The sequence below is a fragment of the Limnohabitans sp. 15K genome (genome assembly GCF_002778285.1).
In the GTDB taxonomy this organism is placed as follows: Bacteria; Pseudomonadota; Gammaproteobacteria; order Burkholderiales; family Burkholderiaceae_C; genus Limnohabitans_A.
In genome coordinates this window covers 1,262,501-1,320,171 of the sequence record NZ_NESM01000001.1, presented here as the reverse complement: position 1 = coordinate 1,320,171, position 57,671 = coordinate 1,262,501, and the positions used below count along the sequence as shown (strand labels likewise).

At 59.0% G+C, this 57,671-nt stretch carries 46 protein-coding genes, 2 tRNA genes, 4 rRNA genes and 1 pseudogene (2 of these 53 running past the window's edge); 30 read left to right on the top strand and 23 right to left on the bottom strand.

Features of this window, described 5'->3' with window-relative positions; translation table 11 throughout:
- The 12 genes from B9Z40_RS06240 to B9Z40_RS06185 all read left to right on the top strand — a co-directional run.
- Nucleotides 1–983 carry the 3' portion of an ABC transporter substrate-binding protein gene (locus tag B9Z40_RS06240; protein WP_100172366.1) on the top strand. Its footprint begins 22 nt before the window's first position, so only the last 983 of its 1,005 coding nucleotides appear in the window; its start codon lies off the left edge, out of view; the stop codon is at nt 981–983.
- 29 nt (nt 984–1,012) lie between these two features.
- Complete coding sequence (locus B9Z40_RS06235; protein WP_100172365.1) at nt 1,013–1,813, top strand: ABC transporter ATP-binding protein; 801 nt, start codon at nt 1,013–1,015, stop codon at nt 1,811–1,813.
- Nucleotides 1,803–2,558 carry an ABC transporter permease gene (locus tag B9Z40_RS06230; RefSeq protein ID WP_100172364.1) on the top strand — a complete coding sequence of 252 codons (756 nt, stop codon included), beginning with the start codon at nt 1,803–1,805 and terminating at the stop codon, nt 2,556–2,558. The genes B9Z40_RS06235 and B9Z40_RS06230 overlap by 11 nt, the downstream gene beginning before the upstream one ends.
- A 34-nt stretch (nt 2,559–2,592) precedes the next feature.
- Nucleotides 2,593–3,642 carry a TauD/TfdA family dioxygenase gene (locus tag B9Z40_RS06225; protein ID WP_100172363.1) on the top strand — a complete coding sequence of 350 codons (1,050 nt, stop codon included), beginning with the start codon at nt 2,593–2,595 and terminating at the stop codon, nt 3,640–3,642.
- Nucleotides 3,643–3,661: 19 nt separating this feature from the next.
- Nucleotides 3,662–5,170, top strand: coding sequence for an aldehyde dehydrogenase family protein (locus B9Z40_RS06220; protein WP_100172362.1), 1,509 nt, complete (start codon nt 3,662–3,664; stop codon nt 5,168–5,170).
- Between the two features lie 9 nt (nt 5,171–5,179).
- Nucleotides 5,180–5,794 (top strand): BMC domain-containing protein, encoded by a 615-nt coding sequence (locus tag B9Z40_RS06215; RefSeq protein WP_100172361.1) that lies wholly within the window; start codon nt 5,180–5,182, stop codon nt 5,792–5,794.
- Entirely contained in the window at nt 5,791–6,756 is a 966-nt protein-coding gene (locus B9Z40_RS06210) for a nuclear transport factor 2 family protein (protein ID WP_100172360.1), read from the top strand. Before B9Z40_RS06215 ends, B9Z40_RS06210 begins: the two co-directional genes overlap by 4 nt.
- Nucleotides 6,753–7,022 carry a EutN/CcmL family microcompartment protein gene (locus B9Z40_RS06205; RefSeq protein ID WP_053168998.1) on the top strand — a complete coding sequence of 90 codons (270 nt, stop codon included), beginning with the start codon at nt 6,753–6,755 and terminating at the stop codon, nt 7,020–7,022. Before B9Z40_RS06210 ends, B9Z40_RS06205 begins: the two co-directional genes overlap by 4 nt.
- A gap of 55 nt (nt 7,023–7,077) precedes the next feature.
- Complete coding sequence (locus B9Z40_RS06200; protein ID WP_019427480.1) at nt 7,078–7,350, top strand: BMC domain-containing protein; 273 nt, start codon at nt 7,078–7,080, stop codon at nt 7,348–7,350.
- 29 nt (nt 7,351–7,379) lie between these two features.
- Nucleotides 7,380–8,057 carry a microcompartment protein gene (locus B9Z40_RS06195; RefSeq protein ID WP_100172359.1) on the top strand — a complete coding sequence of 226 codons (678 nt, stop codon included), beginning with the start codon at nt 7,380–7,382 and terminating at the stop codon, nt 8,055–8,057.
- A gap of 198 nt (nt 8,058–8,255) precedes the next feature.
- A complete protein-coding gene (locus B9Z40_RS06190; RefSeq protein ID WP_100172358.1) occupies nt 8,256–9,062 on the top strand; it encodes a crotonase/enoyl-CoA hydratase family protein in 807 nt (268 codons plus the stop codon).
- 31 nt (nt 9,063–9,093) lie between these two features.
- Nucleotides 9,094–10,113 carry a serine/threonine protein kinase gene (locus tag B9Z40_RS06185; RefSeq protein WP_100172357.1) on the top strand — a complete coding sequence of 340 codons (1,020 nt, stop codon included), beginning with the start codon at nt 9,094–9,096 and terminating at the stop codon, nt 10,111–10,113.
- A 12-nt stretch (nt 10,114–10,125) separates the two neighbouring features.
- Here B9Z40_RS06185 and B9Z40_RS06180 read toward each other — a convergent pair whose 3' ends face one another.
- On the bottom strand, nt 10,126–11,355 hold the full coding sequence (locus tag B9Z40_RS06180) for an MFS transporter (RefSeq protein WP_100172356.1): 1,230 nt from the start codon (nt 11,353–11,355) through the stop codon (nt 10,126–10,128).
- 111 nt (nt 11,356–11,466) lie between these two features.
- On the opposite strand from B9Z40_RS06180, the gene B9Z40_RS06175 reads away from it, so the two are divergent.
- Nucleotides 11,467–12,045, top strand: coding sequence for an HD domain-containing protein (locus B9Z40_RS06175; protein ID WP_100172355.1), 579 nt, complete (start codon nt 11,467–11,469; stop codon nt 12,043–12,045).
- A 71-nt stretch (nt 12,046–12,116) separates the two neighbouring features.
- On the opposite strand, the gene htpG is transcribed toward B9Z40_RS06175, so the two are convergent.
- The 5 genes from htpG to B9Z40_RS06150 all read right to left on the bottom strand — a co-directional run bounded on the left by htpG (nt 12,117) and on the right by B9Z40_RS06150 (nt 17,854).
- A complete protein-coding gene (htpG, locus tag B9Z40_RS06170; protein ID WP_100172354.1) occupies nt 12,117–14,084 on the bottom strand; it encodes a molecular chaperone HtpG in 1,968 nt (655 codons plus the stop codon).
- Between the two features lie 88 nt (nt 14,085–14,172).
- Nucleotides 14,173–15,081 carry a pseudouridine synthase gene (locus tag B9Z40_RS06165; protein ID WP_100172353.1) on the bottom strand — a complete coding sequence of 303 codons (909 nt, stop codon included), beginning with the start codon at nt 15,079–15,081 and terminating at the stop codon, nt 14,173–14,175.
- 67 nt (nt 15,082–15,148) lie between these two features.
- Entirely contained in the window at nt 15,149–15,796 is a 648-nt protein-coding gene (locus B9Z40_RS06160; protein ID WP_233204805.1) for a c-type cytochrome, read from the bottom strand.
- A complete protein-coding gene (locus B9Z40_RS06155; RefSeq protein WP_100172352.1) occupies nt 15,786–16,994 on the bottom strand; it encodes a sorbosone dehydrogenase family protein in 1,209 nt (402 codons plus the stop codon). The genes B9Z40_RS06160 and B9Z40_RS06155 overlap by 11 nt, the downstream gene beginning before the upstream one ends.
- 152 nt (nt 16,995–17,146) lie before the next feature.
- Nucleotides 17,147–17,854, bottom strand: coding sequence for a Crp/Fnr family transcriptional regulator (locus tag B9Z40_RS06150; RefSeq protein WP_100172351.1), 708 nt, complete (start codon nt 17,852–17,854; stop codon nt 17,147–17,149).
- Nucleotides 17,855–18,009: 155 nt separating this feature from the next.
- On the opposite strand from B9Z40_RS06150, the gene B9Z40_RS06145 reads away from it, so the two are divergent.
- From B9Z40_RS06145 to B9Z40_RS06105, 9 genes and pseudogenes are all read left to right on the top strand, one after another.
- Complete coding sequence (locus B9Z40_RS06145) at nt 18,010–19,956, top strand: long-chain fatty acid--CoA ligase (protein ID WP_100172350.1); 1,947 nt, start codon at nt 18,010–18,012, stop codon at nt 19,954–19,956.
- Nucleotides 19,953–20,735 (top strand): ABC transporter ATP-binding protein, encoded by a 783-nt coding sequence (locus tag B9Z40_RS06140; RefSeq protein WP_100172349.1) that lies wholly within the window; start codon nt 19,953–19,955, stop codon nt 20,733–20,735. The genes B9Z40_RS06145 and B9Z40_RS06140 overlap by 4 nt, the downstream gene beginning before the upstream one ends.
- A 27-nt stretch (nt 20,736–20,762) precedes the next feature.
- The gene (locus B9Z40_RS06135) at nt 20,763–21,692 is read left to right on the top strand and encodes a branched-chain amino acid ABC transporter permease (protein ID WP_100172348.1); all 930 of its coding nucleotides are present in this window, start codon (nt 20,763–20,765) and stop codon (nt 21,690–21,692) included.
- Between the two features lie 9 nt (nt 21,693–21,701).
- Entirely contained in the window at nt 21,702–22,778 is a 1,077-nt protein-coding gene (locus B9Z40_RS06130; protein ID WP_100172347.1) for a branched-chain amino acid ABC transporter permease, read from the top strand.
- A gap of 63 nt (nt 22,779–22,841) precedes the next feature.
- Nucleotides 22,842–24,172, top strand: a pseudogene (locus B9Z40_RS06125) (ABC transporter substrate-binding protein).
- Between the two features lie 110 nt (nt 24,173–24,282).
- Nucleotides 24,283–25,092: an ABC transporter ATP-binding protein gene (locus B9Z40_RS06120; protein ID WP_100172346.1), complete on the top strand. Its 810-nt coding sequence runs from the start codon at nt 24,283–24,285 to the stop codon at nt 25,090–25,092.
- Between the two features lie 116 nt (nt 25,093–25,208).
- Nucleotides 25,209–26,462 (top strand): phenylacetate--CoA ligase family protein, encoded by a 1,254-nt coding sequence (locus tag B9Z40_RS06115; RefSeq protein ID WP_100172345.1) that lies wholly within the window; start codon nt 25,209–25,211, stop codon nt 26,460–26,462.
- Nucleotides 26,463–26,594: 132 nt separating this feature from the next.
- The gene (locus B9Z40_RS06110; protein ID WP_100172344.1) at nt 26,595–27,581 is read left to right on the top strand and encodes a tripartite tricarboxylate transporter substrate-binding protein; all 987 of its coding nucleotides are present in this window, start codon (nt 26,595–26,597) and stop codon (nt 27,579–27,581) included.
- A gap of 205 nt (nt 27,582–27,786) precedes the next feature.
- Nucleotides 27,787–28,080 (top strand): hypothetical protein, encoded by a 294-nt coding sequence (locus B9Z40_RS06105; RefSeq protein ID WP_143473934.1) that lies wholly within the window; start codon nt 27,787–27,789, stop codon nt 28,078–28,080.
- A 47-nt stretch (nt 28,081–28,127) separates the two neighbouring features.
- On the opposite strand, the gene B9Z40_RS06100 is transcribed toward B9Z40_RS06105, so the two are convergent.
- The 7 genes from B9Z40_RS06100 to B9Z40_RS06070 form a co-directional block, all read right to left on the bottom strand.
- Nucleotides 28,128–29,915, bottom strand: coding sequence for a hybrid sensor histidine kinase/response regulator (locus tag B9Z40_RS06100; RefSeq protein WP_100172342.1), 1,788 nt, complete (start codon nt 29,913–29,915; stop codon nt 28,128–28,130).
- Between the two features lie 7 nt (nt 29,916–29,922).
- Entirely contained in the window at nt 29,923–30,570 is a 648-nt protein-coding gene (locus tag B9Z40_RS06095; RefSeq protein WP_158238059.1) for a response regulator transcription factor, read from the bottom strand.
- Nucleotides 30,571–30,637: 67 nt separating this feature from the next.
- On the bottom strand, nt 30,638–31,066 hold the full coding sequence (locus B9Z40_RS06090; protein ID WP_100172340.1) for a biopolymer transporter ExbD: 429 nt from the start codon (nt 31,064–31,066) through the stop codon (nt 30,638–30,640).
- Nucleotides 31,067–31,103: 37 nt separating this feature from the next.
- A complete protein-coding gene (locus tag B9Z40_RS06085) occupies nt 31,104–31,532 on the bottom strand; it encodes a biopolymer transporter ExbD (RefSeq protein WP_100172339.1) in 429 nt (142 codons plus the stop codon).
- Complete coding sequence (locus B9Z40_RS06080) at nt 31,532–32,368, bottom strand: MotA/TolQ/ExbB proton channel family protein (protein ID WP_100172338.1); 837 nt, start codon at nt 32,366–32,368, stop codon at nt 31,532–31,534. The genes B9Z40_RS06085 and B9Z40_RS06080 overlap by 1 nt, the downstream gene beginning before the upstream one ends.
- 56 nt (nt 32,369–32,424) lie before the next feature.
- Nucleotides 32,425–33,108 (bottom strand): energy transducer TonB, encoded by a 684-nt coding sequence (locus B9Z40_RS06075; protein WP_100172337.1) that lies wholly within the window; start codon nt 33,106–33,108, stop codon nt 32,425–32,427.
- A gap of 95 nt (nt 33,109–33,203) precedes the next feature.
- Entirely contained in the window at nt 33,204–35,279 is a 2,076-nt protein-coding gene (locus B9Z40_RS06070) for an ATP-dependent helicase (RefSeq protein WP_100172336.1), read from the bottom strand.
- A gap of 206 nt (nt 35,280–35,485) precedes the next feature.
- On the opposite strand from B9Z40_RS06070, the gene B9Z40_RS06065 reads away from it, so the two are divergent.
- Nucleotides 35,486–36,454: an AEC family transporter gene (locus tag B9Z40_RS06065; RefSeq protein ID WP_100172335.1), complete on the top strand. Its 969-nt coding sequence runs from the start codon at nt 35,486–35,488 to the stop codon at nt 36,452–36,454.
- Between the two features lie 126 nt (nt 36,455–36,580).
- Here the strand turns inward: B9Z40_RS06065 and priA are convergent, their stop codons facing one another.
- The 3 genes from priA to B9Z40_RS06045 all read right to left on the bottom strand — a co-directional run bounded on the left by priA (nt 36,581) and on the right by B9Z40_RS06045 (nt 42,632).
- Nucleotides 36,581–38,686 (bottom strand): primosomal protein N', encoded by a 2,106-nt coding sequence (gene priA / locus B9Z40_RS06060; protein WP_100172334.1) that lies wholly within the window; start codon nt 38,684–38,686, stop codon nt 36,581–36,583.
- Between the two features lie 398 nt (nt 38,687–39,084).
- On the bottom strand, nt 39,085–40,197 hold the full coding sequence (gene hemE, locus B9Z40_RS06050; protein WP_100172332.1) for a uroporphyrinogen decarboxylase: 1,113 nt from the start codon (nt 40,195–40,197) through the stop codon (nt 39,085–39,087).
- A 101-nt stretch (nt 40,198–40,298) separates the two neighbouring features.
- On the bottom strand, nt 40,299–42,632 hold the full coding sequence (locus B9Z40_RS06045; protein ID WP_369823430.1) for a protein-disulfide reductase DsbD family protein: 2,334 nt from the start codon (nt 42,630–42,632) through the stop codon (nt 40,299–40,301).
- Between the two features lie 175 nt (nt 42,633–42,807).
- Between B9Z40_RS06045 and B9Z40_RS06040 the strand changes: the two genes are divergently transcribed.
- Nucleotides 42,808–43,647, top strand: coding sequence for a creatininase family protein (locus tag B9Z40_RS06040; protein ID WP_100172956.1), 840 nt, complete (start codon nt 42,808–42,810; stop codon nt 43,645–43,647).
- 13 nt (nt 43,648–43,660) lie between these two features.
- Here the strand turns inward: B9Z40_RS06040 and B9Z40_RS06035 are convergent, their stop codons facing one another.
- The 7 genes from B9Z40_RS06035 to B9Z40_RS06005 all read right to left on the bottom strand — a co-directional run bounded on the left by B9Z40_RS06035 (nt 43,661) and on the right by B9Z40_RS06005 (nt 51,313).
- On the bottom strand, nt 43,661–44,824 hold the full coding sequence (locus B9Z40_RS06035) for a hypothetical protein (protein WP_100172330.1): 1,164 nt from the start codon (nt 44,822–44,824) through the stop codon (nt 43,661–43,663).
- Between the two features lie 82 nt (nt 44,825–44,906).
- Nucleotides 44,907–45,581 (bottom strand): histidine phosphatase family protein, encoded by a 675-nt coding sequence (locus B9Z40_RS06030; RefSeq protein WP_100172329.1) that lies wholly within the window; start codon nt 45,579–45,581, stop codon nt 44,907–44,909.
- Between the two features lie 69 nt (nt 45,582–45,650).
- Complete coding sequence (locus B9Z40_RS06025; RefSeq protein ID WP_100172328.1) at nt 45,651–46,574, bottom strand: PhzF family phenazine biosynthesis protein; 924 nt, start codon at nt 46,572–46,574, stop codon at nt 45,651–45,653.
- Between the two features lie 21 nt (nt 46,575–46,595).
- A complete protein-coding gene (locus B9Z40_RS06020) occupies nt 46,596–47,780 on the bottom strand; it encodes a PLP-dependent aminotransferase family protein (protein WP_100172327.1) in 1,185 nt (394 codons plus the stop codon).
- A gap of 22 nt (nt 47,781–47,802) precedes the next feature.
- On the bottom strand, nt 47,803–48,720 hold the full coding sequence (locus B9Z40_RS06015; protein ID WP_100172326.1) for a DMT family transporter: 918 nt from the start codon (nt 48,718–48,720) through the stop codon (nt 47,803–47,805).
- 7 nt (nt 48,721–48,727) lie between these two features.
- Nucleotides 48,728–49,345, bottom strand: a complete 618-nt coding sequence (locus B9Z40_RS06010; RefSeq protein WP_100172325.1) for a LysE family translocator — start codon at nt 49,343–49,345, stop codon at nt 48,728–48,730.
- 51 nt (nt 49,346–49,396) lie between these two features.
- Nucleotides 49,397–51,313, bottom strand: a complete 1,917-nt coding sequence (locus B9Z40_RS06005) for an ABC-F family ATP-binding cassette domain-containing protein (protein WP_100172324.1) — start codon at nt 51,311–51,313, stop codon at nt 49,397–49,399.
- 451 nt (nt 51,314–51,764) lie between these two features.
- Between B9Z40_RS06005 and B9Z40_RS06000 the strand changes: the two genes are divergently transcribed.
- From B9Z40_RS06000 to B9Z40_RS05975, 6 genes are all read left to right on the top strand, one after another.
- Nucleotides 51,765–53,295 (top strand): 16S ribosomal RNA (locus B9Z40_RS06000).
- Between the two features lie 100 nt (nt 53,296–53,395).
- Nucleotides 53,396–53,472: transfer RNA gene (locus tag B9Z40_RS05995), tRNA-Ile, on the top strand.
- Nucleotides 53,473–53,517: 45 nt separating this feature from the next.
- Nucleotides 53,518–53,593 (top strand) — tRNA-Ala (locus tag B9Z40_RS05990).
- 416 nt (nt 53,594–54,009) lie between these two features.
- A 23S ribosomal RNA gene (locus B9Z40_RS05985) occupies nt 54,010–56,889 on the top strand.
- Between the two features lie 160 nt (nt 56,890–57,049).
- Nucleotides 57,050–57,162 (top strand): 5S ribosomal RNA (gene rrf / locus B9Z40_RS05980).
- Nucleotides 57,163–57,490: 328 nt separating this feature from the next.
- Nucleotides 57,491–57,671, top strand: a 16S ribosomal RNA gene (locus B9Z40_RS05975); it runs 1,350 nt beyond the window's last position.
- The 16S, 23S and 5S rRNA genes sit together here with 2 tRNA genes alongside, the layout of an rRNA operon.

Genomic DNA, 57,671 nt, shown 5'->3' with positions numbered 1-57,671 from the left:
TGCTTCGCACCGCCCTTGGTGCACTTGCCCTGTCACTGAGTTCCGCCGCCATGGCGCAAACCCAGACTTTGCGCATTCAGGACTACCCAGGCTTGGGCAATATGATCGTTCGTGTGGCGGTCGCCAACGGGTATTGCGAGAAAAATGGTCTCAAGTGCGAACTCAAAACCATCCCCGCAGGCCCCTTGGGCATCCAGACCCTGATGGCGGGCGACATTGACGTGGCCTTCGGCCCAGCCGAAGTGGTCATTCAGGCGGCGAACAAAGGGGCAGACCTCAAGATCATTGGCAACGCTGCGCGTGACAACATCTTCTTTTTGATGGCAGGTGCCCACACCGAAACCCCCAATGCCGCTAAAGGCTACCCCGCCGTCATGGCCGATCTCAAGGGCAAAAAGATTGGCGTCACAGCCCGTGGCTCCGGCGCTGAATTCCAGTTGCTCGATTTGCTCAAAGGTGCAGGTTTGTCGGGCAGCGATGTGACCATCGTGCCTGTTGGCGCACCCAATACCGCCTTGCCGGCCATTGCCAACAAGCAGATCGATGCAGTGATGCTCTTTGCGCCCATGGATGGCTTTTGTTCGGCCATGAAAGTCTGTCGCGTGATCGTGGACCCCCGCAAGGGCGAAGGCCCTGAAGCCATCACCAAACTCAACGGTGCATCGGGTCCGATGACGGTACGTGGCGATTTTTCGCAAAAGAATGGTGCTGCACTTGACGCGTTTGCCAAAGCCATGCGTGAGTCCGAAGCCTTTGTTCAAAACCCGGCCAACTTCAATGCGGTGCTGAAGGTCATCAACGATACATTCAAGATCGAAGGTCCTGCTGGTGCTGCCGCAGTCGAGGCTTCGCTGCGCAACTCGATCGGCGGCTCGCGCTTTGCCTTGGACCCTAAAGCTTTGCAGGCTGCGGCTGATTACCTCAGCAACACCAAGCAGATCGACAAGACCTTTGACACCAGCAAGATCTTGCAATTGCGCTGAGCGCTGCACAAGTTCACACGAACGACTGCATGAGCGGAGCAACTGAATTGAGCGTAAAGCCCCTGGCCATTGCTGCCGATGGCGTGCATTTGAGCTTCGACGGCACCAGCGAGGTGTTGTCCGATGTCTCGCTGCAAGTAAGGCAAGGTGAGTTTGTATCCCTTGTGGGCCCCAGCGGCTGTGGCAAAACCACACTGTTGAATCTGGCTGCGGGCTTGGTCCCCCACACGGGTAAAGGCAATTTAAAAGTGGGCGGCCTCGTGCCGCGTCAGGGCAACTCGCAGGTCGGCTATATGCTCGCCCGCGACAGCCTGATGCCCTGGAAAACGGCTTTGGGCAACGCCATGTTCGGCATGGAGGTGCGTGGCATACCGCGTACCCAAGCAGAGGAGCGTGCCCGCGTCATGTTGCAAGAAGTTGGCCTGGCCGGTTTTGAAAACGCTTTACCTAAAGCCCTATCGCATGGCATGCGCCAACGCGTGGCCTTGGCCCGCACCTTTTCTATGGGTTCTCCCCTGCTGCTGATGGACGAACCTTTTGGGGCACTGGATGCCCAAACCAAGCTGCAACTCGAAGACCTGTTGCTGCGCCTGTGCCAGCAGTACAAACAATCGGTGCTGTTCGTCACACACGACCTGTCGGAAGCGGTGGCTGTCTCGGACAGGGTGGTGGTCATGACCTCGCGCCCCGGCCGCATCGTGGCCGATATCGCCATCGACTTGCCTCGTCCGCGTTCGATTCGCGAACTGCAAAAAGACCCGCATTTCCACGAGCTGTATGCGCAGCTGTGGTCGCACCTGGAATCTGGCTGGAGCAAACATGAAGGCTGAAACCCTGCGCTGGGGTGGTGCCCACCTCTTGTTCATCGCCGTCTTGTTGGCGCTGGGCGAGTGGCTCACCGTCAACCGCTGGCTAGACCCGACTTTTGTCGGGCAGCCCAGCGGCGTGATTAAATTTTTGTGGAACAACATTGCGACGGGCAAGCTCTGGACCGACATGGGTTGGACCATGGCCGGCACGCTGATCTCTTTCTCTCTCGGCAGCACCGCTGCTCTGGCCGTGGGCCTGCTGTTTGTGGCTTTTCCGCAGGTTGAAAAATTCCTCGACCCTTATTTGAACGCCATGAACGTCATGCCCCGGATTGCTTTGGCACCGCTGTTCATACTTTGGTTTGGTTTGGGCCTGGGCTCCAAGATTGCGGTGGGCTGCAGTCTGACATTTTTCATCGTGCTGTCCAGCACGGTGGCTGGCATCCGTGGGGTGAGTCAAGACCACCTCACCCTTTGCAAAACCCTGGGCGCCAGCCCGGTGACCACCTTCTTTCAGGTGACCTTGCCCGGTGCTGTGCCGGTCATCTTCTCGGGCCTGCGCTTGGGTCTGATTTACGCCTTGTTGGGTGTGATCGGGGCCGAAATCATTGCCTCTGAAAAGGGTCTGGGCCAGTCGCTGGCCTACCTTGGCTCCACCTTTGAAGTCAATGGTGTGATGGCGCTGCTGCTGGTGCTGGCCCTGCTGGGCGTGGCTGTGGTGCGGACCATGACCTGGCTCGAAAAACGTTTGCTGCACTGGCAATGAGCCTGACTGCTCTGACACATCTAGGAGATAAAAAATGAAATACCGTCACATTCAGGTGGACCCCATGACCCCCACCATTGGCGGCATGATCAGCGGCGTTGACCTGAACAACACCCGCTCGGAGGACGTTTATGAAGAAATCAAGCAGGCGTTGTGGCAACACGGCGTGGTCTTTTTCCGCAAGCAGGCCTTGAAGCCTGAGGCCTACATTCGCTTGGGGGCTAATTTCGGTGAGATGGAGCAGCACGAGTTCTTCCCACACATCGAAGGTCATCCGCAAATTCAGCTGATCTCGAACCAAGGCCACGAAGCGCCCGAGACCGACCGCTGGCACACCGACGTGACCTTCCGCAAGAAGCCCAACATGGTCTCTATCCTGCGTATCACCGACTTGCCTCCCTCTGGCGGCGATACGATGTGGATGCATGCAGGAGCAGCGTATGACGCGCTCAATCCCGGCATGCAGCAGATGCTCGAAGGCCTGCAGGCCGACCACGACCTGCCTTGGCACTTCCGCCGCACCAACATCAATGAGCGCCTGGCACAGCGTGCCTCGGCCAAGAGCGGCATGATGGTGCAGGCCAGTGCACAGGAGTGCAAGATGATCGAGAACACGCCCACGGTGACCCACCCGGCGGTGATCACGCACCCCTACAACGGCCGCAAAATTTTGTTCGTCAACTCGATCTGGACCAAGCGTTTGCTGGGTATGCACATGGACCTGTCCGAGTCCGTGCTCAACATGCTTTACGAGTGGGTCAAAAAACCAGAATTCATGGTGCGCTTCCGTTGGGAAAAAGACTCCCTCGCCATGTGGGACAACTGCGCCACGCAGCACTACGCCGTGTTTGACTACGCGCCGCACTACCGCGCCGGTCAGCGCATGACCTGCGGCAGTTTTGTGCCCACGCTCAACCCCGGTGCTGCTGCCGCTGGTGGTCAGCCTTCGGTGATGCGTCAACTGCTGGACACCACCCGCATGCAAGCGGCCAGCCCGCGTGAGCAGCAGGCGGTGGAAGCCATTTTCAGCGCCCTGGAAAACGTGGACCTGAACGCCGTGGCCAACGCCGCTCAGCGCCGTTGAATCTGGAACGCACCCTGTCATGAGTTCAAGCAAGCCCATCGATCTGGCCGACCACGACCTGGCCGCCTTGCAGGAGGCCCGCGACTTGCTGGGCCGCGCCCGGCAAGCCGCTGCCACGCTGGTGCTGTGGACGCCCGAAGAGGCCAAACGTGTGGCCAAAGAAGTGGCCGCCGCCTTGCTGCCGCGTGCCGAGTTTTATGCAGAGTGGGCCGTACGTGAAAGCCGCATCGGCAAAGTGGCCGACAAGATCGCCAAAAACCAGATCGCCTGCACCCTCACGCCCACCGCTTGGGACCAGGTGGCGCTGGGCGGTGTGCGCCGCAACGACGCGCTGCGCATCGTCGAAATCGGCCGCCCCGCAGGTGTGGTGGTGGGCTTGTCCAACTCCACCTCGCCCGTGGCCACCATCATTTTCAAAACCATCTTGTGTCTGATGACGCGCAACGCGCTGGTCATCTCGCCGCACCCGGTGGCTTTGGCTTGTTGCACCGCCGTGACAAATGAGCTGCAAGCCGCCATCGAAAAAGCCGGCGGTCCGGCCCATGCGCTGCAAATCCTGACCCGCCCCACAGTCGAGGCCACAGGGGCGCTGATGCGCGACAGCCGCACCGATGTGATTTTGGCCACTGGCGGCACGCCCATGGTGCGTGCGGCCTATGGCTCGGGCAACCCCGCCATTGGTGTGGGCTCGGGCAATGTGCCGATTTACGTGGACGCCAGCGCCGACATCGAAGCGGCTGCGCAGACCATTGTGGCCGCCAAAAACTTCGACCACGGCAGCCCCTGCTCAGCCCCTTCGGTGCTCATGCTGCACGCCAGCATTGCGCCGCAGATGCAGCAAGTGCTGGCCCGCCAGGGTGCGCATGTGTGCACCGACGCAGAGGCACTGCAAATCCAGAATTACGCTTTTCCCGGCGGCAAGTTCAACGGCAAGGTGGTGGGCCGCCCGGCGCACGAGATCGCGCAGGCCGCTGGCGTGCAAGTGCCCGTCGACTGCCAGGCCTTGGTGTGCCCTATCACCAACCCGCAAGCGGGCCATGTGCTGCTCAAAGAAAAGCTCTCACCCATTTTGGGCTGTGTGGTGGTGCCGGGCATGGACCAGGCCATCGATGTGGCCCGCCTCATGCTGCAGCACAGCGGTGCAGGCCACACCTCGGGCATCCATTCGGCCAGCGCCGAGCAGGCCGTGGTCTGGGGTGCGGCGCTCGATTACTACCGCGTGGTCGTCAACGGCTCCACGGTGCACGACAGCACCGGGGCCAACACCGGGCTGCCCTACACCTTCACCATCGGCACGGGTTACGCGGGCAAAAGCTCGGTGGACTGCAATGTCGGCCCCGAACTGCTGGTCAACTGGAAACGCGTGGCCTTCCCGCTGCCCGGTGGTTGGGCCGGGGCCATGGCTTCGGGCGCGGTCACTGCGGCTACTGCGGCCGGTGCCTCCCCTTCGCAACTGTCCACCCTCACGCCTGAACTCCAGGCCATGGTCCTGCGCATCGTGCAGGAAGAACTCGAACACCTTCGCTGAAAGCCTGTCATGTCCACTTTGCGCAGCTACATTTTTCTGGACCGCTTGCAGCCACAACTGATGTGTTTGCTGGGCTCCACCGCACGAGGCTTTTTGCCGCGCCACAACGACGCAGCCATGGTGATCGAGGTCGCCCCCGGCATGGACATCGAGTGGCTGACTGACATCGCCTTGAAGCACGACGACGTCAAGCCCGGCAACTTGGTGGTGGAGCGTCAGTTTGGTTATCTGGAGTTCCACGGCCAGTCTTCCTCGTCGGTCAAGTCGGCGGGTGCCGCTGTGTTGGATGCCATGGGTGTGAGCGAGAAAAGCGTGCTCAAGCCCGAAATTTTGGCGTCCAAAGTCATTGACCGGGTCGACGGTTACCACGCGTTTTTGATCAACCGCAGCAAGGCCGGCAGCATGCTTTTGCCGGGCGAGTCGCTCTACATCATGGAGATGACCACCTCGTCTTACGCGCTGCTGGTGGCCAACGAAGCTGAGAAAGCGGCGAACGTCAAGTTGGTGGATTGCCGTTTCATGGGCCCTGCCGGGCGCCTGTATTTGTCGGGCACACCGTCCGATGTCCGCACTGCCGCCGAGGTGGCAGAGGCCGTGATCCGTGACGCCGGAGGTGCTGCATGAGCGCAGACGCTTTGCGCGAGCAAATTCGGGCGCAGGTGCGCACCGCCCTGGGTGCCAAAGCCACGGATGCTGGCAGCGCCATCGCCGCCCTGATGCAGCGCTTTGAAGCCGGTTATGCCGCCGTCAATGCCGAAGCCATCGTGGCCTGTTTTGCCCCCGATGTGGTGTGGACCTTGCCCGATTCGCGCGTACTCCATGGCCGTGCGGCATGCCTGACGTTCTTGAAGGAACGCTTTGCCAGCCCCACAGGCCCCAAGTTTTCGGATTCGCACATGAACGTGCTGGGCCAGACCGTGGTGCAAAACTACAAGGTGAGCGTGCCGCTGCCCGGTGGCCAATCGGTCGCTTTGGACGGCACCGATGTGTACCAAATCCGCGATGGCCTGATCGCTCGCAAAGACGCTTACTGGAAGCAGATCGGTGCGCCCAAACCAGCAGCCACAGCCCCTGCCACTTCGCCAGCAGCTGGGCCTCAGGGCGTGGTGGTGCCCTTGCGTGTAGGCACCGGTGCCCACGCGCAAGCATTGACAGAACTCTTTAAACGCCTGGCCGCCAGCCCGGCACTGTTGCAAGCAGCGCAATCAGGCCTGCTTCGTTTTGACATGCGGGTGGACGAGGCGGCCGTCAAGGCGGTGGCCGCTGCTGCGCCTGCACCGCAAGCCGCTGCCGGTACGCCAGCCACGTCGGCTATGGCCGCCACCACCGCCACCGATCCAGCGGCTTGCTGCTCGTCGTGCAAGGCAGGCAAGGCCTGCGAGTGCAAGGGCGACACCTGCACGCTACACGATCACAAAGCCGAAGACATACCCGAGCTCAAAGGTGTGATCGGCGAGAAGTTACTGAAAACCCTGCCGCCGAGCGTGAAAACCGTTCGGCTGCACCCCAAGGCGGTCATGACCCCCTTGGGCAAAGAAGCCCTGCGCAAGCGCGGCATCACCATTGAACGAGGAACCAAGCCATGAAAACAGGAACCGTGATCGGCCGCATTGTGGCCAGCAAACGCCTGCCCGAGTTGCCCCCTGGGGCGTTGCTGGAGGTGCAGCTGGATTACCCCAAGGACGTGGTGGTCTGCTACGACCCCATGGGCTGCGGCATTGGCGAGCGCGTGATGATCACCATCGGGGCCCCTGCTGCATGGTGGTTTGCCCCCGCCCACCCGCGCGTGGTGGCCGATGCACTCATCATCGCCTCGCTCGACAACTACGACACCCCCACACCCATGCGCTGAGCGCATTGACTTTTTTCCTCAACCCTTTCTTTTTTAACCCCTCAAGGAGACTCTCATGTCACAAGCCATCGGAATGATCGAAACCAAAGGTTATGTTGCTGCCTTCGCTGCCGCTGACGCCATGGTCAAAGCCGCCAACGTCAACATCGTTGGCAAAAAAGAAGTCGGTGGCGGCCTGGTCGCCATCATCGTTTCGGGCGACGTGGGGGCTGTGAAGGCCGCCACCGAAGCCGGTGCAGAAGCCGCAGGCGCGATCGGTGAAGTGGTGTCTTGCCACGTCATCCCACGTCCACACGCCGATGTGTCCAAAGCCTTCGACGGCAAGTGATCGCAGGCTGTTGCAGATAAGGAGGCCGCATGGCCACAAGCAAAAAAGCCACCGCGCCCACGAAACCGCCTGCCAAACCGGCCGCTGAGCTTCGGGTTTACCTGACGCTCACCGATCTGCAGCCTCAGTTCTCTTCGTGGATGAGTTCGCCCCTGGGCGCACGCGGCTATGTGGCGATGCAGGGCACCCACGCGCTGCTGGTCGAGATCGCCCCAGGGCTGTCGATCCAGCGCGTGATCGACTTGGCCCTCAAGGCCGAACCCACGCTGGAGCCCGGCATTTTGGCGGTGGAGCGCCAGTTTGGCGTGCTGGAGTTGCACAGCAACGACGGCGCGGCCTTGCAGCGTGCCGGCCAGGTCATCCTGGACTGGATGGGGGCCAAAGCCGAAGACCAATTGCGCCCGCAATTGCTCTACAGCGACATTCTGGAAAACGTGACCGATCAGCACGCCGTGCTGATGAACCGCACGCGTCAAGCCAGCATGGTGCTGCCCGGTGACAACATGCTCCTGATGGAAGTGGCCCCGGCCCTGTTCGGTGCCCACATGGCCAACGAAGCTGAAAAAGTTGCGCCCGACCTGACCTTGGTCGAGTGCAGCATGATCGGCGCCAGCGGCCGGATGTACCTCACAGGCAGCATGGCCTCGCTCGAAAAAGCCAAGGCCCATGTGGAGCAACTGCTCGCGGAGATTCCGGGGCGGACCTGAAGGGACGCGGCAAAACATTGCTTCAAAAGCAAGGTTTTTGCATTTGTGAAGATTGAGCTCTCTGTGGGAGGGGCGCAGCGGCGCCCCTGCCGCGAAGGTTGCCGACAGACCACAAGCCTATCGCCGCGAGGGCGCGGCTCCCACAAGGATGTCACTTCGGTGAATCTAGGGTCTTGGCCCTGGGCCTAACATGCGCCCATGAACACCACCCCACACCCCGAAGGCCAGATCGACTGCACCGTCCACGGTGCAGTCCTTCAGATTTGCATCAACCGCCCAGCCAAGCGCAACGGCTTCACGCCCAAGATGTACCGTGAGCTGGGCGAGGCTTACACCCGGTTGGATGACGACCCCGCGCTGCGCGTGGGCGTGTTGTGTGCGGCGGGTAGCCACTTCACCGCTGGACTTGATTTGCCCACCATCGCGCCGCTGATGCAGCGTGGCGAAAAGGCCGTGCCGCTGGGCCTGGTGGACCCGCTCAACCTGGGTATGGAGGGCTATCGCCGACGCACCAAACCCATGGTGGTGGCGGTGCAGGGCATCACCTACACGCTGGGCATAGAACTGATGCTGGCCGCCGACATCGTGGTGGCGGCCGAGGACTGCCGTTTTTCTCAGTTGGAGGTGCAGCGCGGCATCATGGCCACGGGCGGCGCCACGCTGCGCATGGCCGAGCGTGCGGGCACGGGCAATGCGCTTTTGCATTTGCTGACGGCCGACGTGTTTGACAGCGCCGAGGCCCTGCGCCTGAACTTTGTGCAAAAGGTGGTGCCTGCCGCAGGTTTGCTGGCCGAAGCCATGCGCATTGCCGAGTTGATCGCCGCACAAGCACCGCTGGCCGTGGTGGCCACGCGTCAAAACGTGCTCAAGGCGGTGGAGCAAGGCCCATTGGTGGCCATGCACGACTTCATTTCGGTCCAGAAATCGCTCTCCAACAGCGAGGATGCTGCCGAGGGCGTGCGCTCGTTTGTGGAAAAGCGCGCAGCCCGTTTCACAGGACACTGAACGGCCGCAAGCGCTCGGTCACAATCGGCGCATGACCGACCCGAATGCTTTGCACCCCTATGCTGAACTCACCCCGGACCGGGTGATGGACGCTTTGACCGATTTGGGTCTGTGGCCCGATGGCCGTTTGCTGGCGCTCAGCTCTTACGAAAACCGTGTGTACCGCGCCCACCTGGACGAGCTGGTGCAAGGCACGTCGGCGGTGGTGCTCAAGTTTTACCGACCTGGCCGCTGGAGCCGAGACCAAATTCAGGAGGAGCACGACTTTGCTGCGGAGTTGATGGCCGCCGAAGTGCCCGTGGTCGCGCCGATGGCCCTGAACGGACAAACCTTGCACCACACGGCAGGTTTTGATTTTTCGGTCAGCCCTTTGCGCGGTGGCCGCCCGCCTGAGTTGGATGACTTCGAAGTGTTGGAATGGATCGGCCGTTTTCTGGCGCGCATCCACACCGTGGGCGCAGCCAAGCCGTTTGCGCACAGACCCACGCTCGATGTGCAGACCTTTGCGCTCGAGCCTGCCGAGTGGCTTCAAAAAAACCAGATGATCCCGCTGGAGGTGGAGCGTGAATGGCGCGAGGCCTTGGTGCCTGCGCTGGCTTTGATCCAAGAAGCCTTTGCGCAAGGCACTGCAGACCGCCGCTTGCTGCGCCTGCACGGCGACTGCCACCCCGGCAACATTTTGTGGACGCCCACTGAACTGCCCGGTGGCGGCCCGCACTTTGTGGACTTGGACGACGCCCGTATGGGGCCTGCCGTGCAGGACCTGTGGATGCTGCTCTCGGGCGAGCGAGCCCAGCGCACACAGCAGCTGTCGGCCTTGCTGGACGGGTATGAGCAGGTGCGCGACTTTGACCGCGCAGAGTTGCGCCTGATTGAGCCGCTGCGCACCTTGCGTTTGATCCACTACAGCGCTTGGCTGGCGCGGCGTTGGGAAGACCCGATTTTCCCGATCAACTTTCCGTGGTTTGGCACGCCCGACTATTGGCGCGGTCAGGTACTGATGTTGCAAGAGCAGGTTGAGCAGATGCGCGAGCCCATCCTGATCGTTTGAGTTGCTCACCTGTCAGGCACGTTCTGTCCGGCGAACTCGCCAGAACAACCAGCTGGCAATGCACAGGTTGAGCAGGTTCCACGCGATGCCATTCAAAAAGGCCGCGTGGTAACTGCCCGTCAGGTCAAACACCCAGCCCGACATCCAGCCGCCCAGCGCCATGCCCAACAAGGTGGCCATGATCACCGAGCCTACGCGGGCGCCAGCTTCTTTGGGGTCGAAATGCTCGCGCACGATGATGGCGTAGGCGGGCACGATGCCGCCCTGAAACAGCCCGAACATGGCCGAGACGATGTACAGCGGCACCATGCCGTCAAAGGGCAAAAACATCAGCAAGGCCACGCCTTGCAGCATCGAGCCCAGCAACAAAGTGCGGATGCCGCCGATGCGGTCGCTGATCATGCCAAACACCAGTCGGCTGACGATGCCACTGGCCAGCATGAGCGAAAGCATCTCGGCCCCGCGTGCCGCGCCAAAACCCAGATCGGTGCAATACGCCACGATGTGCACCTGTGGCATCGACATGGCCACGCAACACGCCATGCCCGCGACAAACAGCAGGCTCTGTGCGTGTGCAGGTTTCAGGCCAAAGGGGCGGCTGCGGTCGACCACGGTGGCATGGGCGTTGGCTGGGGTGAGCGTCACCAGCGGCGGGCGCTGACGCATGAGTGTGGCCAGCAACAACATGCCCACCCCGCAAAAAATACCCAGCAGGATGTAGGTCTGACGCCAGCCCAAGGTCTCCACACCGTGTTGAACAATCGGTGGCCAGATGGTGCCCGCGATGTAATTGCCACTGGCGCAAATGGCCACGGCAATGCCGCGACGCCGGTTCCACCACAAAGCGGTGTCGGCCATCAGGGGCGCAAACGTAGACGAGCTGCCCACAAAGCCCATCAGTGCGTGCGCCAGCCCAAAGGCCCAGATGCTGCCCGATACGCCCGCCCACACAAAGCCGCCACACACGGCCAGCGCCCCGACCCACAGCACCGGAGTCAAGCCGTGCCGATCGGCCATGCGGCCAGTGATCAAGCCGCCCAGGCCCAAGCTGATCATCATCAGCGTGTAGGGCAGCGACGCATCGGCCCGGCCCACCCCAAACTCGGTCTGCACCGCGGGCAAGACCACCGACACGATGTACATGCTGCTGTTGCCCAGCACCACAAGCCCCAGCGTGACCAGCAATCGCCAAGCGGCTTGGCGCGAATCGATGAGGGAGGGGTCGGCGGGTGTGGTGCTCATCGTGCCAATCTAACCGATGCCTGCGCATTCGGGTGTCCCTTGCAGTCATCTACTGGACAGTTCGTGCACACCAAAACCATTACGCTGGCGTTTTGAAATGCAGGAGTGCCCATGAATGACCGAGCCCAATTCATCCGCATGCAAGACAGCACCCAGCAGGACTGGACCCTGATTGCTGGCGAGTTCATGCAATTCACCAAGTCGCTGCCCGACCGGGTGATCGCCCACCTCAAGCTGCTCGACGGGGACTACGGCGGCTTTCCGGTGGACCGCTACACTCACTGCCTGCAAACGGCCACGCGTGCCTTGCGGGACGGTCGTGACGACGAGTACGTGGTCTGCGCTTTGCTGCACGACATTGGCGACACTTTAGGCACCTACAACCACCCCGACATTGCCGCTGCGATCCTCAAACCTTTTGTGTCTGAAGCCAATTTGTGGATGGTGCAAAACCACGGGATTTTTCAGGGCTACAACTTCTTTCACCACATCGGCATGGACCGGAATATGCGCGACATGTTCAAAGATCACCCGCACTACGCCCGTACAGAAGAGTTCATCGCGCTCTACGACGACCCGGCGTTTGATGCGGGCTATGACACGCTGCCCATCGAAGCCTTTGAGCCGATGCTGCGCAAGGTGATGGCCCAGCCGGTGAACTCGGTCTACAAGGACGCCTTGAAAGCCTGACTTTCAAAGCACCCAAGAAAAAAGGGGCAGCACCTACAGGTGCCGCCCCTTTTGTTTGAGGGACGTGCCGATCAGCTCAGCAGCGCATTCACCCGTTTCACATAAGCCGCCGGGTCAGCCGGCAAGCCGCCTTCGGCCAGCAGGGCTTGGTCAAACAGGATGTGGGCCAGGTCATGGAAGTGGACCGAGCCGTCCAGCTTTTTGACCAGCGCATGCTCGGGGTTGACTTCGAGCACGGGCTTGACTTCAGGGGCTTGTTGGCCAGCCTGCTTGAGCATGCGGGCGAGTTGCATGCTCATGCCGTCGTCGGTCACCACCAGGCAGGCGGGGCTGTCGACCAGGCGGCTGGTCACGCGCACGTCTTCGGCTTTGTCTTTGAGCGCTTCTTTGAGCTTGGCCAGCACGGGCTTGAAGGTTTCGGCCGCGTCTTCGGCGGCTTTCTTTTCTTCTTCGTCTTGCAGCTTGCCCAGGTCAAACGCGCCTTTGGCCACACTTTGCAGTGGGGTGCCGTCGAATTCGTTCACAAAGTTCAGCGCCCACTCGTCGACGCGGTCGGTCATCAGCAAAACTTCGATGCCTTTTTTCTTGAAGACTTCGAGCTGTGGACTGTTCTTGGCGGCGGCCAAGGTGTCGGCGGTGATGTAGTAAATCGCGTCTTGGCCTTCCTTCATGCGGGCCTTGTAGTCGGCAAAGCTCACGCTCACGGTGTCGTGGGTCGATGACGCAAAACGCAGCAGTTTGGACAAACGCGCTTGGTTACCAAAGTCTTCGCCCAGACCTTCCTTGAGCACCGCACCGAACTCGGCGTAGAACTTGGTGTACTGGCCAAGCTTCGCTTTGTCTTCCTCGCTTAAAACATCAGTCACACCGTCTGTGCTTTCTGGCGCCTTGTCGTGCTTGGCCAAATCTTCCAGCATCGACAACACACGCTTGGTGCAGCCTTCGCGGATGGCTTTGACGTCGCGGCTTTCTTGCAGCAGCTCGCGGCTCACGTTCAGCGGCAGGTCGGCCGAGTCCACCACGCCTTTGACAAAGCGCAGGTAGCTGGGCATCAGCGCTTCGGCTTCGTCCATGATGAAGACGCGCTTCACATACAACTTGATGCCGGCTTTCTTGTCGCGGTTCCACAGGTCTTGTGGTGCTTTGGATGGGATGTAGAGCAGTTGGGTGTATTCGGTGCTGCCTTCCACGCGGTTGTGGGTCCAGGTCAGTGGCGCTTCAAAGTCGCGGCTGATCTGTTTGTAGAAGTCGGCGTACTGCTCGTCGGTGATGTCTTTCTTGGGGCGTGTCCAGAGGGCGCTGGCTTTGTTGATGGTTTCCCACTCGCCTGTCTTGAGCATGCCGCCGGGCTTTCGTCCAGCCTCTTCGTTGCTGGGGTCAATCAATTCGCCGTCTTGCCACTCTTCTTTTTCCATCAAGATAGGCAGGCTGATGTGGTCGGCGTATTTGCCGACGATTTCCTTGAGCTTCCAGGTATTGGCGTATTCCATCGCCTCTTCGCGCAGGTGCAGGATCACGCTGGTGCCGCGTTCAGCGCGGGTGATGGTTTCCACTTCAAAGTCGCCCGTTCCGCCGCTGATCCAGCGCACACCTTCTGCCGCTGCCGTGCCTGCGCGGCGGGTTTCGACGGTGATTTTTTCGGCCACGATGAAGCCCGAATAAAAGCCCACACCGAACTGACCGATCAGCTGCGCATCTGACTTTTGGTCACCGCTGAGCTTGCTCACAAAATCTTTGGTCCCGCTCTTGGCGATCGTGCCCAGGTGGTCAATCGCTTCTTGCGCCGTCATGCCAATGCCGTTGTCGGTGATGGTCAGCGTTTTGGCGGCTTGGTTGAAGGACAGGCGCACTTGCAAGTCGGGTGCGTCTTCATAAAGGCCGTTGTTGTTCAGCGCTTCAAAGCGCAATTTGTCGCAGGCGTCTGAGGCGTTGGAGATCAGCTCGCGCAAGAAAATTTCGCGGTTGGAATAAAGCGAGTGGGTGACCAAGTGCAGCAGTTGCGCAACTTCGGCCTGAAAGGCATGGGTTTGTTTGCTCATAGCGGTTCAACAGTAAAAAAGTCAGAAAACAAGAACGCCCCACAGTTGGGGGCGTCTGGTAAGGTTTCAAGAGGGGTTTTAAAAGGGATCAGAACGACTCGTTCGGTCCCAAATACCGCCAGGTCCCTGCCGGCATTTGCCCCAGCTGCACACCCCCCATGCGGATGCGCTTGAGGCCCACCACTTTCAGGCCGACTTGCTCGCACATGCGGCGAATCTGGCGCTTCTTGCCTTCGGTCAGCACAAAGCGCAACTGCTCAGGGTTTTGCCAGTCCACCTTGGCGGGCTTGAGGGGCTTGCCGTCCAGGCTCAGGCCGTGGCGCAGGCGCTCCAGTTGGGCTTTGGGGAAGACGGCTTGCACGTTGGCGCTCACCCGGTCGAAGTCGCCGATGGTGGTCAGCTGGTTGGCTTTGCCGCCGTAGGTGGCCGAGGCGGCAGCGGCGGCGGCGGTGTTTTCGTGGCCTGTGTAGGCCACACGCACCAGGTATTCCTTTTCCATCTCCGAGTCTTCGCCAATCAGCTGGCGTGCCACGCGGCCGTCTTGAGTCAGCACCAACAGGCCTGTGGAGTCGATGTCCAAGCGCCCGGCCGGGGCGAGACCCCGCAGGTGCGGTGGGGTGAAGCGCAGTTTGGACGGGTCACCGCCCCAGTGGCTGCGCGGGTTGATCAGGGTGATGGCGGGTTCGTGCCCATCTTCGGCCTGGCCGCTCACATAGCCCATGGGCTTGTGCAAAAGAATAGTCACTTGCCGGTCTTGTTGCTGCTCGGCGGCTTTGTCGATGGTGATGCGGTCCGACAGCGTGACTTGTTGCCCCATGCTGGCGGGCAGGCCGTTGACCTGAACCCAGCCTTGTTCGATCCAGGCGTCCGCTTCGCGGCGCGAGCACATGCGCAGCTCGGCCATGCGTTTGTTCAGGCGCGAGGTGCCGCTGGGGGCGGCCGTTTCGCCTTTGCCTTCTGGTCGGGGGGCGCGTTTGAATGCCGGGGGCTGGGTCATGGGTGTGCTGAATCAAAAAAGGGCCAAATCGGCAAGCTGCCATTGTCCCTTTTTTGGCAACGGCACTTCAGGGGCTGTACGCAAAAAAGTGCGCCAGATCCTTCAGTTGTGCATCGTTGATGCCGTAAAGCGCTGCAGCCATGACGGTGTCACGGCCTGGGCCGGGGTTGTCCCGGTACTCTTTCATCACGTCACGCAAGAACTGTTCTTGTTGGCTGGCCAGTCGCGGTACTTGGTCACGGCCTTGATGGCCAGGCAGGTGGCAGGTGCCGCACAGGGCCGCTTTGGCCAATTCTTTACCGCGTTGAAAGCTTTGTGCATCTGCTTTGCCCTTGGCTGGAGCCGGTGCCGGCTGGGCCGAAAAATAGCGCGCCAAGGCGGTCAATTCGGCATCGGGCACACCGTCGAGTGAGCCCTTCATGGCCGGAATGTCGCGCAGGCCTTCCCGGATCAACACCAACTGGTTTTCAATGAAAACACGGGGTTGCGCTGCCAAGGAAGGAATGGCGGGAATTTGAGACACGCCGCCGGTTCCATGGCAGGCCATGCACAAGGCGGCCCGCTCGGGGGCCTTGATGCTGGCATTGACCTGGGCTGTGCCAGGAACAGCCGGTGCAGCCGTTTGCGCCAGCAAGGGCCAGGCCGTCAAGCCAAAGCTCACCACCCAGGCCGCTGTTGCCAGCGCCCTGGTGGGCGTCTTGCGCTTACTTGGCATACGAGATGCGGTAAATAGCACCCGTTTGCTCGTCCGAGACCAGCATGGCGCCATCGGGCATTTGCAGCATGTAAGTGGGGCGGCCCCAGAAGCTGTTGTCGCTGTCGTCTTTGAAGCCGGTCATGAACGGCGTGACTTTGGCGTTCTTGCCGTCGGCATCGGTGGTGACGGTGACCACGTCATAGCCAAATTTCTGAGTGCGGTTCCATGAGCCTTTGCGCGCCACAAACATGGTGTTTTTGTACTCGGCTGGAAACATGTTGCCGGTGTAGAACTTCACGCCCATCACCGCAGCGTGGGGTCCCATGGTGGTCACGGGCAAGTTCACGCCGTCGCAGGCCTTGTCTTTAACGATGTCACGGTCGGGAATGCCATTGGCGTGGCAGTAAGGGAAGCCGAAATTCAAACCGGTCTTGGTCATGCGGTTGAGTTCGTCTTCAGGGGCGTTGTCGCCCATCCAGTCGCGGCCGTGGTCGCTGAACCACATTTCTTTGGTCGTGGGATGCCAGTCAAAGCCTTGGGTGTTGCGAACACCGGTGGCGATCACCTCCATGCCCGAGCCGTCGGCGTTGTAGCGGCGAATCTGGGCGTATTCAGCACCGGGCTCGCAGATGTTGCAAGGTGCGCCAAAAGGCACATACAACTTGCCATCTGGACCAAAGCCCAGGTACTTCCAGTTGTGGTGTTGCAGCGGTGGCAATTTGAAGACCTCGGTCATGTCGACGGCCTGGGCATTGGGGTTGGCTTCAATGCCGTCATAACGCAGGGCTTTGTCCACCGACATGACGTACAAGTTGCCCTTGTGCAAGGTGACGGCGGGTTGGTTCAATTTGTCGACCACGACGCGGCTGGTGCGCTCTTTGCCGTTGTCGCTGATTTCATAAACGCGGCCCAAACCACGCGTGCCTGCGTAAATTTTGCCGCTCTCGCCGCGGCTCATGGCGCGAATGCCAGGCGTACCGGTAGACCAGATTTCGGCCTTGAAGCCTGGTGGCAGTTTGAGTTTGTTCAGGGGAATGTCGGCTGCAGGGGTGACGGTCAGCTTGCCTGCCAGGGGGGCCAATGTGGAGTTGGCGTTGTCGGCATTCATGCCTTGTTTCCAAGCGGGAGGTGGCGCAGCCGGGGCGGCTGTTTGGGCCAACGTTTGCCCGATGCCGAGGGCCAAAACGGCGGTGCAGACTGCAATTTTCTTGAACATCAAAAAACTCCTGAGGTGTTGAGGAATGAACTGGCGGGAGCCTATCTCTGTCATCTCTCACTGGGTACAGGGTTATTGCTAGGGACAAGGGGTTTGGGGTCACCAAAATGACAAAAATAAATTGTTTTGTTCAGTGGGCATAGGTGTTTGACTTAAAAAGTGGCCGTACGCAACCCTTGCAAATCCAGAATGCGCAGTCCGCCGTATTCCACACGGATGAGCTGGCGGGCTTCAAGGACTTTCAGGGCTTCGTTCACGCGTTGGCGCGACAAACCCACCAGATAGGCCAGCTCTTGCTGGGTGATGCGCAGCACCTCGCCGACACCTGAGAACAACACCGGGTTGAACAAGGCCGCCAAGTGGCGTGCCAGGCGCAGTTCGGGGCTGGTCATGCGGTCCATTTCCCGGGCAGCGATGAATTGGCCCAAGCGCTCGTTGAGCTGCTGCATGATGAAACGGTTGAAACCCAGCGAGTGGTCGATCAGCCAGTGGAATGTGTCGAGCGGCATGCCGGCGACCACGCTGGGGCGCAGCGCTTGGATGTTGTAGCGGTAGATCTCACGTTTGAGCGCCGTGCCCTCACCAAACCAGCCGCCGGGTGGGACGCCGGTGAAGGTCATGGTTTGGCCGCTCTCGTTGTCGCTGCTCATCTTCAGCAGTCCCGAGATCACCCCAAACCAATACGTCACCGGGCGACCCACGCGGCACACATGGTCACCCGTTTGAGGGTCGCTGACGACCAATTGCGGCACGATTTCAAGCCGTTCTTGCGGGCTCAGCAGGTGCAGCCAAGGGATCTCTTTCAATTCGGATTCTGTGGGTGCACGGCGGCGCTGGTGGACGCTGTTGTGTTGGACCATGGTGTTTGTCTGTGTGTCAGCTGACGGTCAGTTGGGCTAGGGGTCTACCCTAAATTGTCGTCCAAACGACAACTTGACGTCAAATGCGTGCCTAGCATTCGGCAAAGTTCAATCGCATTCGTTGCGATGCCCCGTTTTTGGAGACAGGTCAGGTCATGCAAACAACGTTTCCCCGTTTGATGCTCAAACACGCGATCGAGCGCCCCACAGCGCCCGCCTTGCGTGAAAAAGAATATGGCATTTGGCAAGCCACCAGCTGGGCTGCGCTGTCGCAGCTGGTCGAGTCCATTGCCTGCGGTCTGCACCAAGCGGGTTTGCAGCGCGGTGAGCACCTGATTGTGGTCGGTGCCAACCGCCCGCGCCTCTATGCCACCATGCTGGCCGCTCAATCGCTGGGCGCGATCCCCGTGCCGCTTTACCAAGACGCAGCCGCTGCCGAATGTGTGTTCCCGATCACCAACGCCGAAGTGCGTTTTTGTGTGGTTGAAGACCAAGAGCAGGTCGACAAAATGCTCGAAGTGCGTGAGCAATGCCCACAGTTGACCCACATTTACTACGACGACCCACGGGGTCTGCGCAAGTACACCGAAGAGGGTTTGGGATCGCTCGAAGAGCTGATCGCGTCCGGTGGCGTGTTTGCCAAGCAGCACCCCCAGTTTTATGCGCAAGAGGTGGACAAAGCCGCCCACACCGATGTGGCCGCGATGTTCTTCACCTCGGGCACGACAGGCAACCCCAAAGGCGTGGTGCACACCCACAGCTCCTTGATCGACCGCGCCGACGCTGGGGCTGAATTTGACAAATTGACCAGCGCCGAAGATGTGCTGGCTTACATGCCGCCCGCCTGGATTGGCCAAAACATTTTCAGCTATGCGCAATGGCTGGTGTGCGGTTACGTGGTCAACTGCCCCGAGTCATCGGCGACCGTGACCATCGACCTGAAAGAAATTGGCCCCACCTATTACTTTGCGCCTCCCCGGGTGTTTGAAGGCATGCTGACCAGCGTGATGATCCGCATGGAAGACGCGGGCAGCTTCAAGCGCAAAATGTTCCACTACTTCATGTCTGTGGCCAAAAAAGTGGGCCCTGCCTTGATGGACGGCCAATCGGTGGGTTGGGTGGACCGTTTGGTCTATGGCCTGGGCAACCTGATGGTGTACGGTCCTTTGCGCAACAACATGGGTTTCAGCCGCGTGCGTGTGGCCTACACCGCGGGTGAGGCGATTGGCCCCGACTTGTTCACCTTCTTCCGCTCCATCGGCGTGAACATCAAGCAGCTTTATGGCTCCACCGAAACCGCGGTGTTTGTGTGTCTGCAGCCCGACAACCAAGCGCGAGCCGACACCGTGGGCGTGCCGTGCAAGGGCGTCGAAATCAAGGTGGCCGAAAACGGCGAAATTTTGGTCAAGTCGCCTGGCTTGCTCAAGGGCTATTACAAAAACCAGAAGGCGACCGACGAAGTGCTGACGCCAGATGGTTGGTACCACACCAGCGACGCTGGTTTCATCGACAACCAAGGTCACCTCAAGATCATCGACCGTGTGAAAGACGTGGGTCGCATTCAGGGCGGTGCCAACGACGGCGCGATGTTTGCGCCCAAGTACGTTGAGAACAAACTCAAGTTCTTCCCGCACATCAAAGAGGTGGTGGCCTATGGCGACCAGCGCGAAAAAGTGTGTGTGATGCTCAACATCGACTTTGACGCCGTGGGCAACTGGGCTGAGCGCCGCAACCTGCCCTATGCCGGTTACACCGACTTGGCGCAAAAGCCCGAGGTGTACCAACTCATTCAGGAATGCGTCCAAAAAGTCAACGCCGATCTGGCCGAAGACGCCATGCTGGCTGGCAGTCAGGTCTCACGCTTTTTGATTTTGCACAAAGAGCTGGATGCCGACGATGGCGAGTTGACGCGCACCAACAAGGTCCGCCGCGGCTTCATTGCCGACAAATACAAACCTTTGGTGGATGGCTTGTACGAAGGCAAAACCGAGCAGTTCATCGAGACGGTGGTCAAGTTCGAAGACGGCCGCACCGGCAGCGTCAGCGCTACGCTCAAGATTTCCGACGCCAAGACATTCACACCCGTGAAGGCTGCAGCATGACCAAAAAAATCGGCGACGTCATTCTGGACGTCAGTAACATCAGTTTGCGCTTCGGGGGCGTGAAAGCGCTGACCGACATTTCGTTCAATGTGCGTGAGCACGAGGTGCGGGCCATCATCGGCCCCAACGGTGCAGGCAAAAGCTCCATGCTCAACTGCATCAACGGTGTGTACCAGCCGCAAGAGGGCAGCATCACCTTCCGCGGTCAAAAGTTTGACCACATGAACAGCCGCCAGGTGGCCGAGATGGGCATTGCCCGTACCTTCCAGAACCTGGCCTTATTCAAGGGCATGAGCGTGATCGACAACATCATGACCGGCCGCAATTTGCGCATCAAAAGCAACTTGTTCATGCAGGCTTTGCGCATTGGTCCTGCCCAGCGCGAAGAAGAAGAGCACCGTGAATTTGTCGAGCACATCATCGACTTTCTGGAGATTCAGGCCTTCCGCAAAACCCCGGTGGGCCAGCTGCCCTATGGCTTGCAAAAGCGGGTGGACTTGGGCCGCGCCTTGGCCATGGAGCCGCAAGTGTTGCTGCTCGACGAGCCGATGGCCGGCATGAACATGGAAGAAAAACAGGACATGTGCCGCTTCATTTTGGATGTGAACGACGAGTTTGGCACCACCGTGGTGTTGATCGAGCACGACATGGGTGTGGTGATGGACATCTCGGACCGCGTGGTGGTACTCGACTACGGCAAAAAAATTGGCGACGGAACCCCCGAAGAAGTGCGCAACAACGAAGAAGTGATCAGTGCCTATCTGGGCACTTCGCACTAACGAAACCGCACGAACAAGGATTTAAAGATGGCATTTTTTCTTGAAACACTGCTCGGCGGCCTGATGGCGGGCATGTTGTATTCGCTGGTGGCTTTGGGCTTTGTGCTCATTTTCAAGGCATCAGGCGTGTTCAACTTCGCGCAGGGCGCGATGGTGCTGTTTGGCGCTTTGTCGATGGCACGCTTTTCGGAGTGGATCCCACAGTGGACCGGTGTGGACAGCCTGCTGATGGCCAACGTGCTGGCGTTCGCGATGGCGGCGGTGGTGATGTTTGTGGTGGCTTGGGCGGTGGAATACCTGGTGCTGCGCCACTTGGTCAACCAAGAAGGAGCGACTTTGTTGATGGCCACCTTGGGCATCGCTTATTTCCTTGAAGGGCTGGGCCAGACCTTGTTTGGCAGCAGCATCTACAAGATCGACATCGGGATGCCCAAAGACCCGGTCTTCATTCTGGAAGGCCTCTTCGAGGGCGGGGTGTTGGTCAACAAGGAAGATTTGTATGCCGCGCTGATCGCCGCTGCCATGGTGACTTTGCTGACGGTGTTCTTCCAGAAAACGTCCACAGGCCGGGCTTTGCGGGCGGTGGCCGATGACCACCAAGCGGCGCAGTCGATTGGCATTCCGCTCAACCGCATCTGGGTGATCGTGTGGTGTGTGGCTGGTGTTGTGGCCTTGGTCGCCGGCATGATTTGGGGCAGCAAACTGGGCGTGCAGTTTTCATTGGCCTCGGTGGCTTTGCGGGCTTTGCCGGTGGTGATTCTGGGTGGTCTGACGTCCGTACCGGGTGCCATCATTGGCGGCCTGATCATTGGCGTGGGCGAAAAATTGTCGGAAGTCTATTTGGGCAGTTATGTCGGCGGTGGCATCGAGATTTGGTTTGCCTATGTGCTGGCGCTGGGCTTCTTGCTGATCCGTCCGCAAGGTCTGTTTGGCGAAAAAATCATCGACCGCGTGTAAGGGGAAAAGATGTTCTACAGAGAAAACGGTCAATTCAAAACGTCCTACCGCGCGGACCAACAGATCTTGCCCATCCGGCAAGACCAGGTCTTCATGGCCATCTTGTTGGTGTTTGCATTTGCTGTGGTGCCCATGCTGGCCACCGATTACTTTTTTCGCGCCATCCTGATTCCCTTTTTGATCATGTCCTTGGCTGCGCTGGGGGTGAACATTCTGGTGGGTTACTGCGGACAAATTTCTCTGGGTTCGGGCGCCTTCATGGCGGTGGGTGCTTATGGGGCTTACAACTTTTTTGTGCGCATTCCGGGCCTGCCCTTGATTCCAGCCTTGATTTTGGGCGGCTTGTGCGCCACGGCCTTTGGCATTTTGTTTGGCTTGCCCAGCTTGCGCGTGAAAGGCTTGTATCTGGCCGTGGCCACATTGGCTGCGCAGTTCTTCAGTGACTGGATGTTTTTGCGCATCAAGTGGCTGACCAACGATTCGCCTTCGGGTTCGGTTTCCGTGTCTGAACTGCAGGTGTTCGGGTTGCCGATTGACAGTGCCTTGAGCAAATACTGGTTGTGCTTGGGTTTGCTGGTGGTGATCGCACTGCTCGCTAAAAACCTGGTGCGCAGCGCCGTGGGCCGTGAGTGGATGGCGATCCGCGACATGGATGTGGCCGCTGCCGTGATCGGCATCCGCCCGATGTACGCCAAGTTGAGTGCTTTCGCCGTGAGCTCATTCATCATCGGTGTGGCCGGTGGCTTGTGGGCCTTTGTTTATCTGGGCGCGTGGGAGCCCGCAGCTTTCTCGGTGGACATCTCCTTCCGCCTCTTGTTCATGGTGATCATCGGCGGCCTGGGTTCCATCCTGGGCGGCTTTTTGGGCGCGGCTTTTATCACCTTGCTGCCCATTGCGCTGAGTCAGATCTTGCCTGTTGTCGCCGGCTTGGCGGGTTTTGAAATTTCAACCGCTGGCGTGTCGCATGCCGAGCTGATGATCTTTGGTGGCTTGATTGTTTGGTTCCTGATTGTGGAGCCGCATGGCCTGGCCAAGTTGTGGTCGATTGCCAAGCAGAAGTTGCGTCTGTGGCCTTTCCCACATTGAGCGTTTGGATGGTTTTTGATTTTTTGTGTGTGAGTTGAGTGTTAATTTTCAAAGGAGACAAGCATGAAGATGCGTGATTTGATTTTGGCCGTGGCCGCTGTGGCAACCGCTGCATCGTCGCTCTTGGCGACATCCGTTCAGGCGCAAGCCAAGGAACAGTTTTTCCCGTTGCTGTCTTACCGCACCGGCCCTTATGCCCCCAACGGCATTCCATGGGCCAACGGCAAGCAGGACTATCTCAAGTTGATCAATGCGCGCGATGGCGGTATCAACGGTGTCAAGCTCACTTATGAAGAGTGTGAAACCGGTTACGCCACAGACCGTGGCGTGGAATGCTATGAGCGCCTGAAGGGCCGCCCCGGTGTGGCCTTGTTGACCCACAGGCCACAGGCATCACCTTTGCGTTGACCGAAAAAGCGCCAGCAGACAAAGTGCCTTTGATCACCTTGGGTTACGGCTTGTCGATTGCGCAAGATGGCTTGGCCTTCAAGTGGAACTTCCCGCTCATGGGCAGCTACTGGACTGGCGCTGACATCCTGGTGCAGCACCTGGGCAAAAAAGAAGGCGGCCTGGACAAACTCAAAGGCAAGAAAATCGCCTTGGTTTACCACGACTCGCCATTTGGCAAAGAGCCCATCCCATTGCTGCAAGAGCGCGCCAAGATGCACGGCTTTGACCTGCAGCTGATCCCTGTGACAGCGCCTGGCGTCGAGCAAAAGTCGGCCTGGTTGCAAGTGCGTCAAAGCCGTCCTGACTACGTGATGCTGTGGGGCTGGGGTGTGATGAACTCCACCGCCTTGAAAGAAGCACAAGCCACGGGCTACCCACGCGACAAGATGTACGGCGTGTGGTGGGCGGGTGCTGAGCCTGATGTCAAAGACGTGGGTGAAGGCGCCAAGGGTTACAACGCCTTGGCCTTGAACACATCGGGCACACAGCCCAAAGTCATCCAAGACATCTTGAAGCATGTGCACGGCAAGAGCCAAGGCTCCGGTCCTAAAGACGAAGTGGGCCAAGTGCTCTACACCCGTGGCGTGATCATTGGCATGTTGGGCGTGGAAGCTGTGCGCCGCGCGCAAGAGCGTTTTGGCAAGGGCAAGGTCATGACCGGCGAGCAAGTGCGCTGGGGCCTGGAAAACTTGGCACTGGACCAAAAGCGTCTGGATGCCATGGGCTTCACCGGCATCATGCAGCCGCTGTCCACATCGTGTGCAGACCACATGGGTTCGACCGCAGCCCGCGTGCAGACCTGGGATGGCAGCAAGTGGAACTTCACATCGGACTTCATTCAGGCCGATGAGCAGATCATCAAGCCCATGGTCAAACAAGGCGCTGACAAGTACCTGGCCGACAAGAAGATGACACGCCGCGCCCCTGCGGATTGCCAGTCTTGATCGACCCAGCTAAGTGACTGAAGTTGATGGCTTGCGCTGACGCGTGAGCCGTCAACTGAAAGGCCAGCCCGTGTGTGGTTGCTCTTTCAGTTGATTCAAACAGGCCACCCATGAACGGTTCAAACATCATTCTCAACGTCAATGGCATTGAAGTCATTTACAACCACGTCATCCTGGTACTCAAGGGCGTGTCTTTGCAAGTGCCGGAGCAGGGCATCGTGGCTTTGCTGGGCGGCAACGGCGCGGGCAAGACCACCACATTGCGGGCGATTTCCAATTTGCTCAAGGGTGAACGCGGTGAGGTGACCAAGGGCTCCATCGAGCTGCGTGGTGAACGCATCGAGAACCTCTCGCCTGCCGATTTGGTCAATCGTGGCGTGGTGCAGGTCATGGAAGGCCGGCACTGCTTTGCCCACCTGAGCATCGAAGACAACCTGATGACCGGCAGCTATACACGCACCGACAAGGGCGAGATCGCGGCCAACCTCGAAAAGGTCTACACCTACTTCCCGCGGCTGAAAACCCGCCGCACTTCGCAAGCGGCCTACACCTCCGGCGGTGAGCAGCAGATGTGCGCCATCGGTCGCGCCCTGATGTCCAACCCCAACATGGTCTTGCTGGACGAGCCCTCGATGGGCTTGGCGCCACAGATCGTGGAAGAGGTGTTCAACATCGTCAAAGATTTGAACGAGAAGGAAAAAGTGACCTTCCTGATTGCCGAGCAAAACACCAACATGGCGCTGAAGTACGCCGACTACGGTTACATCATGGAGTCAGGCCGCATTGTGATGGACGGCGCTGCCGAAGACCTGCGCACCAACGAAGACGTGAAAGAGTTTTACTTAGGGATGGGCGGCGGCGAGCGCAAGAGTTTCAAGGATGTGAAGAGCTACAAGCGCCGCAAGCGCTGGTTGGCTTAAGGGTTCTGCAACCGAAACCCTCCCCTGTGGGAGCGTGCCCCTGCGCGCGAATGGACCACCCACAGCACTGTTTTTTGCACGCAGGGGCGTGCCCACCATTGACCCGCACAGCACCCATGACGCACTACGACGCTCTCGAAACACGCGCCCCAGAAGTCCGCGAAGCCGCCCTCATGGCCGCTTTGCCCGCGCAGGTTGCGCACGCCAAAAGCCAGGCCCCGGCTTTTGCCGACTTGCTCAAGGACGTGGATGCCGCCAGCGTCAACAGCCGCGCTGCACTGGCCCAATTGCCTGTGATCCGAAAAACCGAATTGCTCGAGCGTCAAAAAGCTGTGCGTGCTGCAGGTGGCAATGTGTTTGGCGGCTTCAGCACCCTGGGTTTTGGCCAAGGCATGCCCAGAGTGTTTGCCAGCCCCGGCACGATTTACGAGCCCGAAGGCACCCGCTCTGACTACTGGCGCATGGCCCGCACCATGTTTGCGGCGGGTTTCCGCCCGGGCGAGTTGATCCACAACTGCTTCAGCTACCACTTCACACCCGCAGGCTCCATGATGGAAACGGGTGCCCATGCTTTGGGCTGCACCGTGTTCCCGGGGGGCATTGGTCAGACCGAGCAGCAAGTGGGCGCGATGGCCGAGCTGCAGCCTGCGGGCTACATCGGCACGCCCAGTTTCCTGAAAATCATCCTCGAAAAAGCCGCCGAGATGGGCGTGGCCTTGCCCAGCGTGCGCAAAGCGCTGGTGTCGGGCGAGGCTTTCCCGCCCAGCCTGCGCGACTGGATGACCGCCAAAGGCGTCGACGCCTACCAGTGCTACGCCACGGCCGACGTGGGCCTGATCGCTTACGAAACCGCAGCGCGTGAAGGTTTGGTGCTGGACGAGGGCGTGATCGTGGAGATTGTTCGCCCCGGCACCGGCGACCCAGTGCCCGAGGGCGAGGTGGGCGAGTTGGTCATCACCACGCTCAACCCCGATTACCCCTTGATCCGTTTTGGCACGGGCGACTTGTCGGCCATCTTGCCCGGCACCTGCCCCACCGGACGCACCGGTCAGCGCATCAAAGGCTGGATGGGCCGCGCCGACCAGACCACCAAGATCCGGGGCATGTTTGTGCACCCAGGCCAGGTGGCTGAGATCGTCAAACGCTTCCCTGAAGTGAGCAAAGCCCGGCTGGTGGTGACCGGCGAGATGGCCAATGACCAGATGGCCTTGCATGTGGAAACCGATCGTTTGGGGGATGAGGCGCTCAAGGCCAAGCTGTCCGAGGCGGTGCGCGACGTGACCAAACTGCGGGGTGATGTGCACCTGGTGGCGCAAGGCAGTTTGGCCAACGACGGCAAGGTGATTGAAGACGCCAGAAGCTACCAGTGAGTGCTGTTGGGCCTTGGTTTGGCCCATGACCCTGTGTCCAGCGGGAAATTAGGAAAAGTGACTAAGTATTTACCGCCATGGCAAGCTTCAACTTTGGTTCTAGACTATCAAAATAACTTTTGGGGTTTAGAAATGAAAAAACTGTTTGCCTTGGCAGCCATCGCTGCTGTTTCCTTGGGTGCTCATGCCCAGACTTACCCTGGCACCAAACCAATTTCCATCGTTGTGCCCTTCACCGCCGGAGGCCCCACCGACCGCGTGGCGCGCGATTTGGCCGAAGCCATGCGCAAGTTCGTGCCCGGCAGCAACTTTGTGGTCGAAAACGCAGCCGGTGCCGGCGGCACGATCGGTGCCACCAAAGTGGCCAGAGCCGCACCCGATGGTCACACCCTGTTGTTGCACCACATCGGCATGGCCGCAACCCCCGCCTTGTACCGCAAGCTCGCTTACAAAACGCTGGATGATTTTGAATACTTGGGCATGATCAACGACGTGCCCATGACCCTGATCGGCAAGCCCCAGTTGCCCGCCAACACCTACCGCGACTTCGAAAACTACATCCGCGCCAACGCTGGCAAACTCAACATTGCCCATGCGGGTTTGGGTTCAGCCTCGCACCTTTGCGGTTTGCTTTGGCAATCCACCTTGCAGACCAAAGACGCGATGACCACCATCCCGTTTGGTGGCACCGCCCCCGCCATGACTGCCCTGATCGGCGGCCAGGTCGATGTGATGTGTGACCAAACCACCAACACCACCCAGCAAATCGAGTCGGGTCGTGTCAAGGCCTTCGCCGTGACCACCGCCAAGCCCCTGAGCACACACCCTGTGCTCAAACATTACCCCAGCTTGCAAGAGATGGGCCTCAAAGGCTTCAACCTGACCATCTGGCACGGTTTGTATGCGCCCAAAGGCACACCCGAAGCCATCACCAAAACCCTGAACGAGGCGTTGAAGAAGGCGCTGAAAGACCCTGACTTCATCAAAAAGAACGAAGGCCTGGGCGCCTTGGTGGTGAACGACAACCGCACAGAGCCGGCTGAGCACAAAAAGTTTGTCGCTGCTGAAATGGCCAAGATCAAAACTGCCGTCGACGCGGCCGGTAAGTACGCCGATTGATCGGACTTGACCCCATGAAAAAACCGCTCTCCAGAGCGGTTTTTTTGTGTCAAAAATCCCAAGGCCGACCCTCCGAGCTTTGGTTCTAGAGCGAATTTGTTATGGATCCGTCGCGGTGCCTAACCTAGGATGGATGCACCGTTTCCGCAAAAATTCGATGAAAACTCTGAAACACAATCACCGTTGCTTGGGGGCTCGATATGGCATGTCAGCCCTATTTTTGTTCCTGGCTGGAGCCTCCTTGGCCGCTACGCCGCATGCCGATTCGGCCCAGAAAGTTGCCACCCAGCCAGACGCTGGCATCACCATGACGGGCCGATGCCCGAACGGTGATGCGTTTCGCCTGGTGGCTTATGACCAAGAAGTGGAGGGCTTGTGGAAGTCGTTTTACGACTACCAAGGCCCCGTGGGCAAGGGAACTGTCAAAACAAAAACGGTTCCCAAAGTGATGGTCAGCCGGGTGTGTATTGCCTTGGCTGAAATTGCCAGCGACGAATAAGCACTTGAATCAACCCATAGCCCATTGGCACTGAGCCCAGACGCACATCAGGGCATGTGAAGGGCGATGAATTTCTCCACGGTTTTGATGTCAATGGGTTTGTACATGACGTCGATGTTGTGCTGGCTGAACAACTCCAAGTGTTGTGGTGATGTGTCTGCCGTCACGATGCACGCTGGGATGTCGTGGTTGAATTCTTCGCGCAATTGCTGGATGAAATAAATCCCATCCCTGGCGCCTAAGCGGTAGTCGCTCAGTATGAAATCCAGTTTGGGCAACGATGCCAAATGGGCCCGAAAGGCCGTTTCTTCAAAGGGCACGATGTGAACGCTGTAGCCCGATTGCGCGAAGTATTGCTGGTAGGCTTGCTGAAGAGCTTCGTCGTTTTCAATGATGCCCAAATGACGTGTTGGCGTCTCATCCTGCAGTTCATACGCTGGGGGTTCTGCTTCTTGCAAAGTGTGCTGCACAGGAAGTGAAGGCGTGCTTTCCAATGTCTCTTGGGTAAGGATGGCGAAAGGCGTGTGAACCGTGAAAACAGAGCCCTTGCCCACTTCAGATTGCACTTGGCATTGGCCGTTGATCTTTTTGACGATGCGGGTCACGATGGCCAGTCCCAGGCCCAAACCGTCGTATTGAGAGCGAGAGTGGTCTGAGCGGAAAAATTCATTGAAGATCAGAGGCAAATCGGCCTCTGGAATGCCGCAGCCCGTGTCTTCTACAGAAAAGCTCAACGTGCCTGAAGTGATCTGAAAGGTCACTCGGATGTGTCCATGGTCGGTGTATTGAATCGCGTTGGACAGTAAGTTTCTCAATACTTGCTCAAGCAAATGGGCATCGCCCATGACCAAGTGATGGCCACCCGTGAACGTCAGCTTGATTTTCTTTTCCGTGTACTGGTCGGTAAAACTTTCTTCCAAGTTGTGAATGATCTCGACCAAATTGAATTGGCTTTGCCGGACCACGAAGCTGGAATCGAGTTTGCTGATGTCCAGCAGGGTGTTGAACATCCGGTTCAGCACAGAGACGCTTTTGCGCATTCTGTTGAAGATAGAGCCGTCACTCGCCTTCAATTGCTGCGTGTCAATCAAGTCCATGAAAATATTGATCGATTGCATCGGTTGACGCAAGTCATGGCTGGCGGTCGCGATGAATTCGGATTTGGCCAAGTTGGCCGCCATGGAGGCGTTTTTTTCCTCAATCAGTTGATCAATCAGCGCATCGTTTTTCAAACGCAATGCAAATGATTTTTCCCATGATTTGGAAAACAGGAACGCCATTTTCAAAGCCAAATAAAAGGCCACCATCGATCCCAGTGCAATAGGCCAAACGATTTGGCTGAAATGCAAGGAAATGAAAATGAGCTCAGGCGCTTTGAGCGGAATGACAAAAGCAAAAAAAGTCCGCCAGTTGATGCAATACCCCACCATACCGACAAACAGCACCGTGAGACTGATGATTTGGTACGTTAAATAACTCACCATGTCGGACGGCTGAACAAAGACATACCAGCCCATGCCCCAGACAAAAGTCACCAAGCCAATACCGATGTTCAACCGTTGGGCATCCTGGGCCGGTTGGGGTACAGCGCCAATGGATCTGATCAAGCCATACCGCGCAATGACCGCAAGGCTCATCGCCACAAACCATGCGCCAAATGCGAATGGATCTGTGTTGTCCCAATACAAAGGGATGCACAACAGCGGTGCCAAGACCGTGGCGATGGTGCTGGACTTGGAGTAGTCGCGCATGGATTGCAATTTTTCAATGGCAATCAACGATGGGTCCATGCGCCCCTCAGAGGGCAAATCACGACCAAGCACAGAAGGGTTCATGGATGCCTCAAGCCTGAGGCGGGGTGGCCGTCAGCAGAAGTTTTTGAGCTTTCAAGACCGCTTGGGTGCGGTTGAAAACCCGCAACTCTTTAAAAATCTGGTTGATGTGAATTTTGACCGTTTGCTCTTTGATGTCCAACAGGTCGGCAATGATCTTGTTGGGATGCCCCATGGAGATCAAGGTCAGAACTTCCAGTTGCCTCTGGGTGAGGCGGTACTCACTCTGCGTAGACAGTGGGTTGGGTACGTTTTGTCCCTGCACGCCGTTGTACAAGCCGTAGATTTTCTTGAAGATGACCGCAGAGGTGTTGTTCTTGGACAAAAACAACGTTGAACCCGCGGCCACGGCGCGAGGCTCCCAGACATCGGCATCCAGACCGGAAATGGACACCACATGCGCCACATTGGGCATGCTTTTGAAGACCTTGATGCCCGCCAAACCGCTCAAGCCCGGCATCAAGACATCCAGCAAGACTAGCCAAGACTGCGAGGATTCACTCACCAAGGACATGCCTTCACTGGCGTTGCTGGCGGTTTTGACGTCAATGCCCAAAGGTGCGAAATCTTTGGACAAGGCCTCTCCCAAGGCTTCGCGATAAACCGGATGATCATCCACGATGAGCAGTGCGTGCGAGGTGGGCGCTGGAGCATTCATAGGTCTGTTCATGCTACCCCTGCCCGTACCAAAAGCAATGAAACTTAGGTTTTAGAAGGATGTGGAATCAATACGCAAACCGTTCGCTGCCCACCATGCCCAGCTTGGTGAGGCCCGCGCGTTGGGCCCCTGCCAGCACGGCAGCAGTCGCTTCGTACTTGGCTTTGGCGTGAGAGCGGATGTGCAACTCGGGTTGCGGCTGCAAGGCCGCGGCTTCGGCCAGGCGCGAGGCCAGTGCTTGTCGGTTGGCCAGGGGTTGGCCGTTCCAGCGCAGGCTGGCGTCGGCTTCGATCTCAATGTGGACGACCACCGGATCGACCTTGGGTGGTGTGCTGGTGACCACAGGCATGTCCAGGTTGACCGAGTGCAATTGCGCCGGAATGGTGATGATCAGCATGATGATCAGCACCAACATCACGTCGATCAACGGCGTGGTGTTGATGTCCATCATCACCTCGGACTCATCGCTTTGGCTGCTGCCCAGATGCATGGCCATGTGTATTTCCTTGAATAACTTGCAGGGTTTGCGGGCCTTAAGGCGCCGGGTCGGTGATGAAGCCGACTTGGGCAATGCCTGCGCGTTGCACCGCGTACATGACGCGCCCCACCGACTCGAACGCGCTTTGTGCGTCACCTCGGATCTGAACATCCGGTTGCGGCTTCATGGCGGCAAATTTTTGCAACCGCTCGGCCAGATCGGTCGTAGATTTGACAGGGGTGTCGTAGAGGTAGATTTGCCCGGCTTGGTTGACCGAGATCACCACGGTTTCGGGCTTGGCCTGGCGCACCACGTTCAGTTCTTTGGGCAGGTCCACCTTGATCGAGGTGGTCACCACCGGGATGGTGATCAGAAAAATGATCAACAGCACCAGCATCACGTCCACCAGGGGCGTGGTGTTGATGGTGCCGATGACCTCGTCATCGTCTGCCGTGCCCAGCGAGGGGCCAAGGTTCGGACCCATTACTTTTTCGCCGAAGCCAGCAGCACCGCGTGCAGGTCAGCGCCAAAGGCATTGACTTCTTCCATGGCCGCTTTGTTGCGGCGCACCAGCCAGTTGTAGCCCAGCACCGCCGGCACGGCCACAGCCAGGCCAATGGCGGTCATGATCAGGGCTTCGCCCACGGGGCCGGCCACTTTGTCGATGCTGGCTTGGCCCGACATGCCGATCTTGACCAGCGCATGGTAGATGCCCCACACGGTGCCAAACAAACCCACAAAGGGCGCGGTTGAGCCCACCGTGGCCAGCACCGCCAAGCCATCTTGCATGCGGCTTTGCACCGTGCCCATGGCCCGCTGAATGCTCATGGTGACCCAGGTGTTGAAGTCCACGGTGCCCAGCAGGCCGTCGTGTTTGGACGCGCCTTCTAAGCCCTTTTCGGCAATGAAACGGAAGGGGCTGGCGCTGTCCAGCGCATCGGCGGCTTGGCGCACCGAGCCCGCGGTCCAGAAGTTGGCTTGTGCCGCCTGCGCGAACTTGTGCAGCTTGGACTGCTCGGTGAACTTGGTGAAGATCACGTACCAGCTGCCCATGCTCATGATCACCAAAATCAACAGCGTGCCCTTGGCCACGGCATCGCCTTGTGCCCACAAGGCACCCAGCCCGTAGGGGTTGGCTTCGGGGGCGTTGGCGTCAGCGGCCACCGCAGCAGCGGGCTGGACGGCCACGGTCGCCGTCACCGAGGGTGGGGCTGCGGTGTCTGGGGTGTCCTTGTTGGGTGCGGCCAAGCTGTGACCCGTGACCAGCAGGCTGGCCAGCAAAGTGGCGGCCAACAGCGTGTTTTTCAGGGCGGTGATCATGCGGTGATTTCCTTTTCGCTTGTGTCTTGGGTGGGTGTGGCGTGGCTGGATGGGGTTCATTCCAGACGCCAGACGTACTTGATGGTGGTCCAGGCTTGCTCGGGTTTGCCGTCGACCATGGCCGGGCGGAACAGGCATTTCGCCAAACCGGCTCTTGCCGCTTCGTCCAGGCGTTTGTAGCCCGAGCTTTTTTCGATTTCGGACTGGATCACTTTGCCATCTGCGCCCACCAAAAACTTCAAACCAACGGTGCCTTCTTCTTCCATGCGCCTGGAGGCACTGGGGTATTCGGGCTTGTCACATTGGGCCATGTTGACACCTGCGGCGGTGCGTGTGGCGGGTGCTGTGCGCTGGGGGGCGGCAGGACTGGCGGTGGCCGTTGGTGGTGCCGAAGTGGGGGCCGCCGCGGGTGCAGGTGCCGGGTTAGCCGTCACGGCCGCAATGGCGTTGGGTGGGGCCACAAGCGCAGGCACTTCGGCGGGGGGCACAAAGGCGGGTGGTGGCGGGGTTTTGGGGGGCGGCGCTTGAGGGGGCGCTTTGGCGGGCGGCTCTGGCGGCGGTGGTTCAGGTCGCTTTTCTTCCAGCAAGAGCGCTTGCACCACCGTGGGCAGTTTTTGCGCCACTGTGCGGTGCAAACCCGCCTGAATGGCCCACAGCAAAAGCGCATGCAAAACCACCACGCCCGCCACGCCCCAAAGCTTGCGCTTGGACGGAGGCTGAAGGTAAGTGCTGGAGTTCAAGGTTCAAATGCCTATAGGGTGCAGGCCGGTGCTCAGAAGGCCTGTATTTTGCGACAAAACTGTGGCAATCGATGCCAAGCTTGTCGCCAGCGGCTTCAAGGCTTGGCCTCTGCTGCCGCATTGGCGGCACGCTGGGCAAATTCGGCACGCAAGGCCTTGAGTTTTTCGCGTGGGTCTTCTTTGGTGGTGTTTTCGTCCAGCCGCATTTCGGCAATGAAGCGGCTGGGCAGGGCGGCCACGGTTTCGCGGCCTTTTTTGCGGCGTTTGGTCCAGCTCACGGCCAGGCTGCGCTGAGCACGGGTGATGCCCACGTACATCAGGCGGCGCTCTTCTTGCAGGCGCAGCAAAATGCCCTCTTGGCTGGCCCCTGCGGTGGTGTCGTCATCACCCAGTTTGAAGGGCAACAAGCCCTCGTTCACGCCCACCAGCGTGACATGCGGCCACTCCAAACCCTTGGAGGCGTGCAGGGTCGACAGGGTGACCACGTTTTGGTCTTTCTCGCGTTCGCTCAGGGTCGAGATCAGCGAGATGGTTTGCGCCACGTCCAGCAGGTTTTTGACTTCTGTCGCTTGGGCTCCGGTGGCGTCTTCGATCTCGCCGCCGCAGCGCCCCGCCATCCAGTCGCAAAACTCCAGCACATTGGTCCAGCGGGCCGAGGCCACTTTTTCGTTGTCTTCGCCGTCGTACAGGTGCGATTCGTAGCCGATTTCTTTCAGCCACTCCAACAAGAAAGCCAATGCGTCCGTCTTGCCCAAAGTCAGGCGTGCGCGGTGTTCCAGGTCGTTGATGTAACGGCCAAACTCGTGCAAGCCATCCACCGCGCGGGCATTGACCGCGCTGGGCAGGCTGCCCGCAAACAAGGCCTCGAACAGGCTCAGTTTGTATTGCGTGGCAAAGGTGCCCAGCTGGCCCAAGGTCTGGTGGCCAATGCCGCGTTTGGGGCTGGTGATGGCGCGCAAAAATGCCGGGTCATCGTCGTTGTTGATCCACAGGCGAAACCAGGCGCACAGGTCTTTGATTTCTGCCTTGTCAAAAAAGCTCTGCCCGCCCGACACCTTGTAGGGGATGTTGGCGCGGCGCAGCGCTTGTTCAAACGGCCTGGCCATGTGGTTGGCGCGGTACAGGATGGCAAAGTCCTTGAACTCGCGGTGTTTGGACGGGTTGATTTGGCCCCCGCGAATCGACTGGATGCGCGCGATCGCGCGGTCGGCCTCGTGCTCTTCGTTCACGGCATCGACCACGCGCACAGGCTCGCCCTCACCCAGCTCCGAAAACAGGGTCTTGGGGTAGAGCTTGGGGTTGGGTTCGATGACGTTGTTCGCCGCACGCAAGATGGCGCTGGTGGAGCGGTAGTTTTGCTCCAGCTTGATGACTTTCAGATTTGGAAAGTCCACTGGCAAGCGCTTGAGGTTGTCCAGCGTCGCGCCGCGCCAGCCGTAAATCGACTGGTCGTCGTCGCCCACCGCCGTGAAGCGTGCCCGCTCGCCCACCAGGTGTTTCAGCACCTCGTATTGGGTGGCGTTGGTGTCTTGGTATTCGTCCACCAGCACATGGCCCATCTTGGCCTGCCAGCGCTCGCGCACCTCGGGGTACTCGGCCAGCAGTTTCAGGGGCATGCCGATCAGGTCATCAAAGTCCACGCTCTGGTAAGCCGTCAGCCGCTCTTGGTACAGCGCCATGATGCGGGCGATCACCCGGGCGTTGTCGTCGGGGGCCTGAGCGGCAGCTTGCTCGGCATTGAGCCCCATGTTCTTCCACAGGCTGATGGTCCACTGCCACTGGCGGGCGGTGGCCGCGTCGGTGGTGCCGCCGCAGTCCTTCAAGATGCTGGTCACATCGTCTGCATCCATGATGCTGAACTGGGGTTTCAGGCCCAGCACCGCACCGTCTTCGCGCATGATGCGCACGCCCAGGGCGTGGAAGGTGCAGATCAGAACATCTTTGGCGGCGCGTCCAATCAGCTGCTTGGCCCGCTCGCGCATTTCGGCAGCGGCCTTGTTGGTGAAGGTGATGGCGGCGATGCGCTTGGGCTCCAGCCCGGCTTCGATCAGCCGCCCGATTTTGTGTGTGATCACCCGCGTCTTGCCCGAACCCGCCCCGGCCAACACCAGGCAGGGGCCGGAGACAAAGTTCACGGCTTCGAGTTGGGCGTTGTTGAGTCCGGCTGACATGGGGGAGGTGGGCGAAACGAAGATGCGAGGCAAAGCGGGCCATCATAGCGGTCTGGCGTGTGACCGCTGCCCGTATGACGCGGACCGACAGGCTGAAGACCTGGATTGACAGACTTTCGCTGACAGACCCATGGGGCGTGTCCAGCTTGTCTGCACGGCGACTGCCTTGGGCCAGTCGTCTAGTGGTTTACCCCGACAATCGGGGCATGCTTGAAATCCTGCGTGTCACCTTTCCCTTCTTTGCACTGGTTTTGTGCGGTTATGTGGCGGCCAAATGGCGGTTTTTGCCTTTGGCGGCCATTCCGGGCCTGAACGGCTTTGTGCTGTTTTTTGCACTGCCGTGCATGTTGTTTCGGTTCGGGGCCGACACGCCGATTGCGCAATTGCTCGATGCCGGGGTGTTTTTCTCTTACTTGTTTTGCGCCTTGGTGATGGTGGCGTTCAGCATCGCCATCAGCCTGAATCCGCGCATCCGCTGGAACGATGCGTCTTTGGGGGCTTTGGTCGCGGCCTTTCCCAACACGGGTTTCATGGGCGTGCCTTTGTTGGTGGCCTTGCTCGGTGCGCAGGCGGTGGGGCCGGCCATTGTGACCATCGTCGTGGATTTGGTCATCACCTCGTCCTTGTGTGTGGCTTTGTCGCGCATGGACGCGGCCGGAGAGCACGGTGCGGCGGTGGCCGCCCGCAAAGCGCTGGCCGGGGTGCTGCGCAACCCGATGCCTTGGGCCATCAGTTTGGGGGCGGCGTTTTCATTTTGGAACTTGGCACTGATAGGCCCGGTGAACAAAACCGTGAGCTTGTTGGCCGATGCGGCTTCGCCTGTGGCGCTGTTCACCATTGGTGCGGTCTTGGCCCGCTCGCAAATGCTGGCCCATGAACGCGCCGATGGCCCTTTGCGCATGGCGGACTACCTGCCGATTGCCCTGGCCAAGCTGGTGCTGCACCCGGTGTTGGTTTTGCTGGTGGGCTTGACGGCCATCCAATGGGGCGTGCCGATCGATCCTTTGGCGTTGCAGGTGATGGTGTTGGTGGCCGCACTGCCCAGTGCCAGCAATGTGTCGCTGCTGGCTGAGCGCTTGGGGGCTGACAACGGGCGCATTGCCCGCATCATTTTGGTCACCACCGCAGTGGCTTTTTTGACCTTCTCTGGGGCGGTGGCCTTTTTCAAAGCCTGACATCCACGCCAAGGGTCGGCCTGTTTGGTTTTTGTAGGAGGCTGCCCCTGCGGCCGAATGCTTGCGGCACCCTCTATAAAGATTCGCGAGCAGGGGCTCGCTCCTACAAGGGGAGGACTCGCCGTGTCAGATCGCCTGCGGGTCCACGTCCACCAGCCAGCGGATCACGCCTTTGTGTTCGGGCTGGCTGCGCACTTGGTGCAGCACGCCATGCAGGTGCCACAGCATTTTTTGCAGCGCCATACGGCTGGGGCTTTCCAGCAGCATTTGGGCGCGCTCCACATCGGCCACGCGCTGCATGCTCATGGGCACGGCGGGGTACACACTCACTTGCAGCACCAAGTCGGCGGTGTCTGGGTTTTCGCTCAGTTGTGCTTCCAAGGTCTCGCGGGCCGCGTTCAGCAGGGCTTGGGCGGCTTCTTGCGTGCGGGCGTCGGCGCGCAGCAGGGCCTGGTGGCTTATGGGCGGCAGGTCGGCGGCGGTGCGCTCGGCCAATTCGCTGGCGGCAAAGGCCGGGTAGTCGTGTTGTTTGAGCGCCTCAAACAAGGCATGTTGCGGGTGAAAGGTTTGCACCCACATTTCGCTGGTGGCGCTTTGGGTGGCATCTCGCCCAGCGCGGCCTGCGGCTTGCATGAGCAACGCAAACAAGCGCTCGGGTGCTCGAAAGTCGCTTGAAAACAGTGCGGTGTCCGGGTTGACAGCGGCCACCAAGGTGATGCGCCGGAAATCGTGCCCTTTGGCGATCATTTGGGTGCCGATCAAGACATCCACCTCGCCGGAGTGCACCTGGGCCAGTTGGCTCTCCAGCGCACCTTTGAGGCGTGTGGTGTCGGCGTCGATGCGGGCGATGCGCACCGGGCTGCCGTCAGTCCGTAAAACGTGCGCCAACAACTCGCCCAGATGCTCTTCGAGCTGTTCGGTGCCGCGGCCAATGGGGGCGATGTCGGCGTTGCCACACTCGGGGCAGGCGCGTGGCACGCGCTCGGTCAGTCCGCAGTGGTGGCAGCGCAAGGTGCGGTCAATTTTGTGGAACACCCGAAACGCGCTGCAGTGCTTGCATTCGCTTTTCCAGCCGCAGTCGGCGCAGTGCAGCACGGGGGCATAGCCACGGCGGTTGAGCAGCAGCATGCATTGCTCGCCGCGCTGGACCCGCTCTTGGATGGCGGCGACCAACTGGGTGGACAGCACGGCGCGGCGCGGCTGTTTGTTCATGTCCACGCGCCTCACCTTGGGCAAAAGTGCTGTGCCAATGCGCGAGGGCATCAGCAGGCGTTGGTAACGACCGCCTGTATCTTCGGCATCGGCCGGCCGGCTGTGGTGCCAGCTTTCCAGCGAGGGCGTGGCCGAGGCCAGTAGCACCGGGGCCTTGTGCAATCTGCCCCGATACACCGCCAAGTCTCGCGCCGAATAACGTGCGCCCTCTTGCTGCTTGTAGCTGGGGTCGTGTTCTTCGTCGACCACGATCAGCTTCAGGTGCGGCATGGACGCAAAAATGGCCATGCGGGTGCCCAGCACGATGCGGGCGTGGCCCGCATGCGCGGCCAGCCAGCCCTTCAGGCGCTGGGCGGGCGTCATGCCGCTGTGCATGGACACCACGGCGTCGTTGCCAAAGCGGGCCTGTACCCGTTCTTCCAGCTGCGGCGTGAGGTTGATCTCCGGCACCATGAGCAAGGCCTGGTCTCGTGGGTCGGCGGCCAACATGCGTTCCACGGCCTGCAAATACACCTCGGTCTTGCCGCTGCCGGTGCTGCCAAACAACAAAAACGGCCCGGTGCCTGTGGCCATTTGCGCCAGCACGGCGCTTTGCTCGTCCGACAAGGCCGGGCCGGGCGTGGTGTTCACGGCGCGCTCGGTGTTTTGTTTTTTAAGGCGGCGGGCCAGTTGTTCGTTGCTCAGGTCGCGCAACTGGGGGGGCAAGGCCGACAACGCCACCTCGCCCAAAGAGCGCTGGTAATACTGGGCCGAGAACTGCACCAGTTGCCGCCAAGCTTCATCCAGCGGCGGTAAGCCTTCCAAAACACCCAACACGTCGCGCACATTGGATGCGGGCATGTCGGCCGGGGCATGGTCTTGAATCGCCCAGACCACGCCCAACACCTCGCGTGGGCCAAAAGGCACACGCACCAATTGGCCCGGTTGCACCAAAAATGGGCATCGGTAAGACAGCAAACCGCCCACCTGGCTGTGGGCGGGGGTCTGGACGGCGACGTCGATCCAGCAGGGTGTGCTCACAAGGTTTCCGGTGATTCGAGGTGGATTTGTGGGTATTGAAGGTTAGCCAACTTCTTGAAACAAGATGTAAGTCCTTGATTTTTCAGTACTTTGGGCTTGATCCAAAAAATCTGTGGATAACTTTGTTGAAAACTCGATTGGGATGCGCTGGAAGCCTTGAAAATCAAGCCTTCCAACAAATTGCCCATCCAATGTGCAAGATTAAAAGTCCAATCAAATCAATGACTTACAGATTGGGTGTTGGAAGGGGTTTGCTGCTGTGCAGCAAGCCTGTACTGCCAGAGTGGCTTTTTACTTTTGTGCATAAGTCAAGCGCTCAAAGACAAATATTTTGCAAATAAAGGCTTTTATCTGTCTTTTTTCTATGCTAAGAGCCGAAGACTTTCTGCGCGCCATGCTCACTTTTGGCGCATGGCCCGCGAATGGCTGTGCACCGCCTCCACCAACGCTGTCACATGCTCGGGTGGGGTGAATTGGCTGATGCCGTGGCCCAGGTTGAAGATGTGGGTGGGTCCGTTGGTGGTTTTGTCCGTGTGCGGCGTGCCAAAGCTGTCCAGCACGCGGCGCACCTCGGTGGCAATGTGCTCGGGTGGGGCAAACAGGATGTTGGGGTCGATGTTGCCTTGCAGTGCTTTGCCGGGGCCGCCGATCTCGCCGCCCACCAGGGCGCGTGCGCGGCCCAGGTTCATGGTCCAGTCCAAGCCCAGCACGTCGCAGTTCAGGCCCGCCATCTCGGGCAACCACAAGCCGCCGCCTTTGGTGAAGACGATGCTGGGGATGCGTTGGCCGTTGTGTTCGGTTTTGAGTTGGCTCAGCACGCGGGCTGTGTAGGCCAAGCTGAATTGCTGGAAGGCCCCATCGGCCAGCACGCCGCCCCAGCTGTCAAAAATCATGGCCGCTTGGGCACCGGCTTCGATTTGCGTGTTCAGGTACAGGGCCACGGCATCGGCGTTGATCTCCAGAATGCGGTGCATCAGGTCGGGGCGGCTGTACATCAAGGTTTTGACGTGGCGGTAGTCGTCCGAGCCTGCGCCTTCGACCATGTAGCAAGCCAGTGTCCAGGGGCTGCCGGAAAAGCCGATCAAAGGCACGCGGCCGTTCAGCGCTTTGCGGATGCTGGTGACTGCGTCGAAGACGTAGCGCAGCTTGTTCATGTCGGGTACGGCCAATTCGGCCACGGCGGCTTCGTTGCGCACGTTTTTGGCGAATTTGGGGCCTTCGCCCAAGGCGAAGCTCAGGCCCAGGCCCATGGCGTCGGGCACGGTGAGGATGTCACTGAAAAGAATCGCGGCATCCAGCGGGTAGCGCTCGAGCGGTTGCAAGGTGACTTCGGTGGCGTAGTCCACATTCGTCGCCAAGCCCATGAAGCTGCCTGCCTTGGCGCGGGTGTCGCGGTACTCAGGCAAATAGCGCCCGGCTTGGCGCATGAGCCAGACGGGCGTGTGGTCGGTGGCTTGGCGCAGACAGGCGCGCAAGAAGCTGTCGTTTTGGAGGGGGGCGAAAGAGCTCATGCCCTTATTGTGGCAGGCCCAGGCCGGGTTTTTCCGGCGTCACTTCCAGAGTCATTCGCGAGCAGGGGCTCGCGCCCACATGGAACCATCTGTGTGGCAGCTCAACGAGCCGGAAGTCCCTGCAAGGCGGTTTGCACTTCGGCCACGCTGAGCAGCTCCGACAACAACACGGGCGCACGGCCGGGCGCATAAACCGCATAAACCGGCACCCCGCTGCGGCCCAGTGCCGTCAGGGCTTGTGTGATGGCCGGGTCACGCCGCGTCCAGTCGGCCCGCATCAGCACCACTTGGCGTTGTGCAAACTGGGCCAGCAATTGCGCATCGGCCAAGGTGGTTTTTTTGTTGAATTGGCAGGTCACGCACCACGCGGCGGTGAAGTCCACAAACACCGGACGCCCAGCCGCCAGTTGGGCTTGCAGGGCCGCCTCAGACCAAGGCTGCCAAGTGTTGCTTGGCATGGCCTTGGAAGAGATGGGGTTCGATCCGGTCGTGCTGGCGCTGGCCACCGTGTCCATTGGGGCCTCGCGCAAAGCCAAAGGCAGCCAACTGTTGCCCAACCAGAGCAAAGTGGCCAAGGCCAGGCCACTCATCACCCAGCGCGTGCGTCCACTCAAGCCCAGCGCCCACACCAGCCAAGCCACCGTGAGCAGCAAAGCCAGCAGGCCGCTGGCCCCGTCGATGCCGGTTTGCTGACCCAGCACCCACAACAACCAAACGACGGTGGCCAACATCGGGAACGCCATGGCTTGGCGGAAAGTCACCATCCAAGCCCCGGGGCGCGGCAAGGCGCGGGCGATACCCGGCCACCAGCTGGCCGCCAGGTAAGGCAATGCCATGCCCACGCCCATGGCGGCAAACACCACCAAGGCTTGCCAAACCGGCAGCGCAATCGCCAAACCCAGCGACGCGCCCATGAAAGGCGCGGTGCAGGGCGAAGCCACGGCCACGGCCAGCACGCCCGACAAACCAGCGTTCACTGTGGGGTGGCGGCTTTGCAAAGACGCCAAGCTGCTGGGCAGCATCTGCCCGAATTCAAAAACACCTGCCAGGTTCAGGCCCAACAAGGTGAACAACAGCGCCAAGCCTGCCACCACGGGGGGCGATTGCAGTTGAAAGCCCCAGCCCAGCTGCTCGCCCGCCGCACGCAAGGCCAGCATCAGGCCGCCCAGCAACATGAAGGACAACACCACGCCCACCGTGTAGGCGATGCCCGCAGCACGGTGCTGCGCTGGCGAGGTGTCAGCCTTGGCAAAACCCAGCACCTTGATGGCCAGCACCGGGAACACGCAGGGCATCAGGTTGAGCATCAAGCCGCCGAGCAGTGCGCCCAAAATGGCCAGCGTCAGGCCCAAAGCGGTGGTGGTTGGGCTGGGCAAATTGGTGCTGGTATTTTTGGCGTTGTCGGCCAAGGCCTTGGCCAATGCCGTGGAGATCTCGGCAGGCGCAGCTTGTGTGACCGCAGGCCATGTGCCAGTGACGGGCGTGTCCATTTCAAAAGCCGGGCCCTTGGGGGCCAATTCCGGGCCCACCGCGATCACCCAGCGCATGGTTTTCGGGCTGTCACTGCGCTCTTCAGACAGCGGAATTTGTGCGCGCCACACCGCACCTTGCCAACTTTGTGACCAGCCTTTTTCTGGGCTTTGGCCTTGGCTTGCTAATTGGGCCGCGTTGTGCACCACAAGGGCCGTGATGGGGAAAGCACTCAAGGTTTGGCCGCGCCAGCCCACAGGCAGACCGTGCACCTGCAGGCGGAGGTGTTGTCCGTCCTCTGACACCGTGGTTTGGCCGCCAGTGACCCAGCTGCCGCCTTGGTTCAACTGGGGCAGAACTTGGGGGCTGAGCGCGCGGGCTGCATCAAACAGCGGTGCGCGCTGGATTTGCGGCGCGGCAGAGGGCAAGTTCAGCTCGAATTGGCCTTCTTGGGGGATGCACTCTTGGCGGCACACCAGCCAATCGGCGCGCAAGCGCAAGGGCAAGCCGCCCGCGGCCGGGAACTGGAAATGGGCACCGACGGTGACGGGCACGCGCAGCAGCAAACGGTCCTCATAGCCATAGTTGGCCAGCGTGCCGATCGGGATTTTCTTGGGCAAAGGCCAAGCAATGTCGCCGGCTTGCAAGCCGTCAGGCAGCTGCCAATTCAGCCGAGTGGGCAGACCTGAGTCGCCGGGGTTTTGCCAGTAAGTGTGCCAATGGGGCTGGTGCTCGATCTGCAGGCCCAGCCAAAAAGTGCTGCCGGCTTGAATGCCTTGGGGCGCGTGCACCAGCACCTCGGCCCGCACTTGGGTTGTCTTGACCACGTTGGCAGCTTTGGCCGCGCTGTCCAACAGCGTGCTGGTGGCGGGCAAGTTGGCAGCTGGGGTTTTGCTGGAAAAGAGCGAGCTCGTTTGCGCATCACTGGTCAGGGGCCACGCCGCCAAGAGACACAACAAGGCGATCAAAGCGACCCAGCCCTGCACCACAGTCTTGGGCAAAGCGGTGGCCTGGCCACGAGAAAACACGGAAACTTGCACGCCAATCCTTCTTTTTGGCCCCGAAATCTTCGTGCGGGGCAACTCAGCAGCACACTGCGAAAAGCACTGTACACGCCCGGGCTCCATTAAGATGCCGAACATGCAAAACCCTTCGCGTTTTTGGGCCGACTGGACCACCCTCGATTTTCAGGCTTTGGCGCCAGACCGTGCCATCGATCGGGCCATCGCCATCCTGCCCGTAGCAGCGACCGAGCAGCATGGCCCACACCTGCCGCTGTCGGTGGACACCGATTTGGTCAACGGCGTGGTGGCGGCTTGTTTGCCGCACTTGCCGGCTGACTTGCCGGCCTTGTTTTTGCCCACTCAGACGGTGGGTTTGAGCCCTGAGCATGCCCGTTTTGCCGGCACCTTGACGCTCAAGGCCGAAACCGTGATCCGCTTGTGGACCGACATCGGCGAGTCGGTGGCGGCCAGTGGCGTGAAAAAATTGGTGCTGCTCAACGCCCATGGCGGACAAGTGAGCGTGATGGACATCGTGGCGCGCGATTTGCGGGCACGGCTGGGCATGCTGGTCTACAGCGTGAGCTGGTTCAATTTGCCGCTGCGCGACGCGCAAGGCGGGGACGTGAATGCGCTGTTTCCCCCTGAAGAGCACCGATTTGGCGTGCATGCGGGCGACACCGAAACCTCGATGATGCTGGCGCTGCGCCCAGAGCGGGTGCGCATGGATTTGGCGCAAAACTTCCGTTCCACCTCGCAAGACCGCGCGGAGACTTTTGAAATTTTGGGCAACGGCAAAAGCGCCAAGCTGGGCTGGCAAATGCAGGATTACAACCGCCACGGTGCAGCGGGCAATGCGGCTGCCGCCACTGTCGAAAAAGGCCAGGCCTTGCTGGACGCCTCGGGTCGGGCGCTGGCGCAGTTGTTGGGTGAAATCGACCGCTTACCGCCTGGCACTTTGAGCGACCAAGTCGGCTGAGACCGCCCAGTTTTCAGAAACGGGGCAGCACCAACTCGCAGTGATCGCGGCTCACGCTTTTGGGGTATTCGCGGGTGGTGTCGATGCAACCGCCTTGTGCGTAAACACCTTGTGGGTCGCGCGGGCGCAGCATGCGTTCCAACACCTGGGTTCTGGCTGAAGGGTTGGCTTCGGTTTTTTCCACGAGCGCCTCCACCACCGATTCGTCCATGTGCAGCTTGCCTTCAGCGTCGGCATGAACGCCATCTTTCCAGTGGAAGATTTCGATGGCTTTGGATTCGAGTGTGTAAGGGGTGTCGCGCTTCCAGAAGTTGCTGAACAAGCCACCGCCCATATAGAGCACCCAAGAGCCTTCGTAGCCCATCACATCTGAAGACCGTTCGTCGGGGTTGCGAAACCACAAGCGGTCACCCGGCACATAAAAACGCGCAGGCAAGGGTTTGGCCATGCTGCCGTACTCGATCAGGTAGACCTCATGGAATTGACCCGACCGCACCGCGTGGACTTGATTGAGGCTTTGCAGCTGGTTCAGCAGTTCGGGATTTTCTGTTTTGAGCTCTTGTGCAATGCCCAGCAAAATCACGTACTCGGTGGCCCGGTAACAAGAAAAATCGTACAGCTTGCCTGTGACATCGGGCTGGGTGGCGGCTACCAATGCATCGACCAAGCAGCGACCGGGCTGCAAAATGAAACCGGCCTCATCACCACCGTCTTGCCAAAAGGCTTGAGGCCTTTCGGCAGCTTCGGTTTTGAAAGCCAAGGCGGTTTTTCGGGCGTCCAAAACCATGTTGCGCCGCACCCGGATGTGCGAGGTGAGCGAGTCGAGGCTGGCAAACTGAAAGCGGTGGGGGGAACCGAGCAAGGCCACCCAGATTTCGCGCTCCAAGGCCCATGCTTCGTCAGTCTGAGGGGTGTGCCCCAATTTGTCGTGCAAGCTCAAGGTGTCGTGGCCCGGCATGCACTGCGCTCTGAAGTCGGGGCGCAGCGTGCAAATCAGTGCGACTTGTGTGCCTTTCAAGGGCAAAGTCAAAGTTTGAACCGCCGAGGCCAGCGCCCACTCGTCCAGCAAAGTCGCCAAGCCGCTTGCAAGGCGGTCTGCATCGGCGGCTTGCAGGGCGGTGAGCTGGATGCCGCCCTCCAAGGACTGGAGGGCCAACCAGGCGATTGAGCTGTTCATGGCGCAATCTTGCCTGCAAATTGAAGGCTTATTGCCTAGGGAATGTACCAGTGGCCATTACCCTTGGTGCGGGTTTTTGGCTTCAGGCAAAGGTGATCCAGTCCTTGTGCGCGTCACTGTCCAGATGCGGCAAGGTGTTGTAGGTCAGCAGCATGTGGCGCTTGGGGTTGAACACAAACTCGGTCAGTGCCGTGTTGCGGATGCGCAGGTTCAGCTCGATGGTGGTTTCGGGCGGGGTGCCCAACACCCGGCCGACGGCGGTGGAGATGGGGCCGCCACTGGAGACGATCATCACGTCGCCTGAGTGGTTTTGCCGAACATGGTCGAGTGCGGCTTCGATACCTCCCACAAAGTCGGCATAGCTGGGCATGTCACGCGGCTGGGTGCGACCAGCCATCCAGGCTTGCAGCGCGTCGCGCAGCAGGCGAAAGTGGTGGCGGTAGAGCTCGGGTGTGTCGGGTTTGGCCAGTGGCTCGGGGTGCATGGACTCGATCAGCGCGTGGCTGTCGTATTCGTTCAGGCCTGGCCACACCGCCGGGGTGTGCGGCAGGCCTGCGCCTTCGGCAATGCCCTCCCAGGTTTGGCGGTGGCGTTTCAAGCTGCCCATCATGACGGCCTCGATGGGTTTGTCTTGCAGTTTGGGCCGCAGGTATTCACCCAAGCGCACCGCCTGTTGACGGCCCAGCGGGCTGAGTTGATCGTAGTCATCGGCCCCGAAAGAGGCTTGTCCGTGGCGGACCAAATAAAGTGTTCCCATGGTCTGCCATTGTGCGCAGATCAGGGACTTGCGACTGTCGCTGGGGTGATCAGCGGCGCACGTTGGGCGTCACAAGTGAACAAGGCCCGAGATGCAGCCGACCACATCGCCGCCCACCCAGACTTGGCCTTGCGTGTCTTGCGACAAAAACACTTGGCCCGCACGGCCCAATACCGTGCCTTGACGGGCGCTGTAAGTGTTGGGCATGTGGCCTTCGGCCATGAGCCATTGCGCCAGCGACGCATTGAGGCTGCCGGTGACCGGGTCTTCGGCGATGCCCACCGGGGCGGCAAAGGCACGCACTTCCAGATCGGTCGGGTCGTTGGTGATGCGGGTGGATGCCGCAAAGGCGCGGGCTTCGCGGTTGGCGCGGCGGATCAGGCCACCCTCTGCTGTTTGTCGCTTGGCCGCCACGCCGACTTTGGTGCCCAGCTTTTTCAGGGCGGCATGATCGGGCGTGAGTGCCAGCACCGTGTCCACATCGTTGATCAGCAGGCTCAGCCAGTGCGGGCCGTTGTTCAGGTGTTGGGCGGCGATGACTTCTGATGCATCCAGCCCCAAGGCCGCCAGCACAGGGGCAAGGTTTTCGGCCGAGATGTCCGAGCGGTTCAGTGGGGGCGCCGCAAAAGCCCAGCGCTCGCCCAGCTGCTTCAAAGTCACCAGGCCAACGCCGCATTCCTGCATCAGCACGCCAAGTTGCCGTGGCGTGTTGCCCGCCTTTAGCCAGGCGTGGGCCGTGCCCAGTGTGGGGTGGCCCGCAAAGGGCAACTCGGCCCCGGGCGTGAAGATTCGCACCCGGTAGTCAGCCCCACCCGCAGCGCCCTCGGGTGTGGGCGGCAACACAAATGTGGTTTCGCTCAGCTGCGTCCAGGCAGCAAAGGTTTGCATCTGCGCATCGCTCAAGCCTGTGCCATCCAACACCACGGCCAGCGGGTTGCCCAGAAATGCGGTGTCGGTGAAAACGTCAACTTGTTGGAAAGGACGGGCTTGCATCGTGCGCTCCAGATCAGGTGCTCAGAGTGACTCGCGGATCGCAGCGGCCAGCGCGGTCATGCCGGTGTTGATCTGGTCGACGGTGGCGGTCACAAACGACAGGCGCAAGGTGCTCTCGTCGGCACCCTCGGCATAAAAAGCCGAGCCCGGCACAAAGGCCACGCCTTTGTCGACGGCCTTGGCCAGCAGCGGAATGGCTTTGAGGCCCTTGGGCAGTTGCACCCAGAGAAACATGCCACCCACCGGGCGGTTCCAGGTCAGGCCCAGGCCTGCCATTTCGCGGTCGAGCGCGGCCAGCATGGCTTCGCACTGCTGCTTGTACAGGGCGCGAATGGTGGGCACATGGCGTTCGATGAAGCCGTCTTTGAGCACTTCGGCCACCACGCGCTGGTTGAAGCTGGGCGTGTGCAGATCGGCCGCTTGTTTCGCTTGCAAGAGCTTGGGGTACAGCGCGGTGGGCGCGACCAAATAACCCAGGCGCAGGCCGGGAGCCAAAATTTTGGAGAACGAGCCCAGGTAAACGCTCCCATCAGGGTGGCGCGAACTGAGCGAGGGTCCGGGCGGCGCGTCAAACCACAGGTCGCCGTAGGGGTTGTCCTCGATGATGGGCAAGCCAGACTCGACAGCCACCTGCGCCACGGCGGCACGGCGCGCTTCGGTCATGGTGCGGCCCGTGGGGTTCTGGAAGTTGGGCAGCAGGTACACAAAGCGGGCCTTGTCCGCGCCGGTGCCCACTTTGGTCCGCAGGTCGTCGGCGTCCACACCATGCTCATCGCTGTCCACGCTCACCACCGTGGGCTCCATGGGCGTGAAAGCTTGCAGTGCGCCCAGGTAAGTGGGGGTTTCGACCAGGATGCGGCTGCCTGCGTCGATCAGGATTTTGGCGACCAGGTCCAGGCCTTGCTGGCTGCCGGTGGTGATCAGCACCTGGTCGGGGCTGACCTTCATGCCCTGCTTGAGCAGGTCTTGCGCGACCCATTCGCGCAGTGGTGCGTAGCCTTCGCTGGCGGCGTATTGCAGGGCGGCTTTGCCGTCATCCCGCAGCACGCGCTCACTGGCTTCGCGCATGGCATCGATCGGGAAGGTCAGGGGCGAGGGCAGACCGCCTGCAAAGCTGATAATGCCGGGCTTTTCGGTGACTTTCAGGATCTCGCGGATCACCGAGGGGTTCATTTTTTCGGCGCGTTGGGCCATTTGCCAGTTCATGCGTTGCTCCTCAATTTTTTGTTCAGTTCGATTTGGGGGTGTTGGCCATGCGCCGCCCCATGAAAACGGTGGTCACCACCAGCAGGGCAAAGCCCAAGGTCATGGCGTCCAGTGATTCTCCCAGCAAAGGCACGGCCGCCAAAATGCTGATGAAAGGTTGCAGCAATTGCAGCTGGCTCACCCGCAGCGGGCCGCCCAGCGACAGGCCGCGGAACCAGGCAAAAAAGCCCGCCCACATGGAGAACATACCCACATACATCAGGGCCAGCCAAGAAGCCGGGGCGATGGCGTTGTCGGGCCAGGTCAGCCAGGCTCCGGGCAGCGTGATGGGCAGTGCCATCACACAAACCCAGCTGATGACTTTTTCAGCGCCCATGCTGGCCGTGACTTTGGCCCCGGCCACATAGCCCAGCGAGGCGGCCACCACAGCGCCCAGCAGCAGAGTGTCAGCCCAGGTCAGGCCAAAACCGTGCCCAAGCTGTGATGCGCGCAGCAGACTGTAAACCGCGACCAGGGCGCTGCCCAAAGCGGCAAACACCCAAAAACCCAGGCGTGCGCGTTGATGCATGAGCCAAGCGGCTGCCGCGGCAGTGGCCAGTGGCAGCAAAGCGGTGATGACGGCGGCATGGCTGGCTGTGACGTGGCGCAGCGCCCAACCCAAGAGCAAGGGGTAACCGATCACGTTGCCCGCGAGCGCCAGCAGCAAGGGGCCACGTTGCACCGGGGTGGGGCGTGGGGCACGCACAGCCAACAGGTAAACGAGCGACAGGCTTCCGGCCAGCGCGGCCCGCGCCCAGGTCACAAACCAGGGTGACATTTGTGGTGCGTCCACCGTGCCGGTGGCCAGGCGCGTCATGGGCAAGGTGAGCCCAAAAATGACGACGCCCAGAAACCCCAGCCAAAGGCCCAGGTTCTCGCGGTGTTGAGGGGTGTTGTTCATGCGGGCATCAGCCAGCGCTTTGGCGCAAGCCGTTCAGAATCCACAAAGCTGTGGCCACCAGCGCCACCGACATGCAGCGGTTGAACATCAACAAGCGGCGGCCGTGAGCCAGCCAGTGCCGCAGCATCGAGCCCGCCACCGCATAGGTCAGGTTGCTGAAAAAACCATAGGCCACCATGATGGGCAAGAGCATCAATGTGCGCTGTGCCGCGTCTTCGCGTCCAGCCACCCAACCCGCGACGATCGCAAGCGCCAACATCCAGGCCTTGATGTTGAGAAACTGCAGACCCACGCCCTGCACAAAACCCACTTGCAGTTTGGCGCTGTCGGCCTGTTGCAAGCTGCCGCTTTGCCACAAACGCGAGGCCAGCCACATCAAATAACCCGTGCCCAGCGTCACGATGCCCCAGCGCAAGGGCGGAAAGGCCACCACCAAACCGCCCAACCCCGTGGCGCACAGGGCAAACAAAATGCCCCAGCCCACAGGCACCGCACAGACAAAGCGCATGGCCCGGCGCAGGCCGTGGTTGGCGGCCATGGCGGTCGACAGCGTGGTATTGGGCCCGGGCGTGAAGCTGCTCACCGTGGCGAGCACAAGCAGGGCGCTGAGTTCGGAAGAGGTCATGGGTTTGTTGTCGTATGAAGTGAGGCCCTACGGGCGCTTCGGGCTTGCGCTTCAACGTGCCGACAGAATTTCCCAGCGCTCCATGGCCGTCAGCAGCAGCTCGTCGAGTTCGGTGTCGCGTCGGAACAGTTGCTGCGCAAGACCTGGGTCGCGCTGGTAAACGCTGCCGTCGGCCAGTTGGGCGCGGGTCTGAGCCTGTTCTTTTTCAAGGGTTTCAATCTTGGCGGGCAGTTCTGCCAGTTCGCGCTGCTCTTTGTAGCTGAGCTTGCTGCGCGCCGGGGCGGTGGTCACGGTCGCTGCAGCTGCTGGGGCAGTGACGGCGGCGGCCACGGGTGGTGTCGAGCCGCTGCGTTGCGCCGCTTGGGCCCGAATGGCCTGAGCGCGCTTGGACTGGACCAGCCAGTCCTGCACCGAGCCTTCGTATTCGCGCCAGAAACCAGGCTGGTCCGGGGCACTTTCGCAGGCGATGATGCCGGTCACCACGTTGTCCATAAAGGCGCGGTCGTGGCTGACCAGAAACACGGTGCCTTCGTAGGTTTGCAGCAGCTCTTCGAGCAGCTCCAGGGTTTCGATGTCCAGGTCGTTGGTTGGTTCGTCCAGCACCAGCACGTTGGCTGGACGGGCGAACAAGCGGGCCAGCAGCAGTCGGTTGCGTTCTCCACCCGAAAGTGAGCGCACCGGCGAGGTCCCGCGTGCAGGCGAGAACAAAAAGTCGCCGAGATAGCTCTTGACGTGCTGGCGCTTGTTGCCAATCTCGATCCATTCGCTGCCGGGGCTGATGAAGTCTTCGAGCGTGGCGTCCAGGTCCAGTGCGTCGCGCATTTGGTCGAAGTAGGCCACTTCCATCTTGGTGCCACGGCGCACTTCGCCGCTGTCGGCTTCCAGCTCGCCCAAAATGAGTTTGAGCAAGGTGGTTTTGCCCGCGCCGTTGGGGCCCAGCAAGCCGATCTTGTCGCCGCGCAGCAAAGTGCCGGTGAATTTTTGGATGACGGTGCGCACGCTGCCGTCCGGCTGGGTGAAGCTTTTGGTCACGTCGGTCAGTTCGGCCACCAACTTGCCGCTCGGCACGCCAGAGGCCACTTCCATCTTCACGTTGCCCACTTTTTCACGGCGTGCGGCGCGTTCGCCGCGCAGGTTCTGCAATCGCGTGATGCGGCTTTGGCTGCGGGTTCGGCGTGCTTCCACGCCCTTGCGGATCCAAATTTCTTCTTGGGCCAGCAGTTTGTCGGCCTTGGCCTGAATCACGGCTTCTTGAGCGAGTTGCTCTTCTTTTTGCACTTGGTAGGCGGCGTAGTTGCCCGGATAAGGGCGCAGCTTGCCGCGGTCCAATTCCACAATGCGGGTGGCGATGCGGTCCAAAAACGCGCGGTCGTGGGTGATGGCGATCACGCTGCCCTTGAAGTCGATCAACAAGTCTTCCAACCAGGTGATGGCGTTCAGGTCCAGGTGGTTGGTGGGCTCATCTAATAAGAGCACGTCAGGGCGGGTCACCAAAGCTTGCGCCAAGGCCACACGCTTGCGCATGCCGCCAGACAGAGATTGCACGATTGCATTGGGGTCCAATTGCAGGCGCTGCAGTGTTTCGTCCAGCCGCTGCTCCCAGCCCCAACCATCGCGAGATTCAATTTGCCCTTGCAAAGTGTCCAGGTCACCCCTGCTGTGGGTGTAATCGTCGATCCATTGCACCACTTCGGCCAAGCCTTCGCGCACAGACTCAAAAATGGTGTGCTCAGGCACCAAAATGGGCTCCTGAGCCACATAGGCGATGCGAACGCCTTGCTGCAAATGCAGATTGCCGTCGTCAGGGCGCTCCATGCCCGCCAGTATCTTGAGTAAGGACGATTTGCCTGTGCCGTTGCGACCAATCAAGCCGATACGCTCAGACGTCTCCAAAGAGAAGTCGGCGTGATCGAGGAGGGCGACGTGGCCAAAAGCCAAGGACGCGTTCAAGAGTGTGAGTAAAGCCATGGGCCCATTATCCGGGTGAGGAAGCACGAAACTTTCACAAAGACATCAAAAAACCTGCCAAGGTCTAAAAAGCTGTGCCATAATCGAGGGCTTCGCTGCACACAAGTGAGGTTTTCGAAAGAGGCCAAGGAAGCACAGTGAAGGGGTTGATGAAATGATCTTGGTGATCTAAGAAATTTTCAAAAACTTGACGCAGCGCTAAAAACTGTGTCATAATTCAAGGCTTCGCTGATCGCAGCGTAGCAAGATAAGGTGATGAAAGTTGCCTAGGTTCTTTAAAAATATACAGCCGATAAGCGTGGGCGTTTGATGGTGATTGCCAAGTTCTTCGGAACTTAGCTTTAATTAGCTAACAAACGCTCATGAAGTAAAAAAGATGTGGAAATCAGAGATGGTGACCACGTCGATTCCAATTTATGAGTTGCTCGAAAGAGCGAAAAAAATCAAGATCGAACTATAGAGTTTGATCCTGGCTCAGATTGAACGCTGGCGGAATGCTTTACACATGCAAGTCGAACGGTAGAGGGGGCAACCCCTTGAGAGTGGCGAACGGGTGAGTAATATATCGGAACGTGCCCAGTCGTGGGGGATAACGTAGCGAAAGTTACGCTAATACCGCATACGATCTAAGGATGAAAGCGGGGGATCGCAAGACCTCGCGCGATTGGAGCGGCCGATATCAGATTAGGTAGTTGGTGGGGTAAAGGCTCACCAAGCCAACGATCTGTAGCTGGTCTGAGAGGACGACCAGCCACACTGGAACTGAGACACGGTCCAGACTCCTACGGGAGGCAGCAGTGGGGAATTTTGGACAATGGACGCAAGTCTGATCCAGCCATTCCGCGTGCAGGATGAAGGCCCTCGGGTTGTAAACTGCTTTTGTACGGAACGAAAAGGTTTCTCTTAATACGAGGAGCTCATGACGGTACCGTAAGAATAAGCACCGGCTAACTACGTGCCAGCAGCCGCGGTAATACGTAGGGTGCAAGCGTTAATCGGAATTACTGGGCGTAAAGCGTGCGCAGGCGGTTATATAAGACAGATGTGAAATCCCCGGGCTCAACCTGGGAACTGCATTTGTGACTGTATAGCTAGAGTACGGTAGAGGGGGATGGAATTCCGCGTGTAGCAGTGAAATGCGTAGATATGCGGAGGAACACCGATGGCGAAGGCAATCCCCTGGACCTGTACTGACGCTCATGCACGAAAGCGTGGGGAGCAAACAGGATTAGATACCCTGGTAGTCCACGCCCTAAACGATGTCAACTGGTTGTTGGGTCTTCACTGACTCAGTAACGAAGCTAACGCGTGAAGTTGACCGCCTGGGGAGTACGGCCGCAAGGTTGAAACTCAAAGGAATTGACGGGGACCCGCACAAGCGGTGGATGATGTGGTTTAATTCGATGCAACGCGAAAAACCTTACCCACCTTTGACATGTACGGAAGTCGCTAGAGATAGCTTCGTGCTCGAAAGAGAACCGTAACACAGGTGCTGCATGGCTGTCGTCAGCTCGTGTCGTGAGATGTTGGGTTAAGTCCCGCAACGAGCGCAACCCTTGTCATTAGTTGCTACATTCAGTTGGGCACTCTAATGAGACTGCCGGTGACAAACCGGAGGAAGGTGGGGATGACGTCAAGTCCTCATGGCCCTTATAGGTGGGGCTACACACGTCATACAATGGCTGGTACAAAGGGTTGCCAACCCGCGAGGGGGAGCTAATCCCATAAAACCAGTCGTAGTCCGGATCGCAGTCTGCAACTCGACTGCGTGAAGTCGGAATCGCTAGTAATCGTGGATCAGAATGTCACGGTGAATACGTTCCCGGGTCTTGTACACACCGCCCGTCACACCATGGGAGCGGGTCTCGCCAGAAGTAGTTAGCCTAACCGCAAGGAGGGCGATTACCACGGCGGGGTTCGTGACTGGGGTGAAGTCGTAACAAGGTAGCCGTATCGGAAGGTGCGGCTGGATCACCTCCTTTCTGGAAACTGCAATCTAAATTGAACGCTCACACTTATCGGTTGTTGGAAGGCAAGTCGCTGACGGCTTGGGCATAAAGCCTAGTCGTTGAGCATCGACTTGGGTCTGTAGCTCAGTTGGTTAGAGCACTGTGTTGATAACGCAGGGGTCGTTGGTTCGAGACCAACCAGACCCACCAATCCTTCTGAAGACAGGTGCTGAAGAGCGCTAAGGGTAAGACAACGGGGGATTAGCTCAGCTGGGAGAGCACCTGCTTTGCAAGCAGGGGGTCGTCGGTTCGATCCCGTCATCCTCCACCAATATCTGGATAGAACTTATCAAAGGTTTTGATCTCATTCAAAACAAAAGAGGCTTTGCATGGTGATGCATAAGGCTTTTTTTGTGTTGATTGATATTGATCGATTAACAAGTGTCGCAAGACACACGGCTGTTCTTTAAAAATTCATAGAGTCGAATCAGAGTTGCCAGGGGAAACCGCACATTCGTAAAGGTTTAGTGCGGACCGTGCCCCTGGTGACAATTTTTTGATTGCGTCAAAACGAATATTCAAACGACGTTTGAAATTCAAGTAAAGACGAATTGTTCTATTGATATTGGATGGAGACATCCTGTGTTGAGGAATTATTCATTTACGGCATAACGCGTCAGGTGAAAGACCTGACAGACATTCCTTGAAAATAACGATGGGTTCTCGCAAGAGAGTTCAAAGTTATAGGGTCAAGTGAATAAGAGCATGTGGTGGATGCCTTGGCAATGATAGGCGACGAAAGACGTGAAAGCCTGCGATAAGCTTCGGGGAGCTGGCAAATAAGCTTTGATCCGGAGATTTCTGAATGGGGAAACCCACCCTTAGGGGTATCGCATGATGAATACATAGTCATGCGAGGCGAACCGGGTGAACTGAAACATCTCAGTAGCTCGAGGAAAAGACATCAACCGAGATTCCGAAAGTAGTGGCGAGCGAAATCGGAAGAGCCTGTTAGTGATAGCGCAATTGTTAGCAAAGCGGCATGGAAAGGCCGACCATAGTGGGTGATAGTCCCGTATGCGAAAACAAATGTGTGGTACTGAGCTAACGACAAGTAGGGCGGGACACGAGAAATCCTGTCTGAATATGGGGGGACCATCCTCCAAGGCTAAATACTCATCATTGACCGATAGTGAACAAGTACCGTGAGGGAAAGGCGAAAAGAACCCCGGGAGGGGAGTGAAATAGATCCTGAAACCGCATGCTTACAAAAAGTAGGAGCCTCGAAAGGGGTGACTGCGTACCTTTTGTATAATGGGTCAGCGACTTACATTCAGTGGCAAGGTTAACCGAATAGGGAAGCCGTAGAGAAATCGAGTCCGAATAGGGCGATCAGTCGCTGGGTGTAGACCCGAAACCAAGTGATCTATCCATGGGCAGGATGAAGGTGCCGTAACAGGTACTGGAGGTCCGAACCGACTAATGTTGCAAAATTAGCGGATGACCTGTGGATAGGGGTGAAAGGCTAAACAAACTTGGAAATAGCTGGTTCTCTCCGAAAACTATTTAGGTAGTGCCTCAAGTATTACCATCGGGGGTAGAGCACTGTTTTGGCTAGGGGGTCATGGCGACTTACCAAACCAAGGCAAACTCCGAATACCGATGAGTACAGCTTGGGAGACAGAGCACCGGGTGCTAACGTCCGGACTCAAGAGGGAAACAACCCAGACCGCCAGCTAAGGTCCCTAAAATTGGCTAAGTGGGAAACGAAGTGGGAAGGCTAAAACAGTCAGGATGTTGGCTTAGAAGCAGCCATCATTTAAAGAAAGCGTAATAGCTCACTGATCGAGTCGTCCTGCGCGGAAGATGTAACGGGGCTAAGCCAGTTACCGAAGCTGCGGATTTGCAATTTATTGCAAGTGGTAGGAGAGCGTTCTGTAGGCCTGTGAAGGTGGTGGTGTAAACCCTGCTGGAGGTATCAGAAGTGCGAATGCTGACATGAGTAGCGTTAAAGGGGGTGAAAAGCCCCCTCGCCGTAAGCGCAAGGTTTTCTACGCAACGTTCATCGGCGTAGAGTGAGTCGGCCCCTAAGGCGAGGCAGAGATGCGTAGCTGATGGGAAACAGGTCAATATTCCTGTACCGATTACAAGTGCGATGTGGGGACGGAGAAGGTTAGCTCAGCCAACTGTTGGATATGTTGGTTCAAGCCTGTAGTCATGCCTGGTAGGCAAATCCGCCGGGCTAAGATGAGGGGTGATAACGAGTGTGCTTGCACACGAAGTGAGTGATACCCTGCTTCCAGGAAAAGCCACTAAGCTTCAGCTTGTAATTGACCGTACCGCAAACCGACACTGGTGCGCGAGATGAGTATTCTAAGGCGCTTGAGAGAACTCAGGAGAAGGAACTCGGCAAATTGATACCGTAACTTCGGGAGAAGGTATGCCCCTATTAGGTGAACTTGAACAAAGGGAGCCGAACGGGGTTGCAAAAAATCGGTGGCTGCGACTGTTTAATAAAAACACAGCACTCTGCAAACACGAAAGTGGACGTATAGGGTGTGACGCCTGCCCGGTGCTGGAAGATTAAATGATGGGGTGCAAGCTCTTGATTGAAGTCCCAGTAAACGGCGGCCGTAACTATAACGGTCCTAAGGTAGCGAAATTCCTTGTCGGGTAAGTTCCGACCTGCACGAATGGCGTAACGATGGCCACACTGTCTCCTCCTGAGACTCAGCGAAGTTGAAATGTTTGTGATGATGCAATCTCCCCGCGGAAAGACGGAAAGACCCCATGAACCTTTACTGTAGCTTTGTATTGGACTTTGAACAGATCTGTGTAGGATAGGTGGGAGGCTTTGAAGCGAGGTCGCTAGATCTCGTGGAGCCAACGTTGAAATACCACCCTGGTGTGTTTGAGGTTCTAACCTAGGTCCATTATCTGGATCGGGGACAGTGCATGGTAGGCAGTTTGACTGGGGCGGTCTCCTCCCAAAGCGTAACGGAGGAGTTCGAAGGTACGCTAGTTACGGTCGGACATCGTGATAATAGTGCAATGGCATAAGCGTGCTTAACTGCGAGACTGACAAGTCGAGCAGATACGAAAGTAGGACATAGTGATCCGGTGGTTCTGTATGGAAGGGCCATCGCTCAACGGATAAAAGGTACTCTGGGGATAACAGGCTGATACCGCCCAAGAGTTCATATCGACGGCGGTGTTTGGCACCTCGATGTCGGCTCATCTCATCCTGGGGCTGTAGCCGGTCCCAAGGGTATGGCTGTTCGCCATTTAAAGAGGTACGTGAGCTGGGTTTAAAACGTCGTGAGACAGTTTGGTCCCTATCTTCCGTGGGCGCTGCAGATTTGAGGAAGCCTGCTCCTAGTACGAGAGGACCGGAGTGGACACACCTCTGGTGTATCGGTTGTCACGCCAGTGGCATTGCCGAGTAGCTAAGTGTGGAAGAGATAACCGCTGAAAGCATCTAAGCGGGAAACTCGTTTCAAGATGAGATCTGCCGGGGCCTTGAGCCCCCTAAAGAGTCGTTCAAGACCAGGACGTTGATAGGCAGGGTGTGGAAGCGCAGTAATGCGTTAAGCTAACCTGTACTAATTGCTCGTGAGGCTTGACCCTATAACTTTGATCACACATTGAAAGATGTGCATTGGTCAAGGAAGTTATGCCAAGTTGACGCATTCAAAAAAGGCTGAAAAGCCTGAGCGAGAGCTCAAAATCTGATTCGAAACTCTATGAATTCGTTGTCTTGATTTGATCAAGATGACAACAAGTTATGCCTGATGACCATAGCAAGTTGGTACCACTCCTTCCCATCTCGAACAGGACCGTGAAACGACTTAGCGCCGATGATAGTGCGGATTCCCGTGTGAAAGTAGGACATCGTCAGGCTTCTAACAGCCCAAAACGCCTCACCTAACGGTGGGGCGTTTTCTTTAGAAGACATCAAAAATCTTTTAAAGAAAGCGCAAAAGCGTGATATAATGGAAGGCTTCGCTGATCGCAGCGTAGCAAGATAAGGTGATGAGAGTTGCCTAGGTTCTTTAAAAATATACAGCCGATAAGCGTGGGCGTTTGATGGTGATTGCCAAGTTCTTCGGAACTTAGCTTTAATTAGCTAACAAACGCTCATGAAGTAAAAAAGATGTGGAAATCAGAGATGGTGACCACGTCGATTCCAATTTATGAGTTGCTCGAAAGAGCGAAAAAAATCAAGATCGAACTATAGAGTTTGATCCTGGCTCAGATTGAACGCTGGCGGAATGCTTTACACATGCAAGTCGAACGGTAGAGGGGGCAACCCCTTGAGAGTGGCGAACGGGTGAGTAATATATCGGAACGTGCCCAGTCGTGGGGGATAACGTAGCGAAAGTTACGCTAATACCGCATACGATCTAAGG

Bases quoted from the DNA above. Each gene is read 5' to 3' on its own strand.
- B9Z40_RS06235 (WP_100172365.1), top strand. From the start codon at position 1,013: ATGAGCGGAGCAACTGAATTGAGCGTAAAGCCCCTGGCCATTGCTGCC.
- B9Z40_RS06230 (WP_100172364.1), top strand. From the start codon at position 1,803: ATGAAGGCTGAAACCCTGCGCTGGGGTGGTGCCCACCTCTTGTTCATC.
- B9Z40_RS06225 (WP_100172363.1), top strand. From the start codon at position 2,593: ATGAAATACCGTCACATTCAGGTGGACCCCATGACCCCCACCATTGGC.
- B9Z40_RS06220 (WP_100172362.1), top strand. From the start codon at position 3,662: ATGAGTTCAAGCAAGCCCATCGATCTGGCCGACCACGACCTGGCCGCC.
- B9Z40_RS06215 (WP_100172361.1), top strand. From the start codon at position 5,180: ATGTCCACTTTGCGCAGCTACATTTTTCTGGACCGCTTGCAGCCACAA.
- B9Z40_RS06210 (WP_100172360.1), top strand. From the start codon at position 5,791: ATGAGCGCAGACGCTTTGCGCGAGCAAATTCGGGCGCAGGTGCGCACC.
- B9Z40_RS06205 (WP_053168998.1), top strand. From the start codon at position 6,753: ATGAAAACAGGAACCGTGATCGGCCGCATTGTGGCCAGCAAACGCCTG.
- B9Z40_RS06200 (WP_019427480.1), top strand. From the start codon at position 7,078: ATGTCACAAGCCATCGGAATGATCGAAACCAAAGGTTATGTTGCTGCC.
- B9Z40_RS06195 (WP_100172359.1), top strand. From the start codon at position 7,380: ATGGCCACAAGCAAAAAAGCCACCGCGCCCACGAAACCGCCTGCCAAA.
- B9Z40_RS06190 (WP_100172358.1), top strand. From the start codon at position 8,256: ATGAACACCACCCCACACCCCGAAGGCCAGATCGACTGCACCGTCCAC.
- B9Z40_RS06185 (WP_100172357.1), top strand. From the start codon at position 9,094: ATGACCGACCCGAATGCTTTGCACCCCTATGCTGAACTCACCCCGGAC.
- B9Z40_RS06180 (WP_100172356.1), bottom strand. From the start codon at position 11,355: ATGAGCACCACACCCGCCGACCCCTCCCTCATCGATTCGCGCCAAGCC.
- B9Z40_RS06175 (WP_100172355.1), top strand. From the start codon at position 11,467: ATGAATGACCGAGCCCAATTCATCCGCATGCAAGACAGCACCCAGCAG.
- htpG (WP_100172354.1), bottom strand. From the start codon at position 14,084: ATGAGCAAACAAACCCATGCCTTTCAGGCCGAAGTTGCGCAACTGCTG.
- B9Z40_RS06165 (WP_100172353.1), bottom strand. From the start codon at position 15,081: ATGACCCAGCCCCCGGCATTCAAACGCGCCCCCCGACCAGAAGGCAAA.
- B9Z40_RS06160 (WP_233204805.1), bottom strand. From the start codon at position 15,796: ATGCCAAGTAAGCGCAAGACGCCCACCAGGGCGCTGGCAACAGCGGCC.
- B9Z40_RS06155 (WP_100172352.1), bottom strand. From the start codon at position 16,994: ATGTTCAAGAAAATTGCAGTCTGCACCGCCGTTTTGGCCCTCGGCATC.
- B9Z40_RS06150 (WP_100172351.1), bottom strand. From the start codon at position 17,854: ATGGTCCAACACAACAGCGTCCACCAGCGCCGCCGTGCACCCACAGAA.
- B9Z40_RS06145 (WP_100172350.1), top strand. From the start codon at position 18,010: ATGCAAACAACGTTTCCCCGTTTGATGCTCAAACACGCGATCGAGCGC.
- B9Z40_RS06140 (WP_100172349.1), top strand. From the start codon at position 19,953: ATGACCAAAAAAATCGGCGACGTCATTCTGGACGTCAGTAACATCAGT.
- B9Z40_RS06135 (WP_100172348.1), top strand. From the start codon at position 20,763: ATGGCATTTTTTCTTGAAACACTGCTCGGCGGCCTGATGGCGGGCATG.
- B9Z40_RS06130 (WP_100172347.1), top strand. From the start codon at position 21,702: ATGTTCTACAGAGAAAACGGTCAATTCAAAACGTCCTACCGCGCGGAC.
- B9Z40_RS06120 (WP_100172346.1), top strand. From the start codon at position 24,283: ATGAACGGTTCAAACATCATTCTCAACGTCAATGGCATTGAAGTCATT.
- B9Z40_RS06115 (WP_100172345.1), top strand. From the start codon at position 25,209: ATGACGCACTACGACGCTCTCGAAACACGCGCCCCAGAAGTCCGCGAA.
- B9Z40_RS06110 (WP_100172344.1), top strand. From the start codon at position 26,595: ATGAAAAAACTGTTTGCCTTGGCAGCCATCGCTGCTGTTTCCTTGGGT.
- B9Z40_RS06105 (WP_143473934.1), top strand. From the start codon at position 27,787: ATGTCAGCCCTATTTTTGTTCCTGGCTGGAGCCTCCTTGGCCGCTACG.
- B9Z40_RS06100 (WP_100172342.1), bottom strand. From the start codon at position 29,915: ATGAACCCTTCTGTGCTTGGTCGTGATTTGCCCTCTGAGGGGCGCATG.
- B9Z40_RS06095 (WP_158238059.1), bottom strand. From the start codon at position 30,570: ATGAATGCTCCAGCGCCCACCTCGCACGCACTGCTCATCGTGGATGAT.
- B9Z40_RS06090 (WP_100172340.1), bottom strand. From the start codon at position 31,066: ATGGCCATGCATCTGGGCAGCAGCCAAAGCGATGAGTCCGAGGTGATG.
- B9Z40_RS06085 (WP_100172339.1), bottom strand. From the start codon at position 31,532: ATGGGTCCGAACCTTGGCCCCTCGCTGGGCACGGCAGACGATGACGAG.
- B9Z40_RS06080 (WP_100172338.1), bottom strand. From the start codon at position 32,368: ATGATCACCGCCCTGAAAAACACGCTGTTGGCCGCCACTTTGCTGGCC.
- B9Z40_RS06070 (WP_100172336.1), bottom strand. From the start codon at position 35,279: ATGTCAGCCGGACTCAACAACGCCCAACTCGAAGCCGTGAACTTTGTC.
- B9Z40_RS06065 (WP_100172335.1), top strand. From the start codon at position 35,486: ATGCTTGAAATCCTGCGTGTCACCTTTCCCTTCTTTGCACTGGTTTTG.
- hemE (WP_100172332.1), bottom strand. From the start codon at position 40,197: ATGAGCTCTTTCGCCCCCCTCCAAAACGACAGCTTCTTGCGCGCCTGT.
- B9Z40_RS06040 (WP_100172956.1), top strand. From the start codon at position 42,808: ATGCAAAACCCTTCGCGTTTTTGGGCCGACTGGACCACCCTCGATTTT.
- B9Z40_RS06035 (WP_100172330.1), bottom strand. From the start codon at position 44,824: ATGAACAGCTCAATCGCCTGGTTGGCCCTCCAGTCCTTGGAGGGCGGC.
- B9Z40_RS06030 (WP_100172329.1), bottom strand. From the start codon at position 45,581: ATGGGAACACTTTATTTGGTCCGCCACGGACAAGCCTCTTTCGGGGCC.
- B9Z40_RS06025 (WP_100172328.1), bottom strand. From the start codon at position 46,574: ATGCAAGCCCGTCCTTTCCAACAAGTTGACGTTTTCACCGACACCGCA.
- B9Z40_RS06020 (WP_100172327.1), bottom strand. From the start codon at position 47,780: ATGAACTGGCAAATGGCCCAACGCGCCGAAAAAATGAACCCCTCGGTG.
- B9Z40_RS06015 (WP_100172326.1), bottom strand. From the start codon at position 48,720: ATGAACAACACCCCTCAACACCGCGAGAACCTGGGCCTTTGGCTGGGG.
- B9Z40_RS06010 (WP_100172325.1), bottom strand. From the start codon at position 49,345: ATGACCTCTTCCGAACTCAGCGCCCTGCTTGTGCTCGCCACGGTGAGC.
- B9Z40_RS06005 (WP_100172324.1), bottom strand. From the start codon at position 51,313: ATGGCTTTACTCACACTCTTGAACGCGTCCTTGGCTTTTGGCCACGTC.